The organism is Bartonella sp. 11B (assembly GCF_002022625.1).
Taxonomy (GTDB): Bacteria; Pseudomonadota; Alphaproteobacteria; order Rhizobiales; family Rhizobiaceae; genus Bartonella; species Bartonella rochalimae.
In genome coordinates, this window is record NZ_CP019783.1 from 1,175,928 (window position 1) to 1,233,598 (window position 57,671).

The 57,671-nt window shown below is 34.7% G+C and carries 42 protein-coding genes, 1 tRNA gene and 2 pseudogenes (2 of these 45 cut by a window edge); 24 read left to right on the forward strand and 21 right to left on the reverse strand.

The window, feature by feature from the left end:
• Positions 1–964 carry the 5' end (the start) of a mechanosensitive ion channel family protein gene (locus Bho11B_RS05080; protein ID WP_078674155.1) on the reverse strand. 1,397 nt of this gene lie to the left of the window's left edge, so the window shows 964 of its 2,361 coding nt (coding positions 1–964); its start codon is at positions 962–964; its stop codon lies off the left edge, out of view.
• Positions 965–1,574: 610 nt separating this feature from the next.
• On the opposite strand from Bho11B_RS05080, the gene secD reads away from it, so the two are divergent.
• The 3 genes from secD (at position 1,575) to Bho11B_RS05095 (ending at position 6,927) form a co-directional block, all read left to right on the forward strand.
• Positions 1,575–4,085 carry a protein translocase subunit SecD gene (gene secD, locus Bho11B_RS05085; RefSeq protein ID WP_078673820.1) on the forward strand — a complete coding sequence of 837 codons (2,511 nt, stop codon included), beginning with the start codon at positions 1,575–1,577 and terminating at the stop codon, positions 4,083–4,085.
• Between the two features lie 107 nt (positions 4,086–4,192).
• Positions 4,193–5,947, forward strand: coding sequence for a YbaL family putative K(+) efflux transporter (gene ybaL, locus Bho11B_RS05090; RefSeq protein WP_078673821.1), 1,755 nt, complete (start codon positions 4,193–4,195; stop codon positions 5,945–5,947).
• A 26-nt stretch (positions 5,948–5,973) separates the two neighbouring features.
• Positions 5,974–6,927, forward strand: coding sequence for a YbhN family protein (locus Bho11B_RS05095; protein ID WP_035007298.1), 954 nt, complete (start codon positions 5,974–5,976; stop codon positions 6,925–6,927).
• A gap of 224 nt (positions 6,928–7,151) precedes the next feature.
• Here Bho11B_RS05095 and Bho11B_RS05100 read toward each other — a convergent pair whose 3' ends face one another.
• Positions 7,152–8,717, reverse strand: a complete 1,566-nt coding sequence (locus Bho11B_RS05100; RefSeq protein WP_078673822.1) for a TerC family protein — start codon at positions 8,715–8,717, stop codon at positions 7,152–7,154.
• A gap of 484 nt (positions 8,718–9,201) precedes the next feature.
• On the opposite strand from Bho11B_RS05100, the gene Bho11B_RS05105 reads away from it, so the two are divergent.
• From Bho11B_RS05105 to pgsA, 4 genes are all read left to right on the forward strand, one after another.
• A tRNA-Lys gene (locus tag Bho11B_RS05105) sits at positions 9,202–9,277 on the forward strand.
• A gap of 416 nt (positions 9,278–9,693) precedes the next feature.
• The gene (locus Bho11B_RS05110; RefSeq protein ID WP_078673823.1) at positions 9,694–10,539 is read left to right on the forward strand and encodes a 23S rRNA (adenine(2030)-N(6))-methyltransferase RlmJ; all 846 of its coding nucleotides are present in this window, start codon (positions 9,694–9,696) and stop codon (positions 10,537–10,539) included.
• A gap of 193 nt (positions 10,540–10,732) precedes the next feature.
• Positions 10,733–12,676, forward strand: coding sequence for an excinuclease ABC subunit UvrC (gene uvrC, locus Bho11B_RS05115; protein ID WP_078673824.1), 1,944 nt, complete (start codon positions 10,733–10,735; stop codon positions 12,674–12,676).
• Positions 12,677–12,747: 71 nt separating this feature from the next.
• Positions 12,748–13,329, forward strand: a complete 582-nt coding sequence (gene pgsA, locus Bho11B_RS05120) for a CDP-diacylglycerol--glycerol-3-phosphate 3-phosphatidyltransferase (protein ID WP_035007290.1) — start codon at positions 12,748–12,750, stop codon at positions 13,327–13,329.
• A gap of 249 nt (positions 13,330–13,578) precedes the next feature.
• On the opposite strand, the gene ndk is transcribed toward pgsA, so the two are convergent.
• Positions 13,579–14,001: a nucleoside-diphosphate kinase gene (ndk, locus tag Bho11B_RS05125; protein WP_035007287.1), complete on the reverse strand. Its 423-nt coding sequence runs from the start codon at positions 13,999–14,001 to the stop codon at positions 13,579–13,581.
• 246 nt (positions 14,002–14,247) lie between these two features.
• Here ndk and Bho11B_RS05130 point away from each other — a divergent pair.
• A pseudogene (locus Bho11B_RS05130) lies at positions 14,248–16,126 on the forward strand (ATP-binding cassette domain-containing protein).
• Positions 16,127–16,235: 109 nt separating this feature from the next.
• On the opposite strand, the gene Bho11B_RS05135 reads toward Bho11B_RS05130, so the two are convergent.
• From Bho11B_RS05135 to Bho11B_RS05150, 4 genes are all read right to left on the reverse strand, one after another.
• Complete coding sequence (locus Bho11B_RS05135; protein ID WP_078674156.1) at positions 16,236–18,179, reverse strand: autotransporter outer membrane beta-barrel domain-containing protein; 1,944 nt, start codon at positions 18,177–18,179, stop codon at positions 16,236–16,238.
• Positions 18,180–18,266: 87 nt separating this feature from the next.
• On the reverse strand, positions 18,267–21,050 hold the full coding sequence (bafA, locus tag Bho11B_RS05140) for a BafA family autotransporter (protein ID WP_172802075.1): 2,784 nt from the start codon (positions 21,048–21,050) through the stop codon (positions 18,267–18,269).
• 453 nt (positions 21,051–21,503) lie between these two features.
• The gene (bafA, locus tag Bho11B_RS05145; protein WP_078673826.1) at positions 21,504–23,864 is read right to left on the reverse strand and encodes a BafA family autotransporter; all 2,361 of its coding nucleotides are present in this window, start codon (positions 23,862–23,864) and stop codon (positions 21,504–21,506) included.
• 734 nt (positions 23,865–24,598) lie between these two features.
• Positions 24,599–26,509, reverse strand: a complete 1,911-nt coding sequence (locus tag Bho11B_RS05150) for a BID domain-containing T4SS effector (RefSeq protein WP_078673827.1) — start codon at positions 26,507–26,509, stop codon at positions 24,599–24,601.
• 518 nt (positions 26,510–27,027) lie between these two features.
• Here Bho11B_RS05150 and Bho11B_RS05155 point away from each other — a divergent pair.
• Positions 27,028–28,314, forward strand: a complete 1,287-nt coding sequence (locus Bho11B_RS05155) for an MFS transporter (protein ID WP_078673828.1) — start codon at positions 27,028–27,030, stop codon at positions 28,312–28,314.
• Here Bho11B_RS05155 and Bho11B_RS07285 read toward each other — a convergent pair.
• Positions 28,311–28,577, reverse strand: a complete 267-nt coding sequence (locus Bho11B_RS07285; protein WP_035007426.1) for a hypothetical protein — start codon at positions 28,575–28,577, stop codon at positions 28,311–28,313. The two genes, Bho11B_RS05155 and Bho11B_RS07285, sit on opposite strands and share 4 nt — an antisense overlap.
• 151 nt (positions 28,578–28,728) lie before the next feature.
• Positions 28,729–29,178 (reverse strand): DNA polymerase III subunit chi, encoded by a 450-nt coding sequence (locus Bho11B_RS05165; protein WP_035007277.1) that lies wholly within the window; start codon positions 29,176–29,178, stop codon positions 28,729–28,731.
• Between the two features lie 701 nt (positions 29,179–29,879).
• Here Bho11B_RS05165 and lptF point away from each other — a divergent pair.
• The 6 genes from lptF (at position 29,880) to rsmA (ending at position 37,921) form a co-directional block, all read left to right on the forward strand.
• Positions 29,880–31,028: an LPS export ABC transporter permease LptF gene (lptF, locus tag Bho11B_RS05170; RefSeq protein ID WP_035007424.1), complete on the forward strand. Its 1,149-nt coding sequence runs from the start codon at positions 29,880–29,882 to the stop codon at positions 31,026–31,028.
• Between the two features lie 527 nt (positions 31,029–31,555).
• The gene (gene lptG, locus Bho11B_RS05175) at positions 31,556–32,647 is read left to right on the forward strand and encodes an LPS export ABC transporter permease LptG (RefSeq protein ID WP_078673829.1); all 1,092 of its coding nucleotides are present in this window, start codon (positions 31,556–31,558) and stop codon (positions 32,645–32,647) included.
• Between the two features lie 6 nt (positions 32,648–32,653).
• A complete protein-coding gene (locus Bho11B_RS05180; protein ID WP_078673830.1) occupies positions 32,654–35,032 on the forward strand; it encodes an LPS-assembly protein LptD in 2,379 nt (792 codons plus the stop codon).
• Between the two features lie 95 nt (positions 35,033–35,127).
• Positions 35,128–36,087 carry a peptidylprolyl isomerase gene (locus Bho11B_RS05185; protein ID WP_078673831.1) on the forward strand — a complete coding sequence of 320 codons (960 nt, stop codon included), beginning with the start codon at positions 35,128–35,130 and terminating at the stop codon, positions 36,085–36,087.
• Positions 36,087–37,097 (forward strand): 4-hydroxythreonine-4-phosphate dehydrogenase PdxA, encoded by a 1,011-nt coding sequence (pdxA, locus tag Bho11B_RS05190; RefSeq protein ID WP_035007271.1) that lies wholly within the window; start codon positions 36,087–36,089, stop codon positions 37,095–37,097. Before Bho11B_RS05185 ends, pdxA begins: the two co-directional genes overlap by 1 nt.
• Positions 37,091–37,921 (forward strand): 16S rRNA (adenine(1518)-N(6)/adenine(1519)-N(6))-dimethyltransferase RsmA, encoded by an 831-nt coding sequence (gene rsmA / locus Bho11B_RS05195; protein ID WP_035007270.1) that lies wholly within the window; start codon positions 37,091–37,093, stop codon positions 37,919–37,921. Before pdxA ends, rsmA begins: the two co-directional genes overlap by 7 nt.
• A 49-nt stretch (positions 37,922–37,970) precedes the next feature.
• Here the strand turns inward: rsmA and gmk are convergent.
• The 7 genes and pseudogenes from gmk to Bho11B_RS05230 all read right to left on the reverse strand — a co-directional run bounded on the left by gmk (position 37,971) and on the right by Bho11B_RS05230 (position 44,122).
• A pseudogene (gene gmk / locus Bho11B_RS05200) lies at positions 37,971–38,629 on the reverse strand (guanylate kinase).
• Between the two features lie 55 nt (positions 38,630–38,684).
• The gene (gene mltG / locus Bho11B_RS05205) at positions 38,685–39,785 is read right to left on the reverse strand and encodes an endolytic transglycosylase MltG (protein ID WP_078673833.1); all 1,101 of its coding nucleotides are present in this window, start codon (positions 39,783–39,785) and stop codon (positions 38,685–38,687) included.
• 105 nt (positions 39,786–39,890) lie between these two features.
• On the reverse strand, positions 39,891–41,153 hold the full coding sequence (fabF, locus tag Bho11B_RS05210) for a beta-ketoacyl-ACP synthase II (protein ID WP_078673834.1): 1,263 nt from the start codon (positions 41,151–41,153) through the stop codon (positions 39,891–39,893).
• A 105-nt stretch (positions 41,154–41,258) separates the two neighbouring features.
• Entirely contained in the window at positions 41,259–41,495 is a 237-nt protein-coding gene (locus Bho11B_RS05215; RefSeq protein ID WP_035007265.1) for an acyl carrier protein, read from the reverse strand.
• A 260-nt stretch (positions 41,496–41,755) separates the two neighbouring features.
• Positions 41,756–42,493, reverse strand: coding sequence for a 3-oxoacyl-[acyl-carrier-protein] reductase (gene fabG, locus Bho11B_RS05220; RefSeq protein ID WP_078673835.1), 738 nt, complete (start codon positions 42,491–42,493; stop codon positions 41,756–41,758).
• A gap of 18 nt (positions 42,494–42,511) precedes the next feature.
• Positions 42,512–43,456, reverse strand: a complete 945-nt coding sequence (gene fabD / locus Bho11B_RS05225; RefSeq protein ID WP_078673836.1) for an ACP S-malonyltransferase — start codon at positions 43,454–43,456, stop codon at positions 42,512–42,514.
• 81 nt (positions 43,457–43,537) lie between these two features.
• The gene (locus Bho11B_RS05230; RefSeq protein ID WP_035007260.1) at positions 43,538–44,122 is read right to left on the reverse strand and encodes an undecaprenyl-diphosphatase; all 585 of its coding nucleotides are present in this window, start codon (positions 44,120–44,122) and stop codon (positions 43,538–43,540) included.
• A 382-nt stretch (positions 44,123–44,504) separates the two neighbouring features.
• On the opposite strand from Bho11B_RS05230, the gene rpsF reads away from it, so the two are divergent.
• The 9 genes from rpsF (at position 44,505) to Bho11B_RS05280 (ending at position 52,977) form a co-directional block, all read left to right on the forward strand.
• The gene (gene rpsF / locus Bho11B_RS05240) at positions 44,505–44,912 is read left to right on the forward strand and encodes a 30S ribosomal protein S6 (RefSeq protein WP_078673837.1); all 408 of its coding nucleotides are present in this window, start codon (positions 44,505–44,507) and stop codon (positions 44,910–44,912) included.
• On the forward strand, positions 44,912–45,160 hold the full coding sequence (gene rpsR, locus Bho11B_RS05245) for a 30S ribosomal protein S18 (protein WP_035007423.1): 249 nt from the start codon (positions 44,912–44,914) through the stop codon (positions 45,158–45,160). The genes rpsF and rpsR overlap by 1 nt, the downstream gene beginning before the upstream one ends.
• Before the next feature lie 144 nt (positions 45,161–45,304).
• Positions 45,305–46,291, forward strand: a complete 987-nt coding sequence (locus Bho11B_RS05250) for a hypothetical protein (protein WP_078673838.1) — start codon at positions 45,305–45,307, stop codon at positions 46,289–46,291.
• A gap of 25 nt (positions 46,292–46,316) precedes the next feature.
• A complete protein-coding gene (gene rplI / locus Bho11B_RS05255; RefSeq protein WP_078673839.1) occupies positions 46,317–46,895 on the forward strand; it encodes a 50S ribosomal protein L9 in 579 nt (192 codons plus the stop codon).
• A gap of 111 nt (positions 46,896–47,006) precedes the next feature.
• Positions 47,007–48,506: a replicative DNA helicase gene (locus Bho11B_RS05260; protein WP_078673840.1), complete on the forward strand. Its 1,500-nt coding sequence runs from the start codon at positions 47,007–47,009 to the stop codon at positions 48,504–48,506.
• Between the two features lie 6 nt (positions 48,507–48,512).
• On the forward strand, positions 48,513–49,928 hold the full coding sequence (gene radA, locus Bho11B_RS05265; RefSeq protein WP_078673841.1) for a DNA repair protein RadA: 1,416 nt from the start codon (positions 48,513–48,515) through the stop codon (positions 49,926–49,928).
• Positions 49,929–50,055: 127 nt separating this feature from the next.
• Positions 50,056–50,595 carry a CvpA family protein gene (locus Bho11B_RS05270; protein ID WP_035007247.1) on the forward strand — a complete coding sequence of 180 codons (540 nt, stop codon included), beginning with the start codon at positions 50,056–50,058 and terminating at the stop codon, positions 50,593–50,595.
• A 133-nt stretch (positions 50,596–50,728) separates the two neighbouring features.
• Complete coding sequence (purF, locus tag Bho11B_RS05275) at positions 50,729–52,219, forward strand: amidophosphoribosyltransferase (protein WP_035007246.1); 1,491 nt, start codon at positions 50,729–50,731, stop codon at positions 52,217–52,219.
• 2 nt (positions 52,220–52,221) lie between these two features.
• Positions 52,222–52,977, forward strand: coding sequence for an SDR family NAD(P)-dependent oxidoreductase (locus Bho11B_RS05280; RefSeq protein WP_078673842.1), 756 nt, complete (start codon positions 52,222–52,224; stop codon positions 52,975–52,977).
• Positions 52,978–53,071: 94 nt separating this feature from the next.
• On the opposite strand, the gene Bho11B_RS05285 is transcribed toward Bho11B_RS05280, so the two are convergent.
• From Bho11B_RS05285 to cysS, 5 genes are all read right to left on the reverse strand, one after another.
• Positions 53,072–53,902, reverse strand: a complete 831-nt coding sequence (locus Bho11B_RS05285) for a phosphatidylcholine/phosphatidylserine synthase (RefSeq protein WP_078673843.1) — start codon at positions 53,900–53,902, stop codon at positions 53,072–53,074.
• 8 nt (positions 53,903–53,910) lie between these two features.
• Entirely contained in the window at positions 53,911–54,609 is a 699-nt protein-coding gene (locus Bho11B_RS05290) for a phosphatidylserine decarboxylase (protein ID WP_078673844.1), read from the reverse strand.
• 108 nt (positions 54,610–54,717) lie between these two features.
• Positions 54,718–56,604, reverse strand: coding sequence for an ABC transporter ATP-binding protein/permease (locus Bho11B_RS05295; RefSeq protein ID WP_035007238.1), 1,887 nt, complete (start codon positions 56,602–56,604; stop codon positions 54,718–54,720).
• A 126-nt stretch (positions 56,605–56,730) separates the two neighbouring features.
• The gene (locus tag Bho11B_RS05300) at positions 56,731–57,399 is read right to left on the reverse strand and encodes a DUF421 domain-containing protein (RefSeq protein ID WP_078673845.1); all 669 of its coding nucleotides are present in this window, start codon (positions 57,397–57,399) and stop codon (positions 56,731–56,733) included.
• A 50-nt stretch (positions 57,400–57,449) separates the two neighbouring features.
• Positions 57,450–57,671, reverse strand: the end of a protein-coding gene (gene cysS, locus Bho11B_RS05305) for a cysteine--tRNA ligase (RefSeq protein ID WP_078673846.1). Its footprint extends 1,287 nt past the window's final position; 222 of the gene's 1,509 nt are visible here — the last part of the coding sequence; its start codon lies beyond the right edge, outside the window; its stop codon occupies positions 57,450–57,452.

Consider the following 57,671-nt stretch of genomic DNA (forward strand, 5'->3'; position numbering starts at 1 on the left):
GTGATAAAAGGATAACTGCTACACGATTCAACAAAAAGACCAATATAATTTGATGCCCAATCGTATGAAATACGTCTGTAAGTGTCCCTAAATTTAAACCAAAACTGCGAAATAAAAATAATGTCAGATAAACATAAATAGCACATACAAAAGAAGGCAGTAAAATTGAAATCAAAACAACCAATAAACGTTGTAGATAAGATACCTCATCATTTTCTTTGAAAACATCATACTTTACATACCCAATAAATTTACTAGAAAAATATGAAAGACCTAAGGTAACAATAAATGGAATAAAAAAAGCACAAAATAATTGTAGAGGTTTAAAATAAAATGCAAATTTCCACCAAGAATCAAAAAATAAAGTAACGTTTGAAAAGGCCTCTTTTGTTTTTTCAACAACCTCTTGAACCATTGACGTTGAAAATTTAACTTGTTTAAACATATATCCAAAAAGCTCTCGAGACTGAGAAATTGTAACTTTTACTATCTCATTTGCAGCTAAAAATATTGCCTCCAATTTATGAAGTGCATTATTAATTCTATTTTTTTGTTGTAGGATATCTGAGTATTTTTTTCTTTCGCTTCCGAAATTTTTTCGATTATCATCTAGTGCGTTCAACTGGTTCATAATCTCATTAATTTCATTAAGAGAAGTCCGCAAAACAAACGCTCCTGCCAAAGCTCGTTTACTGATATCTCGTGCTTGTAATCTCCATTTTGTCAAAAAATGTTCATTTTCTGGTTTGCTTTCTAAATTTGTTTGTAAAATTTTAATATCCTGTACAAGAGTATCAATAACCGTTTCTTGTTGTTGAATAATTCTATCCACTGATTGTAACTCTATTGACTGTACAACTATCGCAGTTGGCGATGTTAAAGCTCCCCATGCACAAAAACTAGAGAAAACATTGGTCAGAAAAATTAAGAAAAAAAGGAAGGTTCCATTTAAAAATGAATACATATTCATCCTCAGAATAAGCATTTATTAAGTACTCCCTTAAAATTATGATATTCAACAAACACTTCAGTTTTTTATCAAACAAGCTTATAAAACCTTTTCTCATCCAATAATACTGATAAAAAAGTAGATAAATTAAGTTAAAATCAACAATAGAAAAAAAAAACACTTAACTGTGTTTTTTTTTGCATTCATATTGCAAAAAAGAAATTCTTTTCCTTTATAATTTGTTTTTTTTTATCCAATTCTAGCATTTTGGATAACGTTTAGTTCAAAAACCTATCTCTATCTAAACAACACACTGATTATAAAATTTTAAATAGTGCTCTTTTCTCAAAGAAACAGATATAATTAATTCCATTACAAAAGTCGTAAATAAAAAATTGTAATACCCTATAGATACCATAACTTAACAGCTGTACTTTTTTGAAGATATTAGTATTGAATGTGTTTTCAATTCCTGCCATAATTTTCCTATACAATTTTAAAACCTTCAAACACAAAATTTTAAATCAACATGCACCTTTCTCTCCTTGATCTATAAAAATAATTCTATTGTATTCTTCTTATCTCATTTTAATTATTTTAACGTATCTACTAATTGGAATATATCATGCGTACACCTGCCTGGCTGGCTACTCTTTATTGTTTTATTCTTTTAAGCAGCATCTACGTTGCCTTGCCTAACTTATTTTCGCAAGAACAAATCAAAAATTCAAAATTCCTACCGAATACCCATGTAACACTTGGACTTGACCTTCAGGGAGGATCTTCCCTCTTACTCGAAGTAGATACCAAAACATTAAAACGCGATCAGTTACACACAGTTTTAAGTAATGTACGTAAAAAACTGCGTGAAGCAAAAATTCAAACATCGAGTGTCCGTATCATTGAAGATAATATTGTCGTTGTTCTTTCTGATACCACGCAAAATAAAAAAGCCATTACTACCTTAGAAACATTAATTATGCCTATACACAATAGCTTTGGTACCACAGCTAGTGATATTGCAATCAACAATCAAAATGAAACTATTCGTGTGACATTAACTGAATCTGGCATAAATGATCGTGTTAGCAAAGCTATCGAGCAAAGTTTAGAAATTATTCGCCGCCGTATTGACCAAGTAGGTGTTACTGAACCTGCCATCCAAAAGGTAGGAACCAATCGTATTATGGTACAATTGCCTGGCCTACAAGATCCAAAACAATTACGTGATCTTCTAGGAACTACTGCTAAAATGACTTTTCATCTTGTACCTTCTAATATTGATATCAATAACCCACCTCTAGGTGTTTCAATTCTTTCTGGTTATACAGATGTAAATCAAAAATATGCAATTTATGACCAAATTGCTTTGGATGGAAATGTTCTTAAAGATGCGCGAGCAGGATTTGATCCGCAAATACCAGGACGCTCTATCATCTCATTCACTATGAATTCTATCGGTTCAAAAATATTTGCAGACATAACACGCCAACATATTAACCGTCCTTTTGCAATTGTTCTGGATAATAAAGTCTTAACTGCTCCCGTCATTAATAGTGTCATTCCTAATGGACAAGGACAAATTACAGGAAATTTTGATTCTAAAGAAGCCTCAACTCTTGCTGCGCTACTACGAGCTGGTGCTTTGCCCGCGCCATTAACCGTTATTGAAGAAAGAACGGTAGGTCCAAATCTTGGTGCTGATTCTATTAAAATGGGCCTGTATACAGGCATCATAGGTTTTATTCTCGTTACAGTCTTTATTTTTCTTTTATACGGCATCTGGGGTATTATTGCTGATATAGCGATAGCACTGCATACTATTTTGATATTTTCAGCTCTAAGCCTCCTTGGTGCAACACTAACCTTACCTGGCATTGCTGGTATTATTTTAGGTATTGGTATTGCTGTTGATGCCAATATTTTAATTAATGAACGTATTCGCGAAGAAAGTCAAAAAGGTATAAGTGCCTTTGCTGCTTTAGATCGTGGTTTTAAACAAGCTTTTGCAACTATCCTTGATGCCAATGTGACAGCTGTTATTGCAACTGTTTTACTATTTTGGTTTGGTACCGGCCCAGTTCGTGGTTTTGCTGTAACAATGTTGCTTGGCATCATTATATCGATGTTTACTGAAATCACCATAGTAAGAATTATGATGATTTGGGTAGTAAATAAATGGAAAATAAAAAAACTGCAGTTTCAATCTGTTTTCAATTTTATCCCTAAAAATACTACTTTTCGTTTCATGAACGCTCGTTTCATTGGTATTGGTATTTCAATTATTTTATCTCTATCTTCAATTTTTTTGTTTTTTAAACCTGGTTTAAACTTTGGAATTGATTTTGTTGGTGGCAGTCAAATGACCATTACAACAAAAACACCCGCAAATTTAGCAATTTTGCGTTCAAATCTTTCTGCTCTTAATATTGGTGAAGTTACACTACAAAATATTGATAACGAAAATACGATACTGATTCGTATACAGCAACAAAGTGGTGGAGAAATTCAACACATTATCGCTATTGATAAAGTCAAAAAAACTGTGCAAAGTATTTACCCAGATACAACATTCGATCAAACGGAAGTTGTTGGTCCTAAAATTTCAGGAGAGCTTGCTACAGCTGGTATTATTGCTGTTATTCTAGCAACAGTCGCTATGTCTCTCTATATCTGGTGGCGCTTTGAATGGTTTTTTGCTATTGGAGCAATAGTTACACTTATCCTTGATATTACAAAAATGGTTGGTTTTTTTGTTTTATTTCAATTTGATTTCAATTTAACAGCCATTGCTGCTCTTTTAACAATTGTTGGTTATTCAATTAATGATAAAGTTGTTGTATATGACCGAATGCGTGAAAATATGCGCCTTTATAAACAAACACCACTGCGTGAAATAATTGATCTTTCAATTAATCAGGTTTTTGTACGCTGTATTTTTACATCAACCACTACGATATTAGCTATGTTACCTATGGCTCTATGGGGAGGAAATACTGTTAATAATTTTGCATGGCCTATAGTCTTTGGCATTATTATTGCAACATCTTCTTCTATTTTTATTGCAGCTCCCATTTTATTATTATTAAATAATTGGTGCTATAAGAAGAATAAAAAAACAACTCAAATTATATAACTACCAATTAAAATAGCGCGTTAATTTATATAATATGTTACTCTATTTCTTTTTTTAATTATAATCATTGTGACAACTATTTCTAAAGAAAGTACTACACTACAGTTATGCCTCACGATACGCCATTAATTACAACTATTGTTGCAGGTTTATGTTTAGCATTTATTTTCGGAATGATTGCTAATCGTTTGCGTATCTCTCCATTAGTAGGGTATCTATTAGCTGGTGTCATTGTGGGACCTAATATAGGTAGTTTTAAAGTAGATTCTGTTTTGATCAACCAACTTGCTGAAATCGGTGTTATTTTGCTAATGTTTGGTGTTGGCCTGCATTTTTCATTAAAAGATCTTTTATCTGTTAAAGCCATAACTATTCCTGCAGCCATTACACAAATGGTATTTGCTACTTTTCTTGGTTTATGCCTCGGTTGGACTATAGGATGGCGATTTAGTGATGGTTTAGTATTTGGTTTAGCATTATCAACAGCAAGTACTGTGATCTTGCTGCGTGCTCTGCAAGAACGATGCCTAATTGAAACAGAAAAAGGACGTATTGCCGTTGGTTGGTTAATCATTGAAGATTTAGCTATGGTTCTAATACTAGTTCTTATACCTGCACTAGCAAACATCCTCGGTAGTACAAAAAAAGAACCAATCGGCCCTCTTGTTCAATGGTTCAACTTAAATGTCTGGGGCATTGTTGGTCTAACGATTTTAAAAGTCATCGTATTTGTTGCTCTAATGTTCATTATTGGAAGGCGTTTTATACCGTGGTTACTAAAAGTGAGTGCACAATCTGGCTCGCGTGAATTATTTCGTCTTAGTGTTTTTTCTATTGCATTAGGAGTAGCTTTTGGAGCCGCTCATTTATTTGGTGTTTCACTTTCTCTTGGTGCTTTTTTTGCAGGTATGATGATGAGTGAATCAGAATTAAGTCATCGTGCTGCAGAAGAATCTTTACCACTGCGCGATGCATTCTCAGTTCTTTTTTTTGTTTCTGTAGGGATGTTATTCGACCCTATGAAAATTCTAACCAACTTTTTTTCTTTTCTCGCAACCTTATCGATTATCATCATAGGAAAATCGGCTATTGCTTTTTTTATTGTTAAAGCTTTCCGCTATTCTAATGGAACAGCTTTAACTATTTCAGCTAGCCTAGCACAAATCGGAGAATTTTCTTTTATCCTTGCAGGACTAGGTTCAAACCTTGGACTTTTAAATAACAACGCTCGCGATTTAATTCTTGGAGGTGCAATCCTTTCTATCCTCCTCAATCCCCTTGTTTTTGTTGCTGTTGATAAAATTAAAAAATATCTAGAAAATTCTTCTGCTAACGCGCAAGATAAACAAACAATTATTAATATCGATCCTGAAGATTCCGACGAAGAAGCGCTACCAATTACTTCAAGAACTGATCATATTGTGATTATTGGTTATAGCTGTGTTGGAAAATACATAACACTATCTTTAATGGAAAGAGGTCAGCCGATTATAGTAGTTGAAGAATCAAAGCGTCTTGCTGATAAAGCAATAGCAAACGGAATCGAAACAATTTGTGGTAATATCATTAAAAAAGAAATTATTAATGCAGCCAATATTAGAGGTGCACGTAAGGTCGTTATTACAATGCGAAGCACTATTGAAGCAGGACAATGTATAGCAAACATACGCGATCTGAACAAAAACCTTCAAATAATTGCTCATGCACTATCTGAAACAGAAACATCTTATTTAATGGATTTAGGAGCGGATATTGTAGTGACGAATGACAAAGAAATCGCTAATAGTTTTATTGGGTATATAATTGGACAACAATCTGTAATGGATACGTCTAATAATGAATTAACTTTACAAAAAATGTAAATAAAAACAAAAACGGATAAAGAAGTATGAAACTACAGAAATTTATATGGCCATTGATTGGCATCTTAGCAATGTTGATATCGATTCGCATTCTTTATATAAAATTATCTACTATTTCGCTTAGTGCTGTATTAGAACGTCTTTCTAATTTAAGCACGCATCATTGGCTTTTAGCATGTCTTTGCTCATTCGTCGCTTATACAGCTCTCGCTGGTTATGATCGAATTGCCTTGCAACATCTTGGTCGTAAAATTTCTTGGATATTTATAGCTATATGTTCATTCACTACTTATGCACTTTCACATAATATCGGTGCATCAGTTTTTTCTGGTGCTGTTATACGTTATCGCGCTTATACAATAAAAGGACTCAGTGGAACAGAAATTGCTATATTAGTGGGTTTTTGTTCATTCACTTTTGTAATTGGTACAATCTTACTTTCTGGCATTGTTTTAATTTTACAACCAGAAATTATTACCCTCATTCACAATGATCTTCCTCAATGGTTAGGGAAGGTAATTGGTGTGATTTTACTTTCCTGTATAGCTCTTTATATTTTCGGTAGTTGGCTACAATTAAAACCTTTACGTATAAGCAAAAAAATTTATCTTTTTTATCCACGTCTTCAAATTGTTATTCGACAACTTATTATTGGCCCATTAGAGATTTTAGGAGCAGCAGGAATTATATATGCTGTACTACCACATAATGCTGATATTAATTTTATCTCTGTACTTGGTGTATTCCTTGCATCTTTCTCTATAACTCTTCTTTCCAATGCTCCTGCAGGAGGTATGGGAGTACTTGAAGCTTTATTTATAACAGGCATGCCTAATACAGACCCAACCGATGTTATCGCAGCACTTATAGCATTTAGAATGCTCTATTTGATCATACCACTTATCATTTCACTATTCTTTATAGCAATCTTTGAAACTAAACAATATTTAAAACGAATACAACAAACCCCGCCTGAATAAAAAATAATTTCTTCTTTTTTATACTATATTGATACAAGCTAATAGCTAAACTTAACTAATAAGATACCCACAGGAAAACTCGTTTAAAACTTAATCTGTTCCATATAATTAGTAATCTGCGATTATGATAATGGTTATATAATCGATGCAAATGATTTTTCTATTATATTGCAATATTGATTATAACTAAATTTGCTTCTCCATTGATTTCATTACCATGATAATTAGTCCTTCTCATGCACAACAATAGGAGAAATAAGAACTTTAGCGATATTCCGGCGATCCATTTCAATGACTTTAAAACATAAACCTTCTGCTTCAAAACTTTCCCCTTCATTTGGTAAATGCCCCAAACGCCAGAGCATAAACCCTGCAAGCGTAGTATAACGATCTGCTTCATCAACAAGATTACACTCAAGGTAACCGCTTAAACGACGAATATCAGCATATCCCTCAATAAGTAAGCTTCCGTCTTCGAGCTTTTCTGCCACAACAGATTCCTCATCATCAGGAAAATCACCTGCAATCGCCTCAAAAATATCTGTTGGTGTCGCAATACCTTTCAAAGATCCATGCTCATCAACAATAATCGCAATTTGAATTGGAGAATGGCGTAATTTCTCCATTAATCGTAAAACACCTGTATTCTCATGAACAACAAGTGGCTCACGCATAGCTTTTTGCCAATTAATCTTTTTACCTTCAGCTAGATTTAAAAGAAGGTCTTTCGTTAAAGCAACACCAACAAATTCATCTATTTTTTCACGTGCAAGAACTAAGCGACTATGCTTAACGCGTTGCAACTCTTCACGCATTTCATTTTCATTACCATTTAAATCTAACCATTCAATCTCATTACGTGGAGACATAATAGAACGCACAGGACGATCTGCTAAATCAAGGACACCACGAATCATTTCTTTTTCTTCTGGCCGAAAAATTTCTGAAGTAGCAGCTTGTTCAACAATGACGTCTACAGTTTCACTAAGATTTCCACCTTTTTTCCCACCTCCTAAAAGCCTCAAGACAGCATCAGCCGTCCGTTCACGTAGATCATTTGTTGTAATCATCTTTTCACGATTACGACGTCCAATTTGATTAAAAACTTCAATAACAACTGAAAAACCAATAGCAGCATACAAATAACCCTTGGGAATATGAAAACCAAAGCCCTCAACAATGAGAGTAAAACCAATCATCATCAAGAAACCAAGACACAAAATCACAATAGTGGGATGACGATTAATAAAACGCATAAGAGTTCCTGATCCCCACATCATCACCCCCATAGCGATAATAACCGCTATATACATAACCATTGTTTGGTCTTTAGCAATCATACCCGTTGCAGTGATAATACTATCAAGAGAAAACACTGCATCAAGCACAACAATTTGAATAATTACTTGCCAAAAAACAGCATAAATAACTCCTTTTTTTTGTGTATGCATCGTACCTTCTAGTCTTTCGTGTAATTCTAGTGTTCCTTTTGCTAATAAAAAAGCTCCACCACTAATCAAGATTAGGTTATGCCAACTAAATACAAAGGACGAAATAGAAAAAATTACCTTATCAAAACTCATTACCCAACCAATAACCGTGAGAAGACAAAGTCGCATCAATAATGCTAAAGTTAGACCTATAAAACACGCACGATCACGTAAATGTAACGGTAATTTTTCTGCTAAAATCGCAATAAAAATAAGATTATCTATGCCTAATACAATTTCGAGAAAAATTAATGTGGCCAAGCCAAACCACGCATGGGGATCAGTGATCCATTCCATCATAACTCACCATTTAAAAAGATCTTGAAAATTAAAAAGCTTAAATACATGTTGCTGATGAAAAAAATCATAAATTTTCATCCGCATAAGTCATCAATAATGTTGAATACAAATAAACTACATGGGAAAATAAGTAGCTAAGTATATTCAAAGCAGTGCTTAAACTCTTATGATCGTTGAGAAAATATAACAATAACCCACACCACTTGTTACTACAAGAAGGCTCTCCTGAATCTTGCCCGGGCATTACGCTCGACAACCCTCCAATTATCGTTCTATATTGAGTAGAACATCTATTTATAGAATACCTTAATTAATAGGTTTATTTTTATAGAATATCAAGAGGAGAAGAATATTTTTTAACTTATAGCGTAACTATAAGCTCTCTTTATTTCATAGAAATAGATCAAAAACAACAAGGCTATCTAGACATCCTCTTTTTAGAGGATTATAGAGGGTTATTCATTTTTACCTCTTTTAAAATTGTGGGTGATTAGCTCAGATGGTAGAGCAGCTGACTCTTAATCAGCGGGTCGTGGGTTCAATTCCCTCATCACCCACCAATAAAGATAATTTATTAATAAAAAAACATAAATAAAATTATAAAAATATACTGCCATTAGATTTAAGTATCTTTTCTGCTCACAATTGATTTACTTTAAATTCAGTGTACTCTTAAATCTAAAAAGTACTTTACCATTTATCTCTACAAAATATCCTGATATTAGAAGGACATATTTAACTTACTCGAAAATATCAATAGTCCTCAAAATTTTTATCACTCTGAAAATTTTACTTTTACATTAAAGATTATAAAAATTTCACAATAAAATCCTAAATGCTGTTAAAACTTTAATAATCTTCATAGATTTCAAGGATTTAAATTTTTCTAAATCTTAAATCTTTTACTGGTATAAAAGTCATTATTTACGTTAAAAAGAAGTTTGGTAAACAATCAGATATATGATAAAGTTTGCTAATGAATTATCGGCATATTTATCATGCTGGCAATTTTGCTGATGTCTTTAAACACATTATTGTCACACGTATCATAGAATATCTTAAGCGCAAAGAAAAAGCCTTTCGCGTCATAGATACGCATGCGGGTATTGGACTCTATGATCTTTCTTCTGTAGAAGCACATAAAACAGGAGAATGGCGTGAAGGCATCGGACGACTTCTATCGATTCCCATCCCCCAAGACTTAAAAGAGCTTCTTGCCCCATGGTATGATGTTATTTTTGCAATCAATAAAGGAACTAAAGAAATTGCATTCTATCCTGGATCACCTATTCTTATTCGCCAACTATTGCGTAAAAAAGATCGATTAACTGCAATTGAATTACACCGTGAAGATTACCAAATTTTAGCCAGCCACTTTTCTGGTGATTACCAAACAAAAATTCTGCACTTAAATGGTTGGCTTTCTTTAAATTCCCATCTACCACCAAAAGAAAAGCGTGGACTTATTTTCATTGATCCCTGTTTTGAACAACCAGGAGAATTTTCCCGCTTCATTGAAGGAATAGTGAAAGCATATCGACGTTTTTCTGGAGGAGTATATGCTTTATGGTACCCTGTTAAATATAATAAAGAAATTAAACTTTTTCTTCATGCACTTCATAAAACAGAAATTCCAAAAATTTTACAGCTCGAGATGCATATTGGGAAAAGCGTATCCCCACCTAAAATGAATGGTAGTGGCATGATTCTTATTAATCCTCCTTATCTTCTTGAAGACGAAATAAAAAAAATCGCTCCTTTCCTTATCAATCATCTTGGAAGAGATGAGCATGCACATATTATACAAAAATGGCTTTCATAGAACGCACCTATTCTTTAGTATTTTTAATAAAAATACACACTAAAAATTATCAATTCCGATACCATAAATAGAAAAAACAGCAATTCATAAACAAAGCGCTTGACTAGAAACAATCATTTCATATCTCACAAATATAAAATAGTTTCAGGTAAATTAATGAGCTTAGAAAAGCATATACTCCGCTATACAAAAAATGAAGAAAAATTCCCTTTTTCATCTTGATATTATATGGCATGATGCTCATAAAAAAAATGAGAATAATCAATTTAAAGGTGTTGCACTCATCCAATATTTTGTCAAAAATCTCCCTCATAAACCAGGGGTTTATCGGATGCTCAATGAAAATGGTGATATTCTCTATATTGGCAAAGCACGAAACCTCAAAAAACGTGTTTCACATTATACCCGTGAACATGGACACAATAACCGTATTACACGTATGATTCGTGAAACAAATCATATGGAATTTGTTGTTACCCATACAGAAACAGAAGCACTCCTTTTAGAAGCTAATTTAATTAAAAGATTACAACCACGTTTTAATGTTTTACTGCGTGATGACAAAACTTTACCTTATATCATTATCACGGACGATCACCGAGCACCTGCACTATATAAACACCGTGGTGCCCGAACACGAAAAGCTCATTATTTTGGTCCTTTTGCTTCTTCGGAAGCGGTTACGCAAACAATCAATGTTCTACAACGCGCCTTTTTATTACGAACCTGCACTGATTCAGTTCTTGAAAACTGTACACGGCCTTGTTTGCTTTATCAAATTAAACGCTGCTCAGCTCCTTGTACACATGAAATTAGCAGTAGTGATTATTTACAACTTGTCAAAAAAGCAAAAGCTTTTCTTTCAGGAAAAAGTCAATCAGTTAAAAATGATATGGTTCAAGCTATGCATAAAGCTGCAGAAAATCTTGATTTTGAGCGTGCTATAACCTATCGTGACCGCTTATCAGCTCTTTCTCACATACAAAGCCATCAAAGTATTAATCCTCAAACTGTAAAAGAAGCAGATGTTTTTGCAATTGCACAACAAGAAGGAATGACTTGTATTCAAGTATTTTTTTTCCGTATGGGGCAAAATTGGGGAAATCGTTCCTATTTTCCAAAAGCAGATCCCTCTTTTTCCAGCTCCGAAATTCTAGCAAGTTTTCTTATACAGTTTTATGATAATAAGCCAATTCCAAAGCTTATTCTTTTATCTAATACAATTGACGAAGAAATACTCCTCACTGAAGCATTAAGCCTGAAAGCAAACCACAAAATATCTCTATCTTTACCAAAACAAGGAGAACGCAAAGCTCTCGTGAATCATGCTTACACAAATGCCTATGAAGCACTCCAACGCAAGCTTTCTGAAACATCAGCACATAAAAAATTCCTTTGTAATATCGTTAAAACATTTCAACTATCCCATACTCCACGCCGTATAGAAGTCTATGATAACTCACATCTTATGGGAACTAATGCAGTTGGCGTAATGATTGTTGTTGACCAAACAGGTTTTGTCAAAAATCAATATCGTAAATTCAATATTTGCTCGACCGATATCAAACCTGGTAATGATCTTGGTATGATGAAAGAAGTAATTGAAAGAAGATTTTTACGCCTTCTTAAAACATATGGTTTACCTAACAAAAATAAAAATATTGGCTATGAAGATTCTTATCCTCTATGGCCTGATCTTATCTTAATTGATGGAGGGCAAGGACAAATAAATATTACTAATACAGTATTATCTGAATTAGGTTTAGATGATTTTATCACAGTAATTGGCATAGCTAAAGGTCCTGACCGGAAAGCTGGTCTAGAACGTTTTTTTATGAAAGGAAAGCAACCTTTTACACTTCCCCCACATGATCCTATTCTTTATTTTCTACAACGCCTACGCGATGAAGCACACCGTTTCGCAATTGGAACTCATAAAGCAAAACGAAAAAAAGAAACATTCAAAAATCCACTTGATGAAATTGAAAACATAGGCCCTACGAGAAAGCGTGCTTTGCTTAACTATTTCGGAAGCTCTAAAGCAGTTTCCAGAGCATCTATTGAAGACTTAACAAAAGTTACAGGCATTTCTAAAGAAATTGCGTACAAAATTCATAATTATTTTAATAAAAAATAAGGCTTGTTTCATAAGCTTTGCCTTGTTACTTTTATACAATATTTTATACTCTAAAAACTGAAAATTGCTCTATGAAAAATCATACTTTTTCTTTTCCTAATATTCTAACTTATGCACGAATCATTGCTGTACCATTGGTTGTAGCGTGCTTTTTCTTAGAAGGTCGCCTACAATCAAGTGATATTGCTCGTTGGATTGCTGTTTCTATTTTTATTATTGCATCTATTACTGACTTTTTGGATGGCTATCTTGCTCGTATTTGGCAACAAACCTCTAATATTGGCCGCATGTTGGATCCAATTGCAGATAAACTTCTCGTCTCTGCCTGCCTACTCTTACTTGCTGCAGAAAGTACTATCGCCGGCTGGTCACTTTGGGCAGCGATTATTATTCTTTGCCGAGAAATTCTTGTCTCTGGACTACGTGAATATTTAGCTGAGTTAAAAGTGAGTGTTCCCGTCTCTCGTTTTGCAAAATGGAAAACTTTTGTACAAATGATAGCTATTATATTACTCTTAGCAGGTCCGGCTGGTAATAAAATAATTCCTTACACAACAGAATTCGGCATTACTATGCTATGGATTGCAGCTCTGCTTACATTATGGACAGGATGGGATTATTTCTGCGCCGGTTTGAAACATGTTATCACATAAAAAAATAAACGGCGAGATTACAATACATGAATAAAGGCTCATTATCCTAAATAATAAGACATTTACCATTGCTTAAGCTGATACAGAGAACATTTGGAAAATAATGCAAATATATAATTAAAATCTAATAGACTAGAAAAATACCTTTTTAGACATAGCCATACCAACATGTTCTTTTGAAAGTAATAATTTTACTCGAAAAGTCCCTCAATATATTTCGGGACTTTTCATTTGCTAAATAGTCTTTTGTTAACCAACAATTTCAATGTCAGAAAACCAATAAGCTATCTCCATTTTCGCAGACTCAGCACTATCTGAACCATGAACAGAATTTTCACCAATCGATAAAGCATGCACTTTACGAATTGTTCCTTCCTGCGCATCAATAGGATTTGTGGCTCCCATAATTTCACGATTTTTAATGATTGCATTTTCTCCTTCTAAAACCTGCACAACAGTTGGACCAGAAGACATAAATGTTACCAACTCTTCAAAAAATGGACGCCCTTTATGGATTGCATAAAATCCCTCTGCTTGCTGTCGACTCATCCACACGCGCTTAGATGCGATAATATGCAATCCGCCATCTTCAAGCATTTTTGTAATTGCCCCCGTCAAATTACGGCGCGTTGCATCTGGTTTAATCATCGATAAAGTGCGTTCTACAGCCATTTGGTTATCTACCTTTCTTTCATTTAAAAACTATCTTCACTTCTCTATAACAAGTAAAGAACTTTCTACCAAGTAACGGTAAGAAAATCTGTATTAATTTTCAATTATATAATTCTTTTTGAGATCGTAACCTTCATATAATAAAAATATTAGTAGTAATTTATCCTAATAACCATATCATCATTTTTCCTTCAAAAATTGAATAAATGAGCTTATTAGAAAATCATGTAAAGGAAACTTTTCACTATGTTGGTCTTGAATGATATCACAATCCGAATGGCTGGATACCTTTTGATTGATCGCGCTAATATTGCAATCCCTTCTGGCTCAAAAACTGGATTTGTTGGGAATAATGGAACTGGTAAATCAACTCTTTTTCGTGTTATTATAGGTGATATTTCTCCTGAGAATGGTGAAGTTCTCATACCACAAAAAGCGCGCATTGGTTTAGTTTCCCAGGAAGCACCAATAACCGAGCAATCCTTGCTCGAAACTGTTTTAGATGCAGACAAAGAACTTATTAATCTCCTCCGTGAATCAAAAACAGCAACTGACCCAATACACATTGCTAACATTCATACACGTTTAAGTGATATTAACGCTCATTCGGCAAAAGCACGCGCTAGTAATTCTTTCTGGTCTAGGATTTGATCCTCATACACAACAAAAACCTCTATCCTCTTTTTCTGGTGGATGGCGCATGCGCATTGCATTGGCAGCTGTACTTTTTACTGAACCTGATCTTTTACTCCTCGATGAGCCAACAAACTATCTTGATATTGAAGGGACTTTATGGCTCATCGAATATATACACCAATATCCTCATACAACTATTCTCACTAGCCATGATCGCGACTTCTTAAATAAGACTGTTAACTCTATCATGCATCTTGAAAATAATAAGCTTACCTTCTGGCGTGGTAATTATGATCAATTTAAACAACAAAAAGCGGAAACTATTAGATTACAACAAAAAGAACAGGCAAAACAAGAAGCACAAAAAAAACATATGGAGGATTTTATTAACCGTTTTCGTGCAAAAGCAAGTAAATCGCGACAAGCACAATCACGTCTTAAAGCACTAGAAAAACTTAAACTAATCACACCTTGGGAAACAAGATATAGTCAATCTTTCACTTTTCCGATAGCTGATAGACCTGTAGCCTCCCCTATTATTGCATTATCAAATATAAATATTGGTTATGAAAAAGGGAAACCTATTCTTAAAGAACTAAATTTGAGAATTGATAATGATGACCGTATCGCTCTTTTAGGTTCAAATGGAAACGGTAAATCAACTCTTGCCAAATTACTCGCAGGCCGTCTTCAACCAGAACAAGGAACAATAACACTCGCCCCCCATCTAAAAATTGCCTTTTTTACACAACATCAATTAGATGATCTTATACCAGAGCAAAATGCAATAGAACATATGCGCTATCTAATGCCAGAACAGTCAGAAACCAAAATACGCTCTACATTAGCACAGATGGGACTATTAACAGAAAAAATGATGGTAAAAGTTAAAGAGCTTTCAGGAGGTGAAAAAGTACGCTTACTTATGGGACTTATCGTTTTCAAAAGTCCCCATCTTCTTATCCTCGATGAACCTACCAATCATCTTGATATTGATAGTCGTGAAGAACTAATCCATGCACTCAATAATTTTAATGGAGCAGTTATCCTCATTTCTCATGATCGTTACCTTATTGAAGCAACAATGGATCAATTTTGGCTTGTAAAAAATAAAACTGTTCTACCTTATAAAGGTGATATCAACACTTACCGCATAGAAGTTCTTGGCCTCTCCCCCAAAAAAGAAACAAACACTTCTCCTAAAAAAGAACATTTTCTTTCTAAAAATGAACAAAGAAAAATCAATGCGCAAAAACGCTCTCTTCTTGCACCACTACGCAAACAAATCGCTGAAACTGAAGCAGTGATAAATTCTCTTCAAAAACAAATTAAACAACTCGATGAAGAATTAATTCCTGCTTCTTCGCATCATCAGTTCTCTGAAAAAGCAAAAGAACGTGCTAAAGCAGTAAAAAAACTAGAAGAATCTGAAGCACTCTGGTTTGCCTTATCTAATCAATATGAAACAAAAAATCATACAAAAACATAGCTCTCCTACCATTAGCTTTCTTGCTTGACGGAATAATAGCTCTTCATAGAAAAGATCTTTAAAACTTTTCACACAATAGAGGCTATAATCAACAAAACAGAGCGAGCTCTTAAAAACTATAGCGTAACCCTACAATACCTTGAAGGGACTGTTCCACCTTATGCCCTTTGAGATACTGAGTTTCAGCATAAAGCGATAAGTTATCACCAATAAGGCTATGCAAACCAATTCCTAATTTTCCTGCATCTCTCGATAAATCAGTGATAAATTTATGCTGATTATTAATTATCGTATGATTCCTATCTATATATTCACGTAACCAAGCCGTTGTTATATAAGTCATTAAGTGAGCGTCATCATTCAAATTAAACTTATGACCAACAGATAATCCAGCTTCACTGCGCAATGAAGTAGAACTATTCACATTACCAACCATCTGATTAGAAAGCTTTACTTCCTTACCCGAAACACGGACTCCTGTTAGTTGAGTATAAGGCTGTATCCAGGTATCTGGTGCTACATTAAAATAATACCCTGCTTCAAATGAAGTCCCTATTGCCCATTGGTTATAATCACCTTGAACACCCAAACCATTTGTCGAAATAGCCTTTAAATTATTTGTGTAATAATTATATTTTAAAACGCTATCTAAATACCACCCTTGATTATCAAAATAAGTCGCATAAGCCCCGGCACTATAAGTGTCCATATTACTGACACCGCCTCGTGCATGGGTAATACGCGCTTGATCATAACTTCCAAAACCACCAATGTAAAAATCCCCTTTCATCAGTTCTTGCAGCCAATCAACACCTAATATGATACCTGTCTGATCAAGTCTAAAATGCGTATGACCTGTAGCCAAACGATCGCGACCCTTGATCCCATACGTCCAGAAAGCCGTATTCTTCTTGTTCCTGCCTAAAATACCTCTTCCAACACGCAAACTTTGCAACTCATTATTAAAAACAAGTTCAGGAGCTACTGCCAAAGATAACACTGCATCTGTCGATGGTGTCGTAGACGGAGTTGGTGTTGGCAACAGATCTAAATTTGGCTTATCAAAATGATCTGCTGCTAAATACCAAATCTTGCTAGCATCATCTTGTCTTTGCTTTAAGGCATACATATAAGTGCCACCGTCAACAGCATTAATCTTTACACCAGAAAGATCCACTAAAGTAAAATGAGAGCCTGCACTTTTATCAGTAACCAAATCACGGTGCTGTGAAAGAGGATTGGTAATTTCAGCACCTGAATCAGCTACGCTTATCATGTGATGACCATCACCACTTTCAATAAAAAGATAATCACCGCGATCCTCTGCAATAGTGGTATTAAATCTAAAATGTAAACTTCCTAATTCACCAGAAAGCTTCTCAATATAAAGATGAGAATAACGGGGTTGAGCTTGATCAGGAATAAAACTAACAGTTCCCTGACCACTTAATTTCTTAATCAAAGCGCTATCTTCATCACGTGCACTAATAACAAATAATTCTGTCTCTTTTCCTTTTAAAATAAAGTTTTCTATTGTAGAGCGATGCTCTTTATCTCCAGCATAAAGAAGAAACTTTCCAAAATCATTAATTGTCGTATCTCCTTCTAATGTTGCACCCGCATATGCCCATGAACTCGCACGATCATTAACAGTTAGACCATATACATAACCATTCTTATATATTTCTTGAACAGCATTATCATTTAAAGTAACAGTAATAGCTGTACCTTCTGCAGAAACGCGCTGTCTTCCATCCCTAAAAACTTCAGTATTTACTGCAGTCCCCCCCTCTTCTTGATTACTTTTTGCATAAAGATTTTGTATGCCTCCTTCCATCACTTTCGCATTCCATACCACCTCGCTTCCAGATACATTCTGTTCTTCTCTTATATAACCTTGACCATAAGGAAAAGTTTTTAAATCATTTGAAGATGTAGATAGCAATACCGGTACAGGTGCTTTCACTTTTGTATCGATATTAGAATTAGATGAAACAGCTTGTACAAGAGAAATATCTATGACTAGCATCGCAGAAATTAATTTATAGCGCATTATTCAAACTCTACTCTTAAAAGTTGGCGAATTCAGTAGCCTCAATCACCATAAAACATACCAAAAATCGAGACTGAGACTATTTTTTTAAAAACTGTAACGCAATCCTAAAACACCTTGAAGTGATTGCTTTGTCTTCTTCCCCCTGAGATAATGAGCTTCAACATAAAAATTCAAATTCTTATTAATAAAACTATTCAAACCAATACCAAGTTTGCCAGAATTACCAGATAAATCAGTCTTAAATTTATGCTGTTTATTAATTATTGTGTGATTATTATCTATATATTCACGTAACCAAGCAGTCTTTATATAAGTCATCATTTGAGTGGATGTACCTGAACTCAATTCATGCCCTATAGACATCCCAATTTCGCTACGCAACGAAGTGTATGGACTAATATCACCTGTCATTTCATTAGAAAGTTTTACTTCCTTATCCCCAACCTGCAACCAAATTAACTGACTATAAGGTTGAACCCAAGTATCTTCCACTAACTTCACATAGCGTCCCGCTTCAAATGAAGCACCTATCGCCTTCTGATTATAATCACCTTTGATATTTATACCGTTCGTTGATATGGCGTGAAGATTATTTTGATAATGATTATATTTTAAAACGCTATCTAAATACCAATCACGATCACCAAAATAAGTCACATAAGCCCCAACGCTATAAGTATTTACACGACTAATACCACCCCGAGCATGAACAATATCTGATTGGTCATAACTGCCAAAACCACCAATATAAAGCTGCCCATTCATTAGATCGCTTAACCAATCAATTCCTAGCATTATACCAGTTTGATCTAACTTAAAATTCGTATGACCTGTAGAAAGATGTTCTTTACTCTTGATCCCATATGTCCATAAAGAAGTGTTTTTTTTATTTCTTCCTATCAAACCCCTTCCAGCACGCAAACTTTGTAACTCATTGTTAAAAATAAGCTCGGGAGCTACCGCCAAAGATAATAACACATCTGTCGATGGTGTCGTAGACAGAGCAGATGTAGATATCGGATCTAATATTGGCAACTGTTCCTCTATTGGCAACTGTTCTTCATTATCTTGATTAATCACTTGATTAATCAATTGTGTGGACTCTTGTTCTCCTAGATCTTCTAGATCTTCTAGATCTTCTAGATCTTCTAAATTAATATCTTCTTCTAGAGGCAAATGACCTGAGTAAGCTGGAATCTCTTTATTAACATCAATCTGTTGTCCCGATGTATATGGAATCACTTCAAAATCAGGAATTTGTGATTGCTCTGAATTCAAGACTGGAGAACCACTCAGCACTGGATAACCATCCACATTAACATCAATCTGTTGTCCCGATGTATATGGAATCACTTCAAAAACAGGAATTTGTAATTGCTCTGAATTCAAGACTGGAAAACCACTCAGCACTGGAACTGGATGCACTGGATAACCATCCACACCACTATCATGAGACTGTAAGACACGTTTTCGACTTTTTGGTTCAGCGCTTTGATCGTTCTTATATAAAATGGCTGACCGAGGAGGACGAGATCGAGGCTCTGAAGATTTAGGAGAATTTTTGTGACTTTTTGATTTACCATTATCCGCTTTACCATTAGAAGTAGATGATAAATCTAAATTTGGTTTTTGAATTAAACGTTTAGAAGGAGCATTTATATGACGAGGTTGGCCAGTATCTGCAGACAAAGCCCAAACCTTCCAATTTCCACCTTTGCTCCTCTGTTGCAAAGTATACATATAAGTTCCGCCATCAACTGCATTAATTGTTTTACCGGCCTTATTTGCTAAAGTGAAACTCGCTCCCCCATTTTGACTTTTATCGGTAACTAAATTAATCTCAGCAACACGAGCATGCTTTTGCGAAAAAGAATCTGCAATTTCACGACCAGAATCAGCAACACTTATTGTATGGCTACCTGAGCTATTTTCAATTAATATATAATCACTTCCCTCCCCAACATCACTAATATTAAAATTGAAATGTAAATTCCCTGAAAGTTTCCTAACATTAAGTTTAGAATGACGTTTATCATATTCAACAGAGGAAAAACCTACTGTTCCACCATTCCCACCTAAATCTTCAATCATAACCTCAGAACTACGACTGCCATTCTGCATACCAATAGAAAACAATCTTTCAGGACTTCGCCCTTCGATAGTAATACCTTCTTTTGTAATATGACCTCTATCATCACCAGCATAAAGACAAAGACGCCCTTGACCATTAATTCTTGTTGCCCCTGTCAAACTTGTACCAACATATACCCATGATTGCGCTTGATCTTGAATCGTTAAATTCTCCACTGTCCCACCAGAATATACGACTTGAAGAGCTTGATCCTTCAAGGTAACTCCTGAAGCTTTACCTCCCGCTAAAACAAATTGTCTACCATTCGAAGAAACTTCAATACCTGATGCGTAACCACCTTTTCCTGTCTTTCCTTTATAAAGATATTGTATGCCACCTCCCATGATTTTTGTATTCCATGCTTCCCCACCATCATATAGATTTTGTTGCCCGACACTTCCATTTATACCAGAAACCGAAGATTCATATGCACTACTTCGCTTACTCACTATACCCAAAAGTCTATTGCTTTCTTCAAAAACAAACTGCAAACCACCCTTAACTTGAGTGTTCATTGCAGTGGCTCCACGCGTAATGACCTGTTTTCCACCTTTACCAACAATGGCATTCATTGAGGTTCCATTATTTTCAACAATCTCAACACCGCCCTCTTCAATTTTGGTATTCATACTGATACCCTGAGTAACAATTGAAGAGTTTTTCAATACCTTTCCCTGTGTAAGAATAGAGGAAAAAGCTTTTATTACTTCACTTAAGTCCAAAGATTCATCAGACATCTCCTGCATTTTCTCCCGCGCGCTTACACTTTGTATGAAAAAAGTACTGACCATTAATACTGAAAAACTTAATTTATAATATTGCACGATCTACACTCCATCACTGAAAGCTAGATTAACGTCTCCCGACTATCAAATAGCTCATTCTATTATATCATAATGTATTTTATATATATCATAATGTGTTTTATATTACAACATAATAATATCTCACAAAGCGCAATGATCATAAATAATGTTGGATTATCAGAATAATAGAAAGAAAAATATATGCAAATTATGTATTTCACAAAACAATCAAAATGAATTTAATAAACAAAACTGATCTTGCATATTAGAATACAAAAATATCTCAATATCTGTATCTTCTCAAAAAGAGTTTTCTGATCATTAATATCTGGCTTGTAAAAAATACAATTCCAAAATGATCAGAAAACAAAACAGAGCGAGCTCTTAAAAACTATAGCGTAACCCTACAATACCTTGAAGGGACTGTTCCACCTTATGCCCTTTGAGATACTGAGTTTCAGCATAAAGCGATAAGTTATCACCAATAAGGCTATGCAAACCAATTCCTAATTTTCCTGCATCTCTCGATAAATCAGTGATAAATTTATGCTGATTATTAATTATCGTATGATTCCTATCTATATATTCACGTAACCAAGCCGTTGTTATATAAGTCATTAAGTGAGCGTCATCATTCAAATTAAACTTATGACCAACAGATAATCCAGCTTCACTGCGCAATGAAGTAGAACTATTCACATTACCAACCATCTGATTAGAAAGCTTTACTTCCTTACCCGAAACACGGACTCCTGTTAGTTGAGTATAAGGCTGTATCCAGGTATCTGGTGCTACATTAAAATAATACCCTGCTTCAAATGAAGTCCCTATTGCCCATTGGTTATAATCACCTTGAACACCCAAACCATTTGTCGAAATAGCCTTTAAATTATTTGTGTAATAATTATATTTTAAAACGCTATCTAAATACCACCCTTGATTATCAAAATAAGTCGCATAAGCCCCGGCACTATAAGTGTCCATATTACTGACACCGCCTCGTGCATGGGTAATACGCGCTTGATCATAACTTCCAAAACCACCAATGTAAAAATCCCCTTTCATCAGTTCTTGCAGCCAATCAACACCTAATATGATACCTGTCTGATCAAGTCTAAAATGCGTATGACCTGTAGCCAAACGATCGCGACCCTTGATCCCATACGTCCAGAAAGCCGTATTCTTCTTGTTCCTGCCTAAAATACCTCTTCCAACACGCAAACTTTGCAACTCATTATTAAAAACAAGTTCAGGAGCTACTGCCAAAGATAACACTGCATCTGTCGATGGTGTCGTAGACGGAGTTGGTGTTGGCAACAGATCTAAATTTGGCTTATCAAAATGATCTGCTGCTAAATACCAAATCTTGCTAGCATCATCTTGTCTTTGCTTTAAGGCATACATATAAGTGCCACCGTCAACAGCATTAATCTTTACACCAGAAAGATCCACTAAAGTAAAATGAGAGCCTGCACTTTTATCAGTAACCAAATCACGGTGCTGTGAAAGAGGATTGGTAATTTCAGCACCTGAATCAGCTACGCTTATCATGTGATGACCATCACCACTTTCAATAAAAAGATAATCACCGCGATCCTCTGCAATAGTGGTATTAAATCTAAAATGTAAACTTCCTAATTCACCAGAAAGCTTCTCAATATAAAGATGAGAATAACGGGGTTGAGCTTGATCAGGAATAAAACTAACAGTTCCCTGACCACTTAATTTCTTAATCAAAGCGCTATCTTCATCACGTGCACTAATAACAAATAATTCTGTCTCTTTTCCTTTTAAAATAAAGTTTTCTATTGTAGAGCGATGCTCTTTATCTCCAGCATAAAGAAGAAACTTTCCAAAATCATTAATTGTCGTATCTCCTTCTAATGTTGCACCCGCATATGCCCATGAACTCGCACGATCATTAACAGTTAGACCATATACATAACCATCCTTATATATTTCTTGAACAGCATTATCATTTAAAGTAACAGTAATAGCTGTACCTTCTGCAGAAACGCGCTGTCTTCCATTCCTAAAAATTTCAGTATTTACTGCAGTCCCCCCCTCTTCTTGATTACTTTTTGCATAAAGATTTTGTATGCCTCCTTCCATCACTTTTGTATTCCACACCACACCACCTTCATATACATTCTGTTCTCCTAGTATATCACCTTGACCATGAATAATAGTACCGTCAGCAAAACTCTCTGTTATTTTTCCTCCAACATCACCTTTCCCATAAACAAACTGTTTACCACCATAAATTTTCGTTCCCTCTGTTTTTCCCCCATACTTAACCTGTTGTTGTCCATTTGTGTAAATAACAGCATTTCTTGAAAAACCTTGTTTACCCTTGAAAGTTACAACAGTTTCAACACCACCACTTTCAATTTTAGTACCTTCACTCAAACCACCTCCATAAACATAAAGCTTTCCAGAATTTCTAATTATGTTATTGATTGACTTACCTGGATTATCTTGCTGGCCAACATTTCCAACATAGATTTCATTATTATTCTCTATTACGAAATTTTTTAAAATTGCTCCATCTTCAATAATAGTGATGTCACGTTTTCTAATGATCTCAGTTTTTTTTTCTTTCTCATTATCATACTGATCATAAACAACACTCCCCCTATAACTGCCATCCAATCTTTGCATTTCATTCTTATCTGCATTTGCAACTCCCACAAAAGAGCTACTGATTATAAACACCCAATAACCTAACTTCCATTTGTATTGCATAACTACATCCTTACTATTCCGTCTTGAACAAACTACTGAGAAGTAAATAGCTCTGCAAAAGTACATTTCAACCATAACCCATCAAAATTTACCAAAAATGTAAAGTGTACAAACCTTTAATAGCTTGTATTTTAAAATACAAAACGATCCCATTAACACTCTATAAAAAGCATCTTTCAACAAGCATATATTTTTATTGCTTTATCTTTTTAGGAAACATTTTCCAGAGTTAAACAATATAAATTTGATGTTTTTTAAACATCAAAACATCAAATTATTCATTCTTGTCATTCTTGTCATTAAGTAAAAAACATATTGTACATAAAAACACGCTATGCTGCATTCATAGTGCAATATAATTAATGTAGATAACTTTAAAAGAAGACTTTTACGAGTATTATTAAGTAAAATCGATCCGATACAAATAAATCAATATGCGACAATACAATACATGAATAAACTCACTGTAAATCAATACAGAATATGCTAACTAGAACTAAATTACATCCTTTTAATATATGTGTCTGTAAAATTTATGACAACTGCTAAATTTTTATATAATTAACTATTTCAATCAGTAAAATAGACGTGTACCCATCCACCTATTCACTGCACTCATTCGCAAAAAATTCTTCTGCTTTAGCTAAAATGAATTGAAACTTTTTAAAAAACAGATCCTCTGTTTTTTAATACTCTCCACACATAAAAATGAAGATGCAACAACTTCTTACAATTTAATTGGCTTGCACTATAGCTGTATTTTCCGAAAGATTAACGGAGAGAGTTTTTTTAACATCCAAATACAATTTTTCAATCGGTTGAACGATTGTTATAATTTGCTTTGCTTTACTCTCTGATACCCCCAAACTTTCAGCAAGCTCTGCATAATTATTATCATCAAGTGCTTTATACTCATTCAATGAAAGACGACACATGATTCCATGCATAAAATCAAAACATTCCTGACGTAATGAAGGAGAAACCTCAAGCATTTCTTTTCGCGTGTCTTCTGGCAAATTTAAAATATCTTGCATTTCCTTACTGGGCATTTTTACAGATCTACTTGAAATACCACTTTGTATTTCTTGTTGTTCTAAAATTCCATCTCTAGCCCATATTACAATATCTGCATACCGAACAATTGCATCACTAAGTTCAGCACAAGACGCTTCAGCTTCTTTTCGCTTTAAATCCTTCATACCTAACACCGCAAAACCTGCAAGGCGAGAAATAGATTGAGGAGATTCCATAAACTTTTCTGCAAACTGTTTTGCAAACTGTCTTGCAAGCGCTTTATCAAAACATGAAAATTTATCAATTAATTCGATATCTTTTTTAAAGATTGCCGAATTATTATAAACAAGTTTTGAATAATACTCAACATCTTTCCAGCTTCTTTGAACAGAGAAATCTTTTTTAACTTTCTCAGCAATTTCTTCTCTTGTCAAAGGAACACATACTCTTTTTGGAATGAGAACATCTTCAAAAACCTTAGGTATTACAGCTTTAAAAGCAACTGTATCACCTAATTTTAAGGCTTGTAATTCTTCTGGCATAAAACAATCTTTGTGGCACACGACGCAGCGATCTGGTATTTCGACTAGAACCGAATTTGAACTACGGCCTCTATAAATACCGTTATAAACCACATCTTTACGAGCAGCTACAATAATCTGTTTTTCTACACCTTTATACTTGTTATTGCTAACAAACTCTTTTAGCATACACACTTTGTTTGGATCAGAAATATCTTCAAACAAATGCTCCATAGGAGTTAAAGCATCTATATCACCTTCTAATGTTTCTTCTAATGTTTCCGAAGCATGGCTAACAAATTTCATGCGCTCTTCTGTTACAACCGAAAAATCGAGTTTATAACCAACAGCGTTAGCAAGTTGTTCAAAAAACACCTTTTGCGTACATTCATTCCCCCCTACAAAAGGACATACATAATTAAGAAAAGAAAACATTCTTGCTACATTATGAGCAAATTCTTCAGATGATAAACCTCTTAGATTATTCTTCTCAAAAAGAATGTTATCAATTTTTTGCAAACTTTCCTGAATTTCCTCACTATCTTGAATTTTATCATTATTTATAGAGCTCAATTCTCCCATTAATGACAACTTAGCATTTATTCTACTATCAGAAAATTTAAGCTCGTCACGAGTCTTTCCAGCCCAATCAAAAATATTCCCGAATAAGCTCTTATGAAGACGTTTTAGATAAGAAGTGTCAAATTGTTCTGGTACCTTTTCATAAGACAAATTAACAATTGCTTTTGCGACATCGTGTGCAATTTTGTCACGAAGAGCAACTGTATCTGTTATTCCACATTTATTTACCAGAATTCCATATTTATTTATCAGCTTTTTTTCAGAATAGCTTGAATGTTCCTTTTGTGCCTTTACTTTAATGAGTTTTTTCATAGAATTATCCAACTGAGTATTAAGCTTCTGTAGTGAATAATCCCCGTTCACATATTCTTCTAAAATACCTAAAGTTTTAGAGTTAAAAGTATATCCCTCAATCATATGCGCACTAATCACTGAATTTACTACTTCACGACGCTTTTGTATTAGGCACTGAGGTATAGCATAATCCGTCTCATAATTTGAAATTATCTTTTTTTTTCTCTTGAACATTAATGAATCCTTGTTAGGTAAATTTTTCTTCTTTCTTTTTAAAATTACTATTAACTCTCTTCACATCGCACCTAGAACATAAAAAACATCTTGATTATACTTCTAATACTGCATACGTTCGAAGTAAATCATCAAAAAAATTTTTGACTAGTACTAAATAATTAAATATGAATTCTCAAATTTTTTAAAATACTTTAAGACTAGTGATTACAATTCATACTAAATTTTATACATTTTGATTTTTTAATCAAAATTAAAAACATAATCAAGTCAATTTTACTTATAAGCGACGTTTGATTACACTGATCACTCATTCTTTTAAAAGATTAAATGTAATTATTACAGACAAAGACAACTCTATTGATGCGGATATATAGTCCTTCATTTTCATTTATATATTTTAAACATCCACAGCAATAATTAAAATCGGTAGTGATAATGACTCGACACTGATATGAATTTTTTATAATTATAGATGTTTTGTAATTCAATTTCACACAAAAAGGAACTTTCTATCCATGTCTATAAGTATAGAAAAATGCAACACTAACCGAGAATCTTCACCCGGTCGAATTTTGTTCGCGAGTTTTATCGGCACAACAATAGAATACTTTGACTTTTATGTTTTTTCAACTGCTGCAGCTCTCATATTTCCTCGATTATTTTTTCCATCCCAAAATGAGCAGCTCGCTATTTTGCAATCCTTCCTTATTTTTGGTGTCGCCTTCATATCACGCCCTATAGGATCAATTATTTTTGGTCATTTTGGTGATAAAATTGGACGGAAAATAACGCTGATTGCCTCTCTTCTTACAATGGGTATTTCAACAATTATTATTGGTATTTTGCCTACTTATGAAACAGCTGGATGGATCGCTCCTTTCCTTTTAACAATATGTCGTTTTGGACAAGGAATCGGATTAGGAGGAGAATGGGGAGGAGCTGTGCTGCTTGCGACAGAAAATGCTCCCCCAGAAAAACGTAGTTGGTATGCAATGTTTCCGCAATTAGGGGCTCCAATTGGCTTATGCGTATCTATTATAGCTTACTTAGCACTATGGCATACACTTGATGAAGAGCAACTTTTCTCATGGGGATGGCGTATTCCTTTTGTTGGCTCAATTGTCTTCATTATTTTAGGATTATGGCTTCGTATGTCGATCAATGAAACAATTGAATTCAAAAATATCGACCATGAAAAAACCTCTAAAATACCTGTTCTAGATGTATTCTTCAAACACCCACGAATTTTGTTTCTTGGTACATTTTGTAGCATGACAATTCTTGTATTATTTTACTTGGTTACGACTTATTTGCTAAGTTATTCAACAAACCATCTGCAATTATCATTTAATCAAGCACTTCAAGTAGAAATGATCGGCGCTGTTTTTTTTGGTATTTTTACTGTTCTTACAGGAAAAATTGCTAATCATGTTAACCGCAGAAATTTGATGATTTGGGTTACAATAGCTACCGGTATCTATTCCTTTGCAATTCCTTACTTTTTCGATAATGGAATTTTAGGTATTTGTGCAATGTCTGTTATTGGTTTATCTCTCATGGGAATGACATATAGTCAGATCGGCGCAGTTCTTTCATCAGCATATCCAACAGAAGTTCGGTATAGCGGTGTTTCTATAACCTTTAATTTAGCTGGTATTTTAGGCGCAGCTGTTGCACCTTATATTGCAGAATATCTAGTACAACATTTTAGTGTTTCTTATATTAGTTATTATCTCTTCGTATCTTCTTTTATCTCACTCGTTTGCTTTATTGGTTTTAAAGATGAAGAGATATCACGCTAACATACAATAATAATGAATAATAAAACTAATATTAGCGGCAAAAATGCCGCTAATTTCATTTTTAAAGACATCGGTTTAGGTGTAATCCACCACAATATTCCAGCAAATAATAAACAAAGGAAAAAGAATAAGATATCGATAATAATACTAATATAAGAGACAGAAAATATCTGTGATAGAATATTTGTTGTTCCCAACCATGAAACACAAAAAAAAGCTAATATTACAGCCCATAGAATAAGTAAAATTCGGTCAAATATCATTATCATTCCATTTGAATATTTTAATCTAAGGCTATATTTTAGCGCTCCTAAAAAAATCATAAGAAAAATTCAATCTGATTATTTTGTAACCAAGAGCTCTGATTTATGAGAGTTCAATACTAAAAAAATCAAAATAAAGATATCCTATACCTCAAACCTTCTGCTCCCAACGATAATCTTCAGTTTGCTGCCAATAAGTTAAATTATAATTTTTTGTTTTATAGTCTTTCCACTGTTCACGAATAAGATTCAATTGCGTATCATTATGACCATCAAACATAATCACAAGTCGTTGATAAATATCAACATCTGAACAAACCGCTCCGTCTATAAGAAAGCGTACTTTTGAATCATTCGGATTTTCTTGTCCTGTAGTAAGAAACACAGGCTGCAAATCTGGATACTTATCATATTCTGTCCCATGCCCAATAAATGATTCATCGGCATAAACCCATAAACAAGTATCTATAAAATTGCATTGTTCTTTATTCATACATTGTATTGTTATTCTACCAAAACGCTTCAATGCACGCTCTACTAACACAGGCAAAGTCTCTTTTAAAGTTGACTTTGTTAAATGATAGAAAAGAATATCAACCATTTTAATCCTCAATATTTTTCATTATAAAGTGCTATTAGAGCTTCAGTATTTTGATACGATAAAGTAAGTTAGAATTAAAATCTCGTTTTATTCTAATGATTATATTCTGAAAAAATAATGCCATATATTAATATTTATAAAATCATATTATTCTCGTACAAGTCAGAAAATAGAATTATTATAGCTGCAATCATAGCTTTTCTTTTTGCATTTTTTAATAGAATTTTTCTTTTACGTATCATGCAGCTAATTTATATAACTTTTAAAAAGGAATTTTTATTTACCCCTAATCCCATTTCTTTAAAACATCCACAAATATAAAAAGCCCTTAGAACAGTGCTCTGTTTATAGAATAACAAGCTAACATCACCATTATATTTTACTAATTCCTAATATTATAATTTCGTTGTATTTAGATATTGCAGACAAAACATCTTGCATCCTTTCTCAAACAGATTTTATTCATATACTAGTCTCGTTACGTAATGCATACATAAAACATCTTGTTAATTAAAAATCAGAGAGACTGGAAACTTATTATTCAAAATAATAAATAAACTGCCTGTATGACTATAATCATTTTCTATTGCTCATAGGAAAGATGCACAAAAAAACAGTCTTTAAATTTTGACTATATGTTTAAACTTAACGCATTATAGAATATCACTTTTGAAGTGAAAATTGAGGATAATATTTATTCTATGCGGATTTTTGAATTATATATATTAAAACGCATTTTTATTCTTTTTAGTGCTGTGCTGCTTGGAGCAGTTGGCATCAGTTGGACAGTACAAATTCTTGCACGAGTCAATTTTCTTACAACAAATGGGCAAACATTCTTAACAATTTTATATTTTTCATCTCTATTAATTCCTTCTGTTACTTCTCTTATCATGCCATTCGCATTAGTTGTTGCAATTACAACCATCCTTTTGACAATGAATCAAGATTCAGAATTAGCTGTTATCAGCGCCTCAGGCATATCCAAAAATATTGTTTGGAAGCCAATTCTTCTTTTAGCAATTCTGGCTTCATTTACTTCCTTTTCCATTACTAATTTTATTGCCCCTCACGCGCGTCTTAATATGCGACAAATATTAGCAAGTTCTCATTCCGATCTTATTAGTCTTTTCATTCGTGAAGGTAGTTTCCAAGAATTAACTAAAAATCTTTACATAGAAATTGGTGAACGAAATGCAAACGGAACCATTGGCCGTCTTTTCATTGCTGATCAGCGCGATCCTCAGCTTGGACTTTTTTATTATGCAACAAAAGGAGCTATTGTTAACAATAAAAAAGGTAAATTTTTAATCCTTAATGATGGCGAAATAGAAAGAATTGATTATAAAAATGATAATGTTTCAATTATCAAATTTAGCTCCCATACTTTTAGTCTAAGCGAATTTATTCCCAATAAGAAAACACCTAATATTTATCCTAAAGATCGGCCTCTTTCTTATTTATTCAACCCCAATCCAAGTGATCCTCATTATCAACGAAAACCGCTTCAATATAGAGCTGAGTTGCATCGTCGTTTCACAGAATGTCTCTATCCTATTGTTTTTGCATTAATTGCAATAGCCATAGCAGGAGATGCACACTCATATCGACAAGCGCGTATCTCTGCGACTTTTTCTACAATTACTTTTTCCTTATTGATTTATTGGTTAGGATACTTTTTTGCACGGAAAACAGAAAATAACCCTTCTTATATTCCACTACTTTATGTCATTCCAATAGGAATAAGCTTGCTTACCTTTTTTATGCTACTAAAAGACTATAAAATTGGTATCCTTGAAAAATTTAATCATGTCATTCAAACAATTTTTCAAAAAATTATAAAAAATTGATTTACAAAAATAATTCTTCTTTTATTCAAACTGAATTATAGCTCACATTCATGATAGTGAATCAATATGGAAACGATTAATAATAGCTAAGTTTCCTACTATGCATTTTTTTATCTTTAATCTCAATGTAGCAGTACTTTATTATACCAAGGAATTTTCTATAGATAACACCGATACAAAATACAGAAAACTGATTAAATCTAAATTATAATTATAGGAAGTTATCATTTCTGACAAATTACAAGATCTGTTTTTATATAAAGTAGATTATGCAAAATCTTTAAAATTGTCAGTATCTAAAATTTTAGATTATGTAAAATCATTTATACACTATAAATCAAAGTGATAATAAATTAGTAAAATTTCAAACTACTGAATTCTTAATTAATGCTTTTTTATATTGTAGTAGAATATATCATGCACTTTACGAACTCTCATGATAAAGCTTACTTCGCATTTCATTGAATATTCGCATGCATCATGATATCTACACATCAAAACTCTTACTATCTCTCGGATAAGGTATCATGATTGGATTGACGCTCGGACGATATTTTTTCATGCTTTATCTTAAAACAGTCTGTTTTTTCCTCTTGGGTGTCTTTATTCTCGTCCTCTTAATCGACTTTACAGAAAACTCTAGCAAACTAGCGTTACTTCCTCATTATACAGCAAAAGGAGCATTCCTTATTTCATTGCTGCGAATTCCCTTAATTATGCAACAACTCTTTCCCTTTATTGCATTATTTTCTGCAATAACAATGCTTATCTCCCTTAATAAAAAACTTGAACTTGTTGTTGCTCGTTCAATCGGTATTTCCGCATGGCAATTTCTCGCACCAGCTTGTTTTGGAGCTTTTCTTTTCGGATTATTCTCCATTCTTTTCATTAATCCACTAGCTGCATGGAGCTCTTCCCAAGCAAAAAAAATGATAGCAGAATGGCGTAGTAATAGTGCCCAAATATCTACCACTGACACGCGTATTCCATGGTTAACACAACACACAAATTTAGGAAGAATAACCGTTGGTGCTAAATCAATCATATATCAAGATCTTTCTCTTATTGATGCAACCTTTGTACAATATAATGAGAATGCAACAGTAAAAAACTGGATTAATACTAAAAAAGCAACATTGACAGATGGTGCTTGGTTATTAACAAATGGGACAATCTATAAGATAGGACAAACTCCTGAAAAATTTACTGAATTACGAATAAAAACTCACTTAAAGCCTGAGTTTTTAACTGAATATTTAACCGATCCTATAACTATTCCATTTTACACCCTACCAAAAAAAATTGCTGTTGCACGCTCACTTGGTTATTCTGCCAATAAATTTGATATGCATTTACAATCACTGATTGCTTTACCAATGTTACTTGTGGCAATGACTCTTATTGCAGCAACTGTATCACTAAAAATTCCACGCTTTGGACAATCGAGAACATTAATTCTTGGTGGTGTAATTGCAGGATTTATACTTTATGTTATTTCTATGCTCGTTCGAAGTTTTGGTAACGCTGGTTACATTCCACCAATCATTGCTGCTTGGGTACCAGTTATAGTGGCATTGTTTTTTGCAATATCCTTTTTACTTTATACAGAGGATGGTTAAGTAAAAATGTTAGCAAATAAAAGGAGAATTTTTAAAACACTGAGAATATTGGTTATAAAAAGCCTCATCAGTTTTTCTGGAGGTGTTCTTATCTCTCATTCTACAATAGCACAAATAGCACAAAATTCTAATCCTTTTTTTCAAAATCATCCACAGAATACAAAAAGTCCTTTCTTACTCTCTGCTGATAAACTTATTTACAATCGTGATGCAAACACCATTTCTGCACAAGGAAATGTCCAAATTGAATATGATAGTAATAAAGCCGTCGCTCAAAGAGTCACTTACAATCAAAAAACAGGACGTGTCATAGCTCAAGGAAATGTTAAGATTACTCAAAAGGATGGAAATAAAATCTATTCTCATTATATTGATATGACAAAAGACTTTGGAGAAGGATTTGTAAATTCTTTACGTATCAAAACAACGAATAATACATACTTCACAGCTGAAAATGCTAATCGTAACAGGAACCAAATAACAATTTTTAACAATGCTATTTATACAGCATGTGAACTTTGTCATAACAAATCAGATGGTGCAGTTTCGTGGCAAATCAAAGCAAAAAAGATCATATGGAACAATGTCAAAAAAACAATTCGATTTGAAAATAGCTATTTTGAAACTTTCGGCATCCCAATTTTATATTTTCCAACGATTGAACTTCCTGATCCAACAGTAAAACGTATAAGTGGTTTTCTTGCTCCTCGCTTTTTTTATGCTGATAATCTTGGTATTGGCGTAAAAAACTCTTATTTCTGGAATCTCTCACTCTACAATGATTTCACACTTTCTGCTACAGTTTATACAAAACAAGGACTTTTAAATGAAGGTACATGGCATCAACGTTTAAAAACAGGCTATTATAACATCCATTTTGCTCATATATACCAAACCAATCCTTACAACTTCGATAATGATAGAGTTGATTCACAAAATACTAATCGTTATATGATAGCAACAAGAGGTAATTTTCGTATTAATTCGCGGTGGATTTACGGCTGGGATGCCTTTGCACAGTCAGACAGAAACTTTAGTCGTACATACAAACTTGAAAATTATAGCGACCCTGTAAAAATTTCTCAGTTTTATTTAAATGGTCTTGCAGACAAAAATTATTTTGACATGCGTTTTTACCATTTCAATATCCAAAATTCACTGCTTAAAAACACCCTCAACGATCGTCATTCCCAGCAAGCATGGGGCCTACCTATCATTGATTATTCTTTGACACCAAATAAATCAATTTACACTGGAAATCTTACCTTCCGTAGTAATATACAATCAATTTATCGTCGTCATAATGACTTTAATAATACACATTTGCCAGATTACCCTAGCAATACTCTTCAACTCTCCGGTATAGCTGGAAACAGTTTTCGTTTAACAAACGAACTAGAATGGAAAAAACGTTTCAATACCAAAAATGGTTTAATATTAACGCCTATCTTTGCCTTACGAATTGATACAAGTGCAATAAATACTCACAATAACTATATTGCTAGCATAGAAAATGTCTCTTCGAAAAATTTTAATATTGCTTCCTCAACAATTCGTAGTATGGCAACAGCAGGCTTGGAGTTACGGTATCCTCTTCTTATTACTACTGAAATATCCACACATATACTAGAGCCAATAACACAAATTTTTATACGCAATAACGAACAATATGTAGGACAATTACCAAATGAAAACGCGCAAAGCCTTGTATTTGATACAACCACCTTATTTCAACGAGATAAATTCTCTGGTTATGATCGTGTAGAAGGCGGCACAAGAGTAAATATAGGTCTTAGATATTCCGGAAGTTTGAATAATAATTGGTCACTTTATGGACTTATTGGACAATCATTTCATCTCGCAGGAAAAAATTCGTTCGCAGAGAAAGACTTTGTCAATTTAGGTGCATACTCTGGTCTTGAAACAGCACACTCAGACTATGTGACAATGTTTGAAGCAAATCATACTCATGGCTTTTCTATAGCATCTCGTGGACGTTTTGATAAAACAACAGGGAAAGTCCGCCGTAGTGAATTAGAAGCATCACAAAAATGGTCTAATCTTTGGACGTCTATGCAATATGCTTATATTTCACATCAACAAAATGATGAATATACACAAGATCAGCAAGAGATTTCTTTTCAAGTGGGACTTAAATTTTCCAACTATTGGTCAATTAATAATAATGCTAGTTATGATTTAATATCTAATGCTTTTGTAAAACAAGGAATAAATCTAAGTTATATAGATGAATGCTTTGGAATAACGATTGGTTATCAACAGGTAAAAAATCCAGAGAGAAATATGACTTTTAAAAACTTTAATGTTTCTTTTTCATTACGTACTATCACAGCTATTGGCAAAAAAATAAAATCAGATTTATAATAGAAAGTATATCAATCTTAACTTATCATTGTTTTTATGCAGAAAAACATATATTTTGGGTAATAGATGAAAATTGATTGTAAAGGTTTACTTATATGAATATACTAAAAAATAGTGCTCTTGCTTTATTTTGTATCACTTCTTTGAGTGTAAGTAGTTTATCCGTAAGCACATTTTTTACATCACAAGCTTTTGCACAGACTTCAGTTGTCGTTACAGTTAATGGTAGCGCTATTACAAATTATGATATTCAAAGGCGTATTGCTTTTCTTAAATTGCAACAGAAGCAAGGAAATCTTGCCACACAAGCTAAAAATGATCTTATTGATGAAGTCCTTAAAAATAATGAAATAAAACGGCGAAATATTGAAGTTAGCACAGATGAAGTTGAGAATGCTTTTGAAAATTTTGCCGCACAAAATAATATGACTGTTGATCAACTCAATCAAATGCTCACTCAAACTGATGTCACGGTAGAACACTTTAAAGCATATATTTTGGGGCAAATGGGCTGGGCACGTCTTGTTAATGCGCGTTATCAAGCTGAAGGTGGAGTAATTACAGAACAAGAAGCCTCACAGAGAATATTAAAAAATGGCGGTGTCAAACCTTCAACAAACGAATATACACTACAACAAATTATTTTTGTTATTCCTGAACATCGGCGGTCAGCAATTCTAGAAAAACGTAAAAAAGAAGCAAATAAGTTCCGTGCCAATTTCCAGGGATGTAATAGCGCTAAAAACCAGGCAAAAGGTATTTTAGATATTACTATCCGTCATTTAGGAAAATTTTTGGAACCTCAACTGCCTCAAAATTGGGAAAAAGCTATCCTTGCAACGCCAGCTGGAAAAATGACTAACTTTCAAGAAACGCAGAATGGTATTGAAGCAGTTGCTGTCTGTCAAATAAAAAGAGTTTCTGACGACCGTGTGGCTCGGCTTATATTTTCCATCCAAGATCATCAAAAGAAAGATATTCCCCAACTTCTTGAAGCTCTCAGTGAAAAGTATTTAAAAGAATTGAGACAAACAGCACGTATTCAAAATTCATAATGGCTCCGCTAATCGTTAGTAGTGGAGACCCGGCAGGAATTGGTCCTGAGATTGTTATAAAAACGTGGAATATGCGTAATATACGTCAAATTCCACCTTTTGTTCTTTTAGCCGATCCTGAAATTATTCATTCGCGTGCTCGTTTTTTACAACTTAATATTGATATAAAATCTGTTTCTACTCATAATCCTGTAGAAAATTTTTCAACATCTCTTCCTATAATTCCCTTAAAAAATCGACAAAGTGATCAACTAGGATTATCTTCACCGGATAATGCTGCTGGAGTAATTGAATCAATTGAACGCAGCGTTCAATTGATTCAAAGGGGTCAGGGATGCGCACTAATTACTTGCCCTATTGCAAAAAAAAGTCTTTACGATTTTGGATTTCACTTCCCAGGTCATACTGAATTTCTTGCTCATCTTGCTCAAAAGTTTTCCAATAAACAATATCATCCAGTTATGATGTTGGCTGGACCTCAATTAAAAACGGTACCAATTACTATTCATATTCCACTTAATAAAGTTTCTTCATCTCTTACATGTGATTTAATTATTAAAACTGCATTAATTACTGAAAATGATTTAAAAACCAGATTTGCAATAAATTCACCACGCTTAGCTATTGCTGGTCTGAACCCTCATGCTGGAGAAAATGGTGCAATAGGAAAAGAAGAAGAAAAAATTATTATTCCCGCTATTGAATATCTTAAAAAAAGAGGACTGAATATTATAGGTCCCCTCTCTCCTGATATAATGTTTCATGAACGTATAAGGCAAACATATGATGTTGCTCTTTGTATGTACCATGATCAAGCTATTATCCCTGTTAAAACATTAGACTTTGATACTACTGTTAATGTTACCTTAGGATTACCTTTCATTCGCACTTCCCCAGACCATGGCACTGCTTTTGATATTGCAGATAAAAAAATAGCTTCTCCTGAAAGTTTTATTGCTGCTCTTAAACTTGCAGACCAACTTGCAAAAAACAATCCAATCATATGCTAATAGATAATCTTCCTCCTCTCCGTAACGTCATCAGTAAATATAAGTTACAAGCTAATAAGTCTTTGGGACAGAATTTTATTTTCGATCTTAATTTAACAGCTAAGATTGCTCATCAAGCAGGCAATATAGAAGGAAAACCTGTTCTTGAAATTGGTCCTGGTCCTGGTGGTTTGACTCGCGCCTTACTTGCAAAAGGCGCTATTGTAACAGCGATAGAACGTGACGAGCGTTGTATGCCAGCTCTTTTAGAAATAGAAGAGCACTATCCACAAAAACTCAAGCTTATTTTTAATGATGCATTAAAACAAGATTTTCCAAAGCTTTTTGAAGCATATCCGGAAAAACCGCGAATTATTGCAAATCTTCCATATAATATTGGAACACAACTCTTATTAAATTGGCTTTTAACAAAATCATGGCCCCCTTTTTATGAGTCAATGACTTTAATGTTTCAACGTGAAGTCGCAAAGCGTATTACAGCAACTGCTCAATCTCCTTACTACGGTCGTCTCAGCATATTGACTGGTTGGCGTAGTATTGCAAAAATCGCTTTTGATATTCCTCCTCGAGCCTTCATACCAGAGCCAAAAGTAACTTCTTCCGTTGTTCACATTATTCCACGCTTACAACCTCTCGCTTGCTCTACACAAAAATTAAGCCTCGTCACAAAAATTGCTTTTGGACAAAGGCGTAAAATGCTGAGACAAAGTCTTAAAACTATTGGAGGTGAAACACTTTTAGAAAAAGCTGGTATTGATGGAACACGCCGAGCGGAAACACTTTCTATTTCTGAATTTGTAACTTTAGCTAACCTAATCACTTAAAGAAATAGAATCCTTATTAATTTAAAGATTCTCTTAAAATGATAAGCTATTAATCAATTTTTTCAACAATAAGCTCATCAATAAAAGACTCAAGAAAACGCTTACGTTTCATTGTTTCTGCTAAATATATCGATTTAATAAGCAATAACGACTGATTCAAATCTTCGTTAATTACAACATAATCGTAAGAGCGCCATTGCTGAATTTCTGTTCTTGCATTGTTTAATCGCAAATTAATAATATCTTGGCTATCTTCTGCTCGACGATGTAAACGAGCAACAAGCTCCTTCATTGATGGAGGAAGAATAAAAACAGAAACAGTATCACCCGGCATTTTTTTTTGAAGTTGTTCAGTCCCCTGATAATCAATATCAAACAACATATCCCGACCAGCGTTCAATGCATTTTCAACACTTTCACGTAAAGTTCCATAATAGTTCCCATGAACTTCTGCCCACTCAATAAACTCGTCTCCTGCACACTTACGTTCAAATTCTTTTTTCGAAATAAAATGATAATGAACACCATCTACTTCACTAGGGCGCCTTGCCCGCGTTGTCATACTGATAGAAAGCTCTAATTGTTGATCTTTTAGAATTAACCGCGAAATTGTTGATTTGCCAGCACCTGAAGGAGAAGAAAGAATAAATAGAAAACCGCGACGTTTATTTTTTTTTGAGCACTCAATTCATTATCAAATAATGTCATACTGTTACTTTTTTCAAAATTTTCTAAATATGAATTCTAAATTTAAGAAGATTTACTATTTTTCTAACGCCCGCCATTTACGAACGTTTGCATTATGTTCCTCCAAAGTTTTAGAAAAAACATGTCTACCTGAACCGTCGGCTACAAAATAAAGTGCATCACTTTTCGGAAAACTTGCCACTGCCTTTAAAGAATCGCGACCTGGATTTGCAATAGCTGTTGGTGGCAACCCATCAATTTTATAAGTATTATATGGCGTTTCTCTCTCAAGATCTGACTTATAAATTGGACGATCTACAGGTTTACCTTTTCCACCAAAAATGCCATAAATTACCGTTGGATCAGATTGAAGACGCATACCCTTAGCAAGACGATTATAAAATACTGCAGCCACTTGCGGTCTCTCTGCTGCAATCCCTGTTTCTTTTTCAACAATTGATGCCAATATAACAAACTCATCAATAGACTTGATGGGTAAATCTGGGGAACGAGTAGCCCATATTGCATTAATTAATTTTTTTTGTTCTTCACATAACCTTTTTATAATTTCGACACGTGTTGTGCCACGAATAAAATGAACAGTATCCGTCACCAAACTGCCTTCTGGAGGTAAAACTTCCGGAAGATCACCAATCAAAATTTCATTGGCTGATAACCGGTCAAATACTTGTTGAACCGTTAAACCCTCAGGCACTGTAAAACTATATTCAACAGACTTTCCTTTTACAAGAATATTCATAATATCATGCATCGAAGCATACGCCGGAATTAAATATTCACCGGCTTTAAGACGGGTTGTGTTTTGGTAATAACCAACCCCATAAATAAAAATATCAGATGATCGAATAAGACTACGTTTTTCAAGCAATGATGCAATTTCACGAATTCCTTTTCCAGAATCAATAAGAATAACTTGTTCTTTCTCAGCAATCCCTTTACCCTCAAAAATGTTCTTTACAATATAGAGAGGAATACCAACAACTAAAAGAACAACCACAACAAGCGTTAGAAAAAAATTACCGAGAATAATAAACGGATTGCGCAAAATATGCGATCTTTTCCGTTTTTCATGTAACAATCCATTATTATTTGGCGGATAACTTAATGAAAAGTCATTTATATTCTTCAATGATGACTTACTTTTTGCATCAAACATAACCTACTAACCTTAATAATTTCAGGTATTTTACTAATAATTTCTCACTCAAATCTTATAGTCAAAAAGCTCATCAAGGCAGCCATAACAAATGAAACTACTTAGTTATTCACTAAAACGCCGCATTACTAAAGATGCGTTTGTTCCACCAAAACCAAATGAATTAGAAAGAACTATATCAATTTTTCTCTCACGTGGTGTATACGGCACAAGATCAATTTTTGTTTTAACAGATGGATTATCAAGGTTAAGTGTTGCTGGAGCTATATTATCCCGTATAGCTAAAATACAAAAAATAGCCTCAGCTGCACCAGCTGCACCAAGTAAATGCCCAATAGATGATTTAGTTGATGACATTGATACCTTCAACGCATGATGACCTAAAACACGCTCAACAGCAGCTAGCTCTATAACATCAGCCATCGTTGATGTACCATGAGCATTAATATAATCAATATCGCTCACATTCACTTGCGCACGCTTAAGAGCCAATATCATACTACGCTGCGCACCTTCACCACTCTCCGAAGGAGCTGTAATATGATAAGCATCACCAGACAAACCATAACCAATCACTTCTGCATAAATGCGAGCGCCCCGCTTTTTTGCATGTTCAAGCTCTTCCAAAACAACAACAGCAGCCCCTTCACCCATAATAAAACCATCACGATCGGCATCATAAGGACGTGATGCACGCTCAGGTTCATGATTATACCCGGTAGAAAGAGCTTTACAGGCAGCAAAACCAGCAAGAGATATGCGATTAACTGGAGATTCAGCCCCCCCTGCTACCATCACATCTGCATCACCTAATGCAATTAAACGAGTTGCATCACCAATTGCATGAGCACCGGTCGAACAAGCTGTTACAACCGAATGATTAGGACCACGTAGACCATATTTGATGGAAACATAACCAGAAGCAAGATTAATCAAACGGCCTGGAATAAAAAAAGGAGAAATTCGCCGTGGACCTTTATCACGAAGTGTATAACCAGCCTCAACAATGCCCTCAACACCACCAATACCAGAACCAATCATAACACCCGTCTGTATCTGCTCTTCATCACTTTTGGGAAACCATTCAGCATCTGTAAGTGCCTGATCAGTAGCAGCTATTGCATAAGTAATAAATGCATCAACCTTACGCTGATCCTTAGGCTCCATATGTAAATCAGCATTATATGTACCATTTGTTCCATCCCCTAAAGGAATACGGCCAGCAATTTGACATGGTAAATCAGCCACCTCAAACTCAGTGATGCGTCGAATACCACTTTTCCCTTCAAGAAGCCGCTTCCAACTCCATTCAACATCACTAGCGAGTGGAGATACTAATCCCAAACCAGTAACAACAATACGTCTCATGTTTCTAACCTTGAACCACCCACCTCTAGAAACCATATTGTCAAAATATGCCCTAAACTAAAAAATCAGGCAAAAGCATAAAATACTTTTGCCCTTTAAGTAAGATTATAGAGAAGCTTTATCAATAAACTTCACTGCGTCACCAACTGTGAAGATTGTCTCAGCAGCATTATCCGGAATTTCTATACCAAACTCTTCTTCAAAAGCCATCACAAGTTCAACCGTATCAAGGCTATCTGCTCCTAGATCATCGATGAAGCTAGCATTTTCTACGACCTTATCTGCGTCAACTCCGAGATGCTCTACGATAATCTTCCTAACGCGCTCTTCTGTATCACTCATATTGAATCCTCGAATTATATTGTTTTCCTGTACTTGGTTAGCGATATAAGTTCATATAATCAAGTAATAGATGCATTGCTCCAAAACTTTAGCGATAAAACATAGAACATTCCGTGAATATCTCCTCTTAAATGTACTAAATTGATACCCTGATAAGTCGAACAATTACCATACTTAAAGAAATAAACTTACTGTTTTATTTCATTTATCGTTATCTAAAATAATAATGATTATAAATCAATGTAGAATACAGCAAATACTCAAATCATTGCCATACCACCATTGACATGTATTGTTTGTCCAGTCACATATCCTGCCTCATCACTCGCTAAATAAACAACTGCAGAGGCTATTTCTTGCCCTATTCCCATACGCTTCATTGGAATTGTAGCCATAATTTTTTCTTTCTGCTTTTCATTCAATTGATCAGTCATCGCGGATTGAATAAATCCTGGAGCAATACAGTTAACTGTTATATTTCGCGATGCAACTTCTTGTGCCAATGACTTTGAAAATCCTATTAAACCAGCTTTCGCAGCACAATAATTCGTTTGTCCAGGATTACCAACAACACCAACAATAGAAGTTATATTAATAATACGTCCATAACGCCGCCGCATCATATTATATGTTAGCTCACGTGTTAAAGTAAAGGCAGCTGTCAAATTCACTGCCAATACATCATCCCAATCCTGATCCTGCATACGTACAAAAAGACCATCTCGAGTAATACCAGCATTGTTAACAAGAATATCAATTCCATCCATCTCTTTCTCTGCTGTTTTAGCCAATTGCTTGACAGCATCACAGTTAGAAAGATTAGCGGGGAAAATAAAAGTGTCTTTACCAAGATCTACAGCAATTTCTGTGAGTCTTCCTTCACGCGTTCCATGCAACCCAACAATAACTCCTTGTGCATGTAAAGCACGAGCAATTGCTTCACCAATATTTCCTGATGCTCCTGTTACAAGAGCTTTACGACCTGTTAATTCAAACATTTTTTAGACTCCTTAAGATTAAACACCTAGCACTTGTAATGCTGATTCAATTTCCTCAGCCGTACCAATTGTCAAACCATTAATATCCTTATTAATACGGCGCGCTAAACCTGTTAATACTTTTCCAGAGCCAACTTCAAAAAGAACATCAACCTTATTAGCTCCAAACCATTCGATTGTTTCACGCCATCGCACCCGCCCAGTAACCTGTTGAAGAAGAAGCATAAAAATACGTTCCGGATCACTTTCTGGTGTAACAGAAACATTCGCAACAAGCGGAACAACAGGTGCTTTTTTATTAACAGCTCTAAGGGCGTCTTTCATCGCATCAGCAGCAGAACTCATCAAAACTGAATGAAACGGCGCTGATACAGAAAGAAGCAATGTACGTTTAGCTCCTTTTTGTGAAGCAATCTTGATAGCTGACTCGACAGCTTTTGCTTCACCTGAAATAACAATCTGTCCACCGCCATTATCATTAGCGATTTGACACACTCCCTCTCCTAAAACGAACTTGCAAATTTCTTCAACATCTTGCTCATTCAAGCCAATAATTGCCGCCATTGCACCTTCACCAACAGCAACAGCTGTTTGCATAGCATTTCCCCGAATCCGTAAAAGTTTTGCTGTATCAGCTAAACTAAATGTACCAGCAGCACAAAGTGCCGAATATTCTCCTAAAGAATGGCCAGCAACAAATTTCACCTTCTTTGCTATATCAAATCCCAACTTTTCCATGACACGAATAATTGCCATAGACACGGCCATCAATGCTGGCTGTGCATTTGCCGTTAATGTCAAAACCTCTTCTGGTCCTTCAAAAATAATTTGTGATAATTTCTCACCTAAAGCATCATCAACTTCCTCAAAAACCATGCGTGCTTCAATAAATTGCTCTGCAAGTACTTTTCCCATACCAACAACTTGGCTTCCCTGTCCTGGGAAAGTGAATGCTGCTACCATCATCATCTCCAAAATTAAATTTTAGATTTATCTTCTTTTCAACCAATTCAATAAACATAAATTACAACAAATCAACTTAATTTAAAATTGAGTACCTATATGAAAATTATATTTCAAAGGTGGAATTTGATATAGAAATTTAGGAAAATATGATGCAACAAACCGAATAATAAACCAACTTACAAAACTTCCTAAAACCACACCAGCCAAAACATCAAAAGGATAGTGTACACCTGTAAAAACACGTCCCCAACAAATTAATAACAAAAATATCAATGCAAACTTAGAAGCAATTTTGTATCGATACAAATAAAGATTAACAAAGTAAGACACAATAACTAATGCATGATTACTTGGAAAAGAAGCTGTTTCCCGATGTTTAATAAGAGGTCGCATCAAACCTGCAACAAATGGACGTGGACGATAATAAATAAGAGAAATAATATAACCTATAATAAGAGCAACACAAATACTAAGACCAATACTTAAAGCAACACGCCTTTCCGTACATCCACCACAAAACCATAATACACAAAGATGTATAGGAATAATATAAATTAAAAACTTTGCACAAATGATACCAAACCAAACAAAAATCAAATCCATTTGATTACTCTTAGCAAGCATTTCGAAAAGTGCTATATCAATCTGGTGTAAAACGTTCATTCTTATCTCACTTAATATATTATTATCTTCCTATTATATCATTTTTTACTAAAGGAAACAGTAATATGATAAAGTTAAAGTGAAACGCAAAATGTATAAAAAATATCCCAAGACTCAATAAATGATATTTTTTGTAAACACTAACTTGCTATTTTTAAAGATAAGCTGTAAATATTCAATGTTCATTACCGGTATTTGGCTGGGGGTTGAACGGAGGGCTGGGAAAAACCAGTGGGAATATAATAATTCCGGCCTCCTGTGTCTCCGCTCTCGAGTGTCTCGAATACAAACGCGCCCTTTCTTCTTTGGATTTTCCAATAAAGACAAGTCGCAGAGGCTTTGCGCCAAAACTAGTAGAATTTAATTGAAGAAAGGCAAAATAATGGCTCTTTATGAACATATATTTCTTGCCCGACAAGATATTGCACCACAGCAAATTGATGAGCTTTTAAAAACTTACAAAGGCGTTATCGAAGCGAATGGTGGAAAAGTTGGGCGTGTAGAGAATTGGGGTCTTCGTTCTCTTGCTTACCGAATCCGCAAAAATCGTAAAGCTTATTACGTATTGATAAATATTGACGCTCCAGCATCAACAATTGCTGAACTTGAGCGTCAAATGCGTATTAATGAGGATATTTTGCGTTATATGACTGTCCGCGTAGAAAAACATGAAAAAGAACAATCGACAGCACTTTCAGGCCTCAACCGTGATAGCTTCTCTAATCAAAATGAAGAGAAAGCTCAAAATCTGCACCGTCAACATGAAAATCCAACAGGAGGAATAGCATGATGACTGATATTCAACAAACTTCGATACGTCGTCCTTTTCATCACCGCCGTAAAACATGTCCATTTTCGGGTGCAAATGCTCCTAAAATTGATTATAAAGATATCAAGCTGTTACAGCGTTATATTTCAGAGCGTGGGAAAATTATTCCTTCGCGCATCACAGCTGTTAGTCAGAAAAAACAACGTGAATTAGCAAATGCTATTAAGCGTGCTCGTTTTCTTGGCTTACTTCCATATGTTGTCAAATAAATTTTAATTTATTATGTAGCCAGAATTTTTTCTGGCTACTTATTCTTTTTCTTTAATACTTTACAAAACATATCTTAATTATAATATATCCAAAAAAGTTGGGGTATTATATACCTCTAACTGCAAAAGGCAGGACAGCGATCAATGAAAGATTCCTATTCTTATAAAACAATAATCGGCGTTTTAGCAGGACTGTTTACTGCTGTTATAGGGATGGCAATCATCAATGTTTCAAATATCATTCCCTATTGTTCTCTTTTTTTAGGTTGTTTTATTTCTCTTCCAATCTTTATCGCAGCATTTAGATATGGTACATTACCTAGCCTTATTGCTTTAATTAGCGCTACTTTTGTTCTTTCCATAACCAATAATATTTATATTGGTTTTAGTTTTATGTTGTTGTTTTTTCTTCCTGCTGTTTATGCTTCTTGGCTCCTTGGATTTGCACAACCAGTACAAACAATACAAGAAGAAAATTCGTTGATGTGGTATCCATTACCACCAATTATTTTTCTTTTAACAAATTTTATTGCCTGTATATCAACTTTTATTGGAATTTATATTCAAAATCATCCATCTTCTCCTATTATTGCAAAGCAAATTACCGAGAATATAGTACAGACTATGCGACAATCGCAGTCTATAAACGAAACTAATATTCTTTCTTTTACTGAACTTGTAATGACACATACAGCAACTCTAACAGCAGTAATATTGACCGTTTACAGTTTATTGTTTTTTATTGCAAATCTTTACTTTTCAATGATGATAGCACGCCATATAAATTGTTTGAAAAGACCTCGTGATGATTGGAAACAAAATTTCCGCCTTCCAATTTGGGGACTTATCATTTTCATTTTTGCTTTTATAGCCGCAATGATTGAAACCAATTCTATTTTAAATTTAGGCGCAAATGTTTTTATCACTGCCTATACATTTATCATATCAATTACTGGTCTAGCATATCTCCATAATATTACAAAAGAAATAAGTGGTCGAACGATAATATTATCTTTTGTTTACATTGCTATTTTAACTGTTATTTTTACTGTACCTATTTCTTTTATGCTGCTGCTTATGGGCATTTGGGCAACCATTCAATATAACAGCCAATCACACAAATCTCACTAATTGATTTAATTCGAAAGGAAAAACTATGGATATCATTTTGCTTGAACGCATCACTCATCTTGGTCAGATTGGTGATATTGTCTCAGTTAAAAATGGCTATGCGCGCAATTTTCTATTACCTCAAGGTAAAGCTTTACGTGCTAATGAAGCCAACAAAAAGCACTTTGAAACACAGCGCGCACAGCTTGAAGCTCGTAACCTTGAACGCAAAAACGAAGCTCAAAAAATTTCTGAAAAACTTGATGGACAATCATTTACTATTATCCGTTCAGCTGGTGAAACAGGACAACTTTACGGTTCCGTATCAACACGTAATATTGCTGATATTATAACAGAGAATGGCTTTTCGATTGAACGTAACCAAATTGAACTTAATCACCCTATTAAAACCATCGGTCTTCACACCATTTCTCTCAGCTTACACCCCGAAATTCAAGTTTCTGTAACAATTAATATTGCACGCTCAACTAGTGAAGCGGAGCGTCAAGAAGCAGGTGAAAATCTGACTTCTACTGAAGCAATATATAGTACTCAAGAGCAACCATTAACAAAAGAAACTGATAACCATGTAGAAAACAATCTTAATGAAGAAAGTCACAGTTAATGAACATCTTTTTCTTACTCAACTGTTTGTTTTTTCTTCTCTCCCATTAAAATTGGTATATCATGATAATATTTAGCCGAAAGGCTAAATATTATTAATAGGAAGATTGTTATGGAAGAAACCGGCATCTCTAATCTGATCCCTCAGCAAAAAGAAGAATCCACCTTTTTTCGGCAGATGCCACATAATATTGAAGCTGAACAAGCATTGCTTGGCGCGATTCTTATTAATAACGATGCACTTGATCGCGTGTCAGATTTTTTAAAATCAGAACATTTTTTCCAACAATTACATCAACAACTCTTTGAAGTTGTATCACAAATTATCAAAAAAGGAAAACTGGCAACCCCTGTCACTATCAAACCTTTTATTCCAGCTGAAGAAAAAATTGGAGATATTACTGTATTTAATTATGTTATTCGTTTAGCTAAAGAAGCGGTAACAATTATTAATGCTGAAGATTATGGACGAGTAATTTATGACCTTTTTATCCGACGTTCCTTGATTAATCTTGGAAATGAAGTTGTCAATACCTCATTTGATGCCCCTTTAGAATTGACACCAATTCAACAAATTGAAAAAATCGAGCGTGATTTATTTCAGCTAGCAGAAAAGGGAAAATATGGTGGTGGATTTGAGAGTTTTGATGAAGCTATTAAAAAAGCTATTGATATGGCAGGAATAGCAAAAAAGCGATCTTCACGATTATCAGGTATTGCTACTCACATAAAAAAGCTTGATGAACAAATGGGAGGATTACAGCCTTCTGATTTAATTATCATTGCAGGACGTCCTGGTATGGGAAAAACTGCTCTTGCTACCAATATTGCTTTCAATATTGCTAATACTTATAACTGTGATACAAAAAAAGAATCATCGCCAGACAATGAGGGGGGAATTGTCGGATTCTTTTCGCTTGAAATGTCATCAGAACAACTTGCAACACGTATTATTTCTGAGCAAATAGAGGTCTCTTCTTCTAACATTCGTCGAGGCAATATCTCAGAAGAACAATTTGCAAAATTATTACGCATAATGAATCGCCTACAAAAAGTTCCACTTTATATTGACCAAACGGGTGGCATATCGATCACACAATTAGCTGCACGTGCACGTCGCCTCAAGCGACAACACGGTTTAGATGTTTTGATTATTGACTACATACAGTTAATGACAAGCAATTCAAAACGCTCATCTGAAAGTCGCGTTCAAGAAATTACAGAAATCACCACAGGATTAAAGGCTTTAGCTAAAGAGCTTAATGTTCCCATTATTGCTCTTTCACAGCTTTCACGCCAAGTCGAAAATCGGACAGATAAACGTCCACAACTATCAGACTTACGTGAATCTGGTTCAATTGAGCAAGATGCGGATGTTGTTATTTTTGTATATCGTGAAGAGTATTATCTCAAAAATGAAGAGCCTAAGATAGGAGGTCCAGAACATTTAAAATGGCAAGCATCAATGGATGAAGTTTTTGGAAAAGCTGATATTATCGTAGCGAAGCAACGCCATGGACCAACAGGCATAGTCAAACTCTCTTTCCAAGCTGATTTCACACGCTTCAGTGATCTGGCAGACAGTAATTATCTTCCAGAACAATATGGTTAAACCATTATGGTACGTAATCGTCTTCAATTTATTTGCCAAGATTGTGGCACAGTTCATTCACGTTGGGCTGGAAAATGTCACTCCTGTGGAAATTGGAATTCTCTTACTGAAGAAGGTACAAATAGCGGTGTAGGAAGTGGCCCTCCTAAAAATATTCGTAAAGGTCATATAGTTACACTTACATCTCTTTCTGGAGATATCGAAAATGTTCCGCGTATCCATTCTGGCATTGCTGAGCTTGATCGTGTTACCGGAGGTGGTTTTGTCCGTGGATCAGCATTACTGATTGCTGGCGATCCAGGCATAGGAAAATCAACATTACTAACACAAACAGCAGCAGCTTTATCGCAAAAAGGGTATAATGTCATCTATGTATCAGGTGAAGAAGCTATTACACAAATTCGCTTACGTGCACAAAGACTTAATGCTACAAATACAGCAGTTCAACTCGCTGCTGAAACTAATGTTGAAGATATTCTAGCAACTTTAAATACACATAAAAAACTTGATATGGTCATCGTTGATTCCATTCAAACTTTGTGGTCAAATTTAGCAGATTCAGCACCTGGAACCGTAACACAAGTCCGCATCAGTGCTCAAGCAATGATCCATTTTGCAAAAAACACAGGAGTTTCTGTTGTTCTTGTTGGTCACGTCACAAAAGATGGACAAATTGCTGGACCTCGTGTTGTCGAACATATGGTTGACGGAGTTTTTTATTTTGAAGGTGAAGGTGGACACCATTATCGAATTTTAAGAACTATGAAAAACCGCTTTGGACCAACGGATGAAATTGGCGTCTTTGAAATGTCTGATAGAGGATTACGGGAAATTTCTAATCCATCTGAATTATTCTTAGGTGAGCGTAATGAAAAAGCGCCAGGAGCTGCGGTTTTTGCAGGAATGGAAGGTACACGCCCTATATTAGTAGAAATTCAAGCTCTTGTTGCTCACTCTTCGCTTGGTATGCCACGGCGTGCTGTCGTGGGATGGGATGGGAATCGTCTTTCGATGATTCTAGCCGTATTAGAAGCTCATTGTGGTATCCGCTTTGGACAACATGATGTCTATCTTAATGTTGCAGGTGGTTACCGAATATCAGAACCTGCAGCTGATTTAGCAGTTGCAGCAGCTTTGGTATCTTCTCTTGCAAACATCCCTCTTCCAACTCACTATGTGTATTTTGGTGAAGTCAGCCTCTCAGGAGCAATCCGTTCCGTTGCACATTCAGGACAACGCATTAAAGAAGCAAAAAAGCTAGGATTTCAAGGAGCTTTTCAACCTATAACAACAACAGAAATAATAAAATCACAAAATTTTCAACAACATACATTCTCTGATCTTCCTGAATTGATTGCGGCTATTACTTCAGATGAAAAACGCTCTGTACTACAAAAAATAATTAAAGAGAAAATTCCATAAAACGCAAAAGATTCTTGATATAAAAATAGAAAGTCGACATAACCAAAAATCAAAAATATATTTCTATACATTTTTATACTGATTATAACGAAATGCAACGCATATATCATATATAAGGAATCAAAAAATGAGTGTAACAATTCTAGACGGTATTGTCGTAGTAGTTATCCTATTTTCTTCTTTTCTAGCCATGCTTCGCGGTTTCTCACGTGAAGTGTTATCATTCATTTCCTGGATAATTGCAGCAGTTTCAACATTTTATTCATTTAAACTTATATTACCCTTCACTGAACAATATCTCTCGAATAAAATGATAGCATTGGTTATCACATTTTTCATGATTTTTATCACTGTTCTTGTCATTACTTCTATCATCACTATGAAAATTGCTGATTTTATTATTGATAGTCGAATTGGCGCACTTGATCGCACCGTTGGATTTATTTTCGGAGCATTTCGTGGCTTATTAATCGCTGTCATCAGCATACTGCTTATTAATGCACTTGTTAAACCTGAACAACAATCCGATTGGCTAAAAAATGCACAAACAAAACCTATGTTAGATTCACTGAGTAAAAAAATAGCAGAAATGATGCCAAAAGATCTTGATTATACCTTTGAAATAATAGAAAAATTCTTTAAAAAAGATGACACCTCAGATAATTAAATTACAAATATTATTAGACGAATTAACGATGCTCTTATTCACAGAATAAGAAATGGTTTTATTAAGAATGAGCTTTAAATCATATGGAGTCTATGATATCGGCTATTTCTTACGTCATAACTGAAAGAATATGATGACAAAAATCGACGTCTCTTGTCAGGAATTTTCGTTAGATGACGATACACTTCATGAAGAATGTGGGGTATTTGGTATCCTTGGACATGAAGAAGCAGCAACACTGACAGCTCTTGGGCTACATGCGTTACAGCATCGTGGACAAGAAGCTGCAGGGATTGTTTCTTATCATAACAAGATGTTTCACCAAGAAAAACATTTAGGTCTTGTAGGTGATCACTATACAGATTCCGCAACATTAGCTCGCCTACCAGGAGATCGTGCTATTGGACATACCCGCTATTCAACCACAGGTGAAGTAGCATTACGCAATGTACAGCCTCTTTTTGCAGAATTAAATGCTGGAGGCATTGCTATTGCTCATAACGGCAATCTAACAAATGGCCTCACATTACGCCGTGAATTAATTGCCTCTGGTGCTATCTGTCAATCAACATCAGATTCTGAAGTCTTTCTCCACCTTATTGCTCGCTCACGCCATGAATCATCATCCGATCGCTTTGTTGATGCTATTCGGCAAGTAGAAGGTGGATATGCTATGTTAGCATTAACACGTACTAAACTAATTGCCGCACGTGATCCAACAGGCATTAAACCACTTGTTATGGGTGAGCTTGATGGTAAACCAATCTTTTGTTCAGAAACCTGTGCTCTTGATATTATTGGAGCGAAATATATTCGTGATGTTAAAAATGGTGAAATCATTATATGTGAAATACAAAAAGATGGTCAAATCACTACAAAAATTATTAAACCAGAAATAGAGAAGCCAGAAAGGCTTTGTCTTTTTGAATATGTCTATTTTGCCCGTCCTGATTCAATTGTCGGAGGACGAAGTGTCTACGTAGTCCGAAAAAATATGGGTATACATTTAGCACGAGAAGCACCTTGTGACGGTGATGTTGTGGTTCCTGTTCCTGATGGGGGTACGCCTGCAGCAATTGGTTATGCACAAGAAATTGGAATTCCTTTTGAGTTGGGCATTATTCGTAATCATTATGTTGGTCGTACTTTTATTGAACCAACTCAACAAATTCGTGCTTTCGGTGTTAAATTAAAGCATTCTGCAAACCGTTCTATTATTGAAGGAAAGCGTGTTATTTTAATCGATGACTCAATTGTACGTGGAACAACATCTGTAAAGATTGTAAGAATGCTCCGCAACGCAGGAGCAAAAGAAGTTCATATGCGTATTTCCAGCCCAATGATTTTATATCCCGATTTTTATGGTATCGATACACCTACAATTGAGAATCTTTTAGCTAATCAATATCCAAACCTACAATCCATGTGCAATTTTATTGGTGCTGATTCATTAGACTTTCTTTCAACTGATGGTCTATATCTTGCTGTTATAGGAGAAAAACGAAACAATTCTCATCCACAATTTACTGATCATTATTTCACTGGTCATTATCCTACACATCTTACTGATCAAAAAAGTACTCCAATAGTTCATAAATTGTCTGTCCTGAAAACAAGAAATTAATAATGATAAAATCTGATTTTGATCTTACTGGATGTGTTGCTCTTGTCACAGGGGCCTCTAAAGGAATTGGTTATCATCTAGCATTAGAGCTAGCAAAACGCGGCGCTCATATTATTGCACTTGCACGAACAATAAGTGGTTTAAAAACGCTTAATAATGAAATTAAAAAAAAAGGTGGTTCTGCAACATTAGTACCACTCGATTTGCATAATATGGAAGCCATTGATGAATTAAATGTATCAATTGACGAATGTTGGAAGTGGAAGAAACTTGATATTTTAGTTGCAAACGCTGCAATCCTAGGGACTCTTTCACCAATAGCTCATATCGAAAATGCAATGTTTGAAGACATTTTGCAAATAAATCTTACCAGTCAATGGCGTTTAATGAAAGCGGTTGAACCTTTATTGCTCAAATCTAATGCTGGACGTGCTATCCTTCTGTCATCAAGTGTTGCTCATTGCGCACGCGCTTCCTGGGGACCTTATGCAGCTTCTAAAGCCGCCCTAGAACTTCTTGCTCGTTGCTGGGCAGAAGAACTCAAACACACATCTATTAAAGTTAATTGCGTTAACCCAGGTGCAACACGTACTACAATGCGCGCACAAGCTCTTCCTGATGAAGATCCCCAAACCCTACCTTCTCCGCAAGAAGTTGCAGCAGAAATAGTCTATCTCTCATCACCTCACTTAAAAGAAACAGGAAAGCTTTTTGATGTTCGTAAAAAACGATTTATGAACTATCATATTCCTGATTAACCGTAATCTATATATACTACAAAACCAATTACAGCTTTTCTAGAACAAATACTTTACTTTTTTATAGCTAATTATAGAACTCTCTAATTATTCATTAGCTACCTATAATGTTTTTGATTTTTCCTTCTAAAGCAGCTTTTTTACTATAAGTCCAAGCACTATAGGGAAGAAAAGCCATATAACCAAAAGCTGTTATTAATAAAGTATACCACATATAAGTAGCCAGAAAACCAACATAAATAACAATAACTAGCATACATGGTATGACAATATCTCGCCTCAAATTATTACCTATTGTTTTTCCACTCCAAACTGGTAAACGACTTACTAAGAGAAAAGCAATAATCACAGTATAAAAACTAAAGAATAAAGCCCATCCCCAATTGGGGATTAAACCGACTCCCCCTAAATAAACAGGTAATAAAAGCATTAATGCACCTGCTGGTGCAGGAACACCAATAAAATAATTCCTCTGCCACTCTGGTATACCAGAATCATCTAGCATCACATTAAAACGAGCTAACCGCAAGCAACACGCAACACAGTAAACAAGCGCAGCTACCCAACCGACCTGATGAGCCTGAGTCAGTATAAAAGAATAAACAACAAGAGCAGGAGTAACACCAAAATTAATAACGTCAGCAAGTGAATCCATCTGCGCTCCAAAAGATGAAGTACCATCCATCGAACGAGCAACACGACCATCAGCTCCATCTAAAATTGCTGCCAAAAGTACTACCAAAATAGCTGATTCATAGCGATTCTCAAAAGCCAAACGAATACCATTCATTCCTGCACAAATTGCTAAAATAGTAATAATATTAGGAATAATATACCGCATCGGTATAGGTGAACGCTGCCGACGAGCAATATCACCACTTTGTCTTTCAGGTTCAAATGAAGAAAACGGTGAAGAATTTTTCATGTCTCATCCTAATCAAGTCTAAAGTCACTTACAGCAACGTCATCACCAAAAGAACCTAAAACTGTTTCCCCCGCAATTGCTATCTGACCAACTGCAACACGCAATTTTACATTAGCTGGCATATAAACATCAAGACGAGAACCAAAACGAATTAATCCAAAACGTTGTCCAGCAATAATTGAATCATCTGTTTTTTGCCAACAAGCAATCCGACGAGCAATCAATCCTGCTATCTGAACGACACCAATTTTTCCATGTTCACTATCAATCACCATTCCATTACATTCACTAAATTGACTAGCTTTATCAAATTCAGCATTAGAAAATTTACCAGGACGATAAACGATAGACTCTATTGTCCCACTCATAGGAACACGATTGATATGACATGCAAAAATATTCATAAACACAGAAACACGTACCATTTCTTGATCGCCTAATCCCAGCTCTGCAGGCGGAACACATGGCTCAACAAAAGAAATACGACCATCAGCAGGAGAAAGAACCCAATTCGAATTCACAGGTATCACTCGCTCTGGATCACGGAAAAAATATATACACCACATTGTTAGAACAAGACCACACCAAAACAATGGACTCCAGATTAAACCTAAAATGAGTGAAACGACAAAAAATGCTACAATAAATGGATAACCTTCTTTGTGAATTGGGACAAATCCATTTTGGACAGATTTTACAACAGTCATATAACTTCCTATTCATAGATAATTTAATAATTAATAAATATTTTTCTTCCCCCTATTTGTATATTTAATCAATCATTATACATACAATCAGCTACCATTTTATGTAATTTATTTATCACGATTAACAACACCTAGTTCATCCTCTTCACGCATTTTTCGTAATTTCTCTTCAGCTTGTGAAGCCTCAAGCTGCTTATTCCACATTGATGCATATAAACCTTTTTTGCATAAAAGATCAGCATGTGTCCCTTTTTCAATAATACAACCATTTTTAAGCACCAATATCTCATCTGCACCAACCACAGTTGAAAGACGATGAGCAATAATCAATGTTGTACGCCCGCTGCTTACAATATTCAATGCTTGCTGAATTTCCTGCTCTGTCGTTGTATCAAGAGCTGAAGTTGCTTCATCTAAAATCAGAAGTGGTGGTGCTTTTAAAAGTGTTCGTGCAATAGCTAAGCGTTGTTTTTCACCACCAGATAATTTAAGACCACGTTCACCAACTAAAGATTGGAATCCCTCTGGAAGCATTTCGATAAATTTCGACATCTGTGCCATTTCAGCAGCTTTGCGCATCTCTGCATCTGTAGCATTTGGGCGTCCATAATAAATATTATATGCAATTGTATCATTAAATAAAACTGTATCTTGTGGCACCATGCCAATCACTTCACGCAAACTTTTTTGAGTGACATCACGGATATCCTGTCCATCTATGGTTATTGCTCCCTCATTAACATCGTAAAATCGAAAAAGTAATCGAGAAATAGTTGATTTACCAGCGCCTGAAGGGCCTACGATTGCAACAGTTTTACCTCCAGATACTTCAAAATCAATATCTTTGAGAATTGGACGAGTTGAATCATAGGAAAATTTCACTCGATTAAACCGAATAGTACCGTGAGTCACCACAAGCGACTTAGCATTTGGTTTATCAATAATTTCTTGCGGAACATCCAAAAGATCAAACATTGCTTCAATATCCGTTAAACCCTGCCGAACTTCACGATAAATTGAGCCAATAAAATTCAATGGAATAGATAGCTGCATTAACAGCGCATTAATAAAGACGAAATCTCCCAAAGTTTGCGTCGCATAAGCTACTTCGTAAGCTGACATTAACATAAGAATTGTCATCCCAATACCAAAAATAAGGGCTTGACCAAAATTAAGCCAGCTTAAAGAAGTCCAAATCTTCACTGCAGTTTTTTCATAACCAGCCATAGAATCATCAAATCGACGCGCTTCTAGAGTTTCATTGCAAAAATATTTAACTGTTTCAAAATTCAACAAAGAATCAACTGCACGTGTATTTGCTTCTGTATCCGCCGTATTCATCTCTTTCCGAATACTAATGCGCCAATCACTTGCCTTAATTGTAAACCAGGTATACAAACCAACTGTTATCGTAACGACAAGAAAATAATACCACCCATAACTTATATAAAAAATAAATGCTGCTAGAATAAATTCTAAAATAGTTGGTATTGTATTAAGAATTGAAAATCGAACAACGGCCTCAATTCCCTTTGTGCCGCGTTCAATAATGCGAGAAAGGCCACCAGTTTTCCGTTCCAAATGGAAACGTAAAGATAATTCATGTAGATGAACAAAAGTCTTATATGCTAATTGGCGAATAGCATGCTGACCAACGGTCGCAAAAAGAGAATCGCGCAATTGATTAAATCCAGCCTGAGCAATACGCGCAACGTTATAAGCCAAAACTAATATGATAGGCACTACCCAAATCGATGAAGAAGACCACACAGGTATCTTAAACGCTATATCAAGTGCATTCGTAGCATACTTAAAGAAATATGGAACAAATACGAGAATCAGCTTTGCTAAAATAAGGTAAAATACCGCCCATACAACGCGCATTTTTAGATCAGATCGATCTGATGGCCACATATAAGGCCATAAGTTATAAAGTGTGCGTAGGGTCTGACCTGAAGCCGCTGACACTGTTTTTATGATTCTATTCTGTTTCATAAAATCTTGACTTCTTTATTACCCATTTAATACGCACAAGAACAAGCTCCTATATTGCTCTTTCATAAAATTATATCATACCTTTTATCTAACTCTAGTAAACTGTACAATACAAATACATTTAAATTAAACCGTTCTTGGAAAAGGAACAAGAAATAATCCGCTGGAACGCTTATTATTCTTATCTATATTTTCATACCACTCTGCAACAAATAAATCTTCAATTTTTACACGCTTCTCTTTCAACTGTGTCTTAAGCCATTTCTTTGTTTTATTAATCTCTTTAAGATTTTCTTCAAGTATTTCACCATTTGTTACTAAAATAACAGACCTCTTACCTTCTTCTTTTTTAACAACAGAAAAATCACCATTCGTCTCTAATCGAACAAAATCTGCTTCATGTAAGCGACACCCTTTAATACTTAACATTGTCGCTAAATCATTTACACTGATCCCTAAACGCTTAATCTCATCAAGCTGAAAAACACCATCTACTATAAGTTTAGCATTTCCTCCTGCAATAAGCCGATGAAAAAATACTGAATATCGTGCAAAAAAATTAAAAGATGTAATTAAGATTTGCCAAATAAATAAAACAAGCAATAATTGGATACCACTAATATTTGGATTATAAATAACGCCTCCAATGATACCTCCCATAACAAAATTACTTACCAAATCAATTGGTGTAATTTGACTGAGACTACCACGACCTGTTGTCCTTAAAATAAACAAAAAAGCGATAAGACCCACAACTAGCTTAAGTGTGACATATCCATAACCGTATAATTCCATAAAATTCTCTCCTCATATTTATGAGAGCTACTCGAATATGGAAATGGAAATTAGAATTGTTTCATCTCCCACGTGGTTATACGCTCACCAGTCTGCGGATCCTTGCTATCTTTTAAAAAGATCCCCTCCACTGCAAGCTCATCACGAATTTTATCCGCAGCTGCCCACTCCTTATTATGGATAAGAGCAAGCCTTTCAGCAATACGCTGATCAATAAATTGTAAATTAAGATGTGTCTTGCCAATGAAGAGTGGACATTCTTTTTCCTTAAC

What these genes read in the sequence shown, in the direction of transcription:
- secD (WP_078673820.1), top strand. Translation starts at nt 1,575, where the DNA reads ATGCGTACACCTGCCTGGCTGGCTACTCTTTATTGTTTTATTCTTTTA.
- ybaL (WP_078673821.1), top strand. Translation starts at nt 4,193, where the DNA reads ATGCCTCACGATACGCCATTAATTACAACTATTGTTGCAGGTTTATGT.
- Bho11B_RS05095 (WP_035007298.1), top strand. Translation starts at nt 5,974, where the DNA reads ATGAAACTACAGAAATTTATATGGCCATTGATTGGCATCTTAGCAATG.
- Bho11B_RS05100 (WP_078673822.1), bottom strand. Translation starts at nt 8,717, where the DNA reads ATGATGGAATGGATCACTGATCCCCATGCGTGGTTTGGCTTGGCCACA.
- Bho11B_RS05110 (WP_078673823.1), top strand. Translation starts at nt 9,694, where the DNA reads ATGAATTATCGGCATATTTATCATGCTGGCAATTTTGCTGATGTCTTT.
- uvrC (WP_078673824.1), top strand. Translation starts at nt 10,733, where the DNA reads ATGAAGAAAAATTCCCTTTTTCATCTTGATATTATATGGCATGATGCT.
- pgsA (WP_035007290.1), top strand. Translation starts at nt 12,748, where the DNA reads ATGAAAAATCATACTTTTTCTTTTCCTAATATTCTAACTTATGCACGA.
- ndk (WP_035007287.1), bottom strand. Translation starts at nt 14,001, where the DNA reads ATGGCTGTAGAACGCACTTTATCGATGATTAAACCAGATGCAACGCGC.
- Bho11B_RS05135 (WP_078674156.1), bottom strand. Translation starts at nt 18,179, where the DNA reads ATGCGCTATAAATTAATTTCTGCGATGCTAGTCATAGATATTTCTCTT.
- bafA (WP_172802075.1), bottom strand. Translation starts at nt 21,050, where the DNA reads ATGTCTGATGAATCTTTGGACTTAAGTGAAGTAATAAAAGCTTTTTCC.
- bafA (WP_078673826.1), bottom strand. Translation starts at nt 23,864, where the DNA reads ATGCAATACAAATGGAAGTTAGGTTATTGGGTGTTTATAATCAGTAGC.
- Bho11B_RS05150 (WP_078673827.1), bottom strand. Translation starts at nt 26,509, where the DNA reads ATGTTCAAGAGAAAAAAAAAGATAATTTCAAATTATGAGACGGATTAT.
- Bho11B_RS05155 (WP_078673828.1), top strand. Translation starts at nt 27,028, where the DNA reads ATGTCTATAAGTATAGAAAAATGCAACACTAACCGAGAATCTTCACCC.
- Bho11B_RS07285 (WP_035007426.1), bottom strand. Translation starts at nt 28,577, where the DNA reads ATGATATTTGACCGAATTTTACTTATTCTATGGGCTGTAATATTAGCT.
- Bho11B_RS05165 (WP_035007277.1), bottom strand. Translation starts at nt 29,178, where the DNA reads ATGGTTGATATTCTTTTCTATCATTTAACAAAGTCAACTTTAAAAGAG.
- lptF (WP_035007424.1), top strand. Translation starts at nt 29,880, where the DNA reads ATGCGGATTTTTGAATTATATATATTAAAACGCATTTTTATTCTTTTT.
- lptG (WP_078673829.1), top strand. Translation starts at nt 31,556, where the DNA reads ATGATTGGATTGACGCTCGGACGATATTTTTTCATGCTTTATCTTAAA.
- Bho11B_RS05180 (WP_078673830.1), top strand. Translation starts at nt 32,654, where the DNA reads ATGTTAGCAAATAAAAGGAGAATTTTTAAAACACTGAGAATATTGGTT.
- Bho11B_RS05185 (WP_078673831.1), top strand. Translation starts at nt 35,128, where the DNA reads ATGAATATACTAAAAAATAGTGCTCTTGCTTTATTTTGTATCACTTCT.
- pdxA (WP_035007271.1), top strand. Translation starts at nt 36,087, where the DNA reads ATGGCTCCGCTAATCGTTAGTAGTGGAGACCCGGCAGGAATTGGTCCT.
- rsmA (WP_035007270.1), top strand. Translation starts at nt 37,091, where the DNA reads ATGCTAATAGATAATCTTCCTCCTCTCCGTAACGTCATCAGTAAATAT.
- mltG (WP_078673833.1), bottom strand. Translation starts at nt 39,785, where the DNA reads ATGTTTGATGCAAAAAGTAAGTCATCATTGAAGAATATAAATGACTTT.
- fabF (WP_078673834.1), bottom strand. Translation starts at nt 41,153, where the DNA reads ATGAGACGTATTGTTGTTACTGGTTTGGGATTAGTATCTCCACTCGCT.
- Bho11B_RS05215 (WP_035007265.1), bottom strand. Translation starts at nt 41,495, where the DNA reads ATGAGTGATACAGAAGAGCGCGTTAGGAAGATTATCGTAGAGCATCTC.
- fabG (WP_078673835.1), bottom strand. Translation starts at nt 42,493, where the DNA reads ATGTTTGAATTAACAGGTCGTAAAGCTCTTGTAACAGGAGCATCAGGA.
- fabD (WP_078673836.1), bottom strand. Translation starts at nt 43,456, where the DNA reads ATGGTAGCAGCATTCACTTTCCCAGGACAGGGAAGCCAAGTTGTTGGT.
- Bho11B_RS05230 (WP_035007260.1), bottom strand. Translation starts at nt 44,122, where the DNA reads ATGAACGTTTTACACCAGATTGATATAGCACTTTTCGAAATGCTTGCT.
- rpsF (WP_078673837.1), top strand. Translation starts at nt 44,505, where the DNA reads ATGGCTCTTTATGAACATATATTTCTTGCCCGACAAGATATTGCACCA.
- rpsR (WP_035007423.1), top strand. Translation starts at nt 44,912, where the DNA reads ATGACTGATATTCAACAAACTTCGATACGTCGTCCTTTTCATCACCGC.
- Bho11B_RS05250 (WP_078673838.1), top strand. Translation starts at nt 45,305, where the DNA reads ATGAAAGATTCCTATTCTTATAAAACAATAATCGGCGTTTTAGCAGGA.
- rplI (WP_078673839.1), top strand. Translation starts at nt 46,317, where the DNA reads ATGGATATCATTTTGCTTGAACGCATCACTCATCTTGGTCAGATTGGT.
- Bho11B_RS05260 (WP_078673840.1), top strand. Translation starts at nt 47,007, where the DNA reads ATGGAAGAAACCGGCATCTCTAATCTGATCCCTCAGCAAAAAGAAGAA.
- radA (WP_078673841.1), top strand. Translation starts at nt 48,513, where the DNA reads ATGGTACGTAATCGTCTTCAATTTATTTGCCAAGATTGTGGCACAGTT.
- Bho11B_RS05270 (WP_035007247.1), top strand. Translation starts at nt 50,056, where the DNA reads ATGAGTGTAACAATTCTAGACGGTATTGTCGTAGTAGTTATCCTATTT.
- purF (WP_035007246.1), top strand. Translation starts at nt 50,729, where the DNA reads ATGACAAAAATCGACGTCTCTTGTCAGGAATTTTCGTTAGATGACGAT.
- Bho11B_RS05280 (WP_078673842.1), top strand. Translation starts at nt 52,222, where the DNA reads ATGATAAAATCTGATTTTGATCTTACTGGATGTGTTGCTCTTGTCACA.
- Bho11B_RS05285 (WP_078673843.1), bottom strand. Translation starts at nt 53,902, where the DNA reads ATGAAAAATTCTTCACCGTTTTCTTCATTTGAACCTGAAAGACAAAGT.
- Bho11B_RS05290 (WP_078673844.1), bottom strand. Translation starts at nt 54,609, where the DNA reads ATGACTGTTGTAAAATCTGTCCAAAATGGATTTGTCCCAATTCACAAA.
- Bho11B_RS05295 (WP_035007238.1), bottom strand. Translation starts at nt 56,604, where the DNA reads ATGAAACAGAATAGAATCATAAAAACAGTGTCAGCGGCTTCAGGTCAG.
- Bho11B_RS05300 (WP_078673845.1), bottom strand. Translation starts at nt 57,399, where the DNA reads ATGGAATTATACGGTTATGGATATGTCACACTTAAGCTAGTTGTGGGT.